Here is a 55,756-nt window from a genome sequence, read left to right as displayed (position 1 = left end):
CAGCGACTCTTTGAACGGCTCCAGCGCTTCGCTTTCATACGAATCAGGCAGGCCGCCCTTGCGCTTGGCGCGCGCGGCTTCCTCATAAGAGAGGCCGTAGCGGCGCATGATTTCGTCGGTAAGCTGCTTGCCGCCGAAGATCTGCTCGCGCGAGTAAATCGTGCGTTGATTGCGCAGCACCGACAGCGTGGTCATGGTGGCGCCAATGTCCACCACCGCCACCAGCGCGTCGCGGCTCACATTGAGCTGGTCGGCGATCATCGCGAAGGCGTTCTCCATCGCGAAGGCCTCGACGTCGATGACCTTGGCGCTGAGTCCGCCCAGATCGAGCGCGGCAACGCGCATGTCGACGTTCTCGGTACGGGATGCGGCGAGCAGCACGTTATTCATCTCGGGGTTGTCGCGCACTGGGCCGAGCACCGCGAAATCGAGACTTACTTCGTCGATCGGATAGGGAATGTACTGATTCGCCTCGACCTGAATTTGACCTTCAAGATCGTCTTCGGCCAATTCGCTCGACATCGGAATGATGCGAGTGATAACCGCCGAACCAGCCACCGCAGCCGCGGCGTGCTTGTATTTGGAACCGGACCGCGCCAATGCACGTCGGATCGCCTCGCCCACCGCCTCGACTTCGACGATGTTCTTCTCGACCACGGCATTAGGGGGCAGTGGCTCGACCGCGTAATGTTCTACGCGATAGCGTCCGCCGGCCTGACTGAGCTGCAGCAGCTTAACTGCGGTCGAACTGATGTCGACCCCAATAAGCGCTGGCTTCTTGGGTGTAAAAAGCCCCACGATTTTCCCCCTTACCCCTTGACGCCTGCACCTTGTCTGGTGAGTACGCCGTGGCATTAGATCCAAAAATTAACGTATTGGCAACGGCCTACAAGAACTTTCTCGACTCAATCACGTGACGGCATGCACACTTGGACCAATCAGATCCCTGGCACCTTTTTTGCGGCCCGCCCCTTAGCCAAAAGCCCGCCTATGTCCCCAGCGAGCTTCGGGGACACGGGCGGGCTCGGTAAGCTGCCAGCCTTCGCTGATGTTGTAGATACTGCAACATCTATACTCTGTCGTGTTTTGACTCAGGTCTCGCAAAAACCACATCATGCGAATTTTCACGCGTTTGTTGCGCTGGGCGCTGATCCTGGCTTTCACTGGTCTGCTGCTGTGTATCGCTGCCATCGGTGTCGCTTACTGGCTGATCTCGCCGCGTCTTCCCTCGGTAGCCGTCCTCAAGGACTACCACATGCAGGTGCCGCTTCGCGTACTCAGCGCAGACGGCAAGCTGATCGCCAGTTTCGGCGAAACGCGACGCATTCCGGTGGCTATCGCCGACGTACCGGAGCGGCTCAAGCACGCCGTACTCTCGGCCGAGGACTCCGATTTCTATAACCACCCGGGCGTGGACTGGCATGGCATTGCGCGCGCCGGCATCCATGTCGTCCGCTCCGGCGGCGATAAAGGCCCTGGCGGCTCGACCATTACCCAGCAGGTGGCGCGCAACTTCTTTCTTAGCCCGGAGAAGCTCTATTCGCGCAAACTCACTGAAATCTTCATCGCGCTGCGGATGGAGAATGAGCTGAGCAAGGATCAGATCCTTGAGCTTTATCTCAATAAGATGTTTCTCGGCCATCGCTCTTACGGTGTGGCCGCGGCCGCGGCTTACTACTACGGCAAAACGCTAGATCAGCTCAGCATTGCCGAAAGCGCGATGCTGGCATCGACCTTTCAGCTACCCTCGGCGGTCAATCCGCTGAACAACCCCGCGCGGGCACTCGGACGCCGCAACTGGGTGCTGGGCCAGATGCTGGAGAACCGCTACATCAGCAAGGCCGAGCACGACCAGGCGGTGACCGAACCGAACAACGCCTATCCGCACGAGCCGCAGATCGAGGTCGATGCGCCCTATTTGGCCGAAATGGTGCGCCTGCAGGCGCTGGACAGACTCGGCAACGACGCGCTCACCGAGGGCTACATTGTAAAAACCACCGTGCAGAGTGGCCGCCAACAGGCTTCCGTTGATGCGTTGCGCGCCGGCCTGATCGAGTACGACCATCGGCATGGCTGGCGTGGCCCGGAAGCTCACCAGGAGCTGGCCGACACTGCCGGCAAGGAAGATTACGAGCGCGTGCTTTCGAGCTATATCGACATTTCAGGCATGCAGCCGGGCATCGTTACTGCGATATCGGGCGATGAAGCCACGGTCTATCTGAGCAATCGCGAAAGTGTGCGGCTTGGCCTGGACGGCATGAGCTGGGCGCGCCCGTATATCAGCGATACCCGCATAGGCGCCGCGCCGAAGAATGTGGCCAGCGTGCTCAAGCGCGGCGACATTGTGCGCTTATCGCGCAATGACAAGGGCGAATGGCAGCTCACCCAGATTCCCGCCGTGCAAGGCGCCGTGGCATCGATCAACCCCGAGGACGGCTCGATTCAGGCACTCGCCGGCGGCTTCAACTTCGTGCGCAGCAAGTTCAACCGGGCCGTGATGGCGGCCCGTCAGCCCGGCTCCAGCTTCAAACCTTTCGTCTATTCGGCAGCCTTCGATCGCGGTTTTACGCCAGCCTCGATCGTCAATGACGCACCGATCGCGCTACCGGACCCCTCGCGCCCGGATGGCTTGTGGACACCGTCCAACGACGATGACAAGTTCGATGGCCCGATCCGCTTGCGCGAAGCCCTGGTGAAGTCGAAAAACCTGGTTTCGGTACGCCTGCTCGATGCGATTGGCGTGCGCTACGCCCGCGATTACATCACCCGCTTCGGCTTTACGCTTGACTCGCTGCCAGGCAACTTGTCGATGGCGCTGGGTACCGCATCGGTCTCACCGATGAGTATGGCCCGCGGCTATGCCGTCTTCGCCAACGGCGGCTATCTGGTCACGCCGTATTTCATCAGCTCGATCAGTGACCGTAGCGGCAAGCCGGTGTATGTCGCCAATCCGGCGCGCGCCTGCCGCACTTGCCAGGAGCGCCTGCTCGACAACCGCCCCCCGGGCCCGCCGCCGGCCAACGCCGCGAGTACAGCAACGGTCGCCAGTGCGGGTTCGAGCGCAACGCCTGCCACCACCGGCAGTGCGGCGATCGGTGACACCGTGCTGCCCGCCGATGCCCATGACGCCGGCGCCCATACGCCGGTGCTTGCTCCGCTGGTGATCGATGTGCGCAACGATTATCTGGTCACCTCGCTGATGCAGGACGTCATCAAGCGCGGCACCGGCGCGGCCGCAAAAGCACTGGGCCGTGATGACCTTGCGGGCAAGACAGGCTCGACCAACGATCATCGCGATGCCTGGTTCGTCGGCTTCAACGGCGATCTGGCTACGGCCGTATGGGTGGGTTTTGACGATTTCTCGTCGCTGGGCCGGGGCGAGTTCGGCGCCAAGGCTGCACTGCCGATCTGGATGGACTACATGGGCGCAGTGTTGAAGGACGCCCCCTCCGCCGCCTTGCCGATGCCGCCAGGCATCAGTACCGTGCAAATCAACCGCTCCAGCGGCCTGCCTTCGAGCGCCGGCGATCCCAACGGTATGCCCGAGATGTTCAAGGTGGAGGACGTAGATCGCTTGCGCGAACAGGCCGCACAACAACACGATGACCCGGAACAGCAACACGCTTACGATATTTTCTAACTGAAACGTACCGAAACGTAGGTTGGGGTGAGCCGAGCGAACCCCAACGTCGCGCCCCACTAAACTCTCGCCTCCCTACAACACAACCGGGTACCCAATTCGTTACCGCGTCATCCCAATACCAAAACGTTACCGCTTTACCGTGTTGGGGTTCGCTGCGCTCACCCCAACCTACCCGCCCTCACCCTTTTGCACGGGAATGGGAGACGGTATTTACACTGACGCGCAGGCTCACTCTTTGAGGGGGATCACCGTCATGGCGCGAGGCGAACACCATCGCATCCACGCACAGGACCGGGTACAGCGCAATCGCTTGCGCGTCGCTCAAGAAGCGGCACGATTGATGAGCGAACACGGTATCCGCGATTTCCACCACGCCAAACTCAAAGCCGCTGAGCGGCTCGGCATTCACGACACGCAAGCGTTGCCACGCAATGACGAAATCGAACAGGCCATACGCGAGCATCAGCGCCTGTTTCATCCTGACAGCCAACCACAATTACTGCGCGAACGACGCGAGGCCGCGGTTGAAGCCATGCGCTTTCTACGTGCCTACGAACCGCGACTGGTCGGCACCGTACTCGATGGCACCGCCGACGCGCATTCGGCCGTTTGCCTGCATGTCTTCAGCGACGACCCCGATGCGGTAAGCCTGTTCTTGCATGAGCATGGCGTACCGGTAGAGATGCAGACACGCCGTTTACGCACCAGCCGCGACGAACAAACCGAGTATCCGGTACTGCTGTTTGCCGCTGACACGCTGCCATTTGACCTTACGGTGCTGCCGCGCGATGCCTTGCGCCAGGCCCCACTGGATCGCATCGACGAAAAACCGATGCGCCGCGCCTCACTCTCCATGGTCGAGACCTTGCTGGCCGAAGACGAGATTGACGATTTCGAAAGCAAGCTGGCTACGGCCCTACGCTGACCAAACAAAAACGCCCCGGCTTTGAACCGGGGCGTTTGTTATCACAGGTACAAGCCTCAGCGTTTACTGGGGCCTTAGCGCTTGTCCGAAGACATGTAATTGCGCACATCGGAGCCGGTGTAGATCTGGCGCGGACGGCCAATGCGTGCACCTGGGGTTTCGTGTTGCTCGATCCAATGCGCGATCCAGCCGGCGGTACGGGCAATGGCGAACATCACGGTGAACATCTCGGTCGGGATACCCAGCGCCTTGTAGATGATGCCGGAGTAGAAATCGACGTTCGGGTACAGCTTGCGCTCGACGAAATAGTCGTCCTTTAGCGCCGCCTCCTCCAACTTCATCGCCACATCGAGCAACGGGTCGTTGACGCCCAGCTCGTTCAGCACCTTATGGCACATCTCGCGGATGATCTTTGCGCGCGGATCGAAGTTCTTGTAGACACGATGACCAAAGCCCATCAGACGGAAGCTGTCGTTCTTGTCTTTGGCGCGATTGACCGCGGTTTCCACCTTGTCGGCCGTGCCGATCTCTTGTAGCTGCTTAAGCACGGCCTCGTTGGCGCCACCATGTGCCGGACCCCAAAGCGCAGTGATGCCGGCAGCAATCGAGGCGTACGGATTGGCACCCGTGGAACCCACCAGACGCACTGTGGAAGTCGATGCGTTCTGCTCGTGATCGGCATGCAGGATGAACAGCAGATCCAGTGCCTTCGCCGCTACCGGGCTAAGCGCCAACGGTTCGCTCGGCACCTCGAACATCATGTGCAGGAAGCGATCGACGTATTCGAGATTGTTGCGCGGATAGCGCAGCGGCCAGCCGATCGAATAGCGATAGCAGGCCGCGGCAATGGTCGGCATCTTGGCGATCAGGCGAATCGCCGCGAGCTTGCGGTCTTCCGGGTCATCGACATTCAAATCGTCGTGGTAGAACGCCGACAGCGAAGCGACCGAGGCGGCCAGCATGGCCATCGGGTGCGCGTCGTGATGGAAGCCCTGGAAAAAGTTCTTCTGCGACTCATGCATCATCGTGTGATGCGTAATCTGGTGATCGAAGCTGTCGAACTGAGCCTTGTTCGGCAGTTCGCCATTGAGCAGCAGGTAGGCCACTTCAAGGAAGTTGGATTTCTCGGCCAGTTGCTCGATCGGGTAGCCACGGTACAGCAGCACACCTTCGTCGCCGTCGATATAAGTGATCGCACTCTTGGTGCTGGCGGTACTGCCGTAGCCTGGGTCGTAGGTGAAGTGGCCGGTGTCTTTGTACAGCGTACCTATGTCGATACACGCCGGGCCGAGCGTGCCACTGAGCAGGGGCAACTCGCTGCTGCGTTGGCTCGACTCATCCACCAGCTTGACGATTTTGGAATCAGACACAGAAACCTCCTTCACGTAGTCATCAACGGGACGACCGTGGGGACGGCGCCTATCAACGAGGGAATGTGGGCGTCGCGCTCAGCCAGGTGCTTGAGTAAACACACAGCGGCTATACGACGGCGCGCATTATCGCACATCACTCCGTCACACATTCGACCGCGGATGGTCGAAATAAGGTTGAATGACGGACACACAAAAACACGGGGCAAGTTTGCACTTACCCCGTGCTTGAACTGACTTCGCAGCATCACCGTTTAGCGGCGACGCAACGGCAGTAATTACTTCGCGGCACCCGCATAGCGGCGGCGGAACTTGTCGACGCGGCCACCAACGTCAAGCGTCTTCTGCTTGCCGGTGTAAAACGGATGAGAATGGCTTGAGATATCCACTTTGATCAGCGGGTACTCGTTGCCGTCTTCCCACTTGACGGTGTCCTTGGCGGCAATCGTCGAGCGCGTAAGAAACGCGAACTCAGACGACAGGTCCTGGAACACCACCGGCCGGTAATTCGGATGGATATCGGGCTTCATAAGCTGACTCTAAAGCGGTAGGTGACAAGAGCGGCATTATATAAACCACTCAATGACATAGTCAACCTGAGGCAGTCTTAAAACCTCTAGGCAGCCTATCTGGGCGCCCCCTGCCCGCACTTGAGAGATAGCCCTAAAGCAAGCTACCAGCCGAGTCCCAGCCTCATTTTTCCGCGCCCAAGGCTTTTCGCACCATAGCGGCAAAGCGCTGCTGATCCACATCCAGCACGACCCGCGCATTGACCGGCTTGCCTAAACGGCCGGCCCAGTCCACTACGGTAGCCCCGCGAGTCAAACGACCATCCAGTTCCACCGCGACATGGCGGTTCTCGCTACGCGTGATGATGCTCGGATCGATCGCCACCGCCATCGCCAGCGCATCGGCGGCAATTACTCCCCGGCGCTGTTTTTTCAGATTGAAAGCGCGTGCGGTCTGAAATACTTTGCCGAAAAACACCGCGCGATGATCGCCCGCGACCAGCCAATGATTGAATTCGGTCTCGTCGAAGGCATGCCGCAGCGTAGCCTCCCAATCGACCAGGTCGAACTGCGGAAACGCCTCGAACACCACGTGCGCCGATTCCGGATCGAAGCCGACGTTGAACTCCGCCGGCACTTTCTCCGTATTGCCGTGACCCGTCACCGCCCCGCCCATCACGACCAGCCGCGCGACACGCTCAGGCAGGCTCGGATCCAGCCGTAGCGCCAATGCCAGGTTGGTCAGTGGCGCCAGCGCTACCAAAGTCAGCTCACCGGGGCGCTCTCGGGTCAGGCGCAACAAGGCCAGGGCGGCCTGCTCGTCGCCGGCCTGCGCCTTCGGCTCAGGAAAGCCGACATCGCCCAGACCATCCTTGCCGTGCACAAACGCGGCATCCTCTTCGGGCATACGCACCAGCGGCGTGGGACAGCCCGCGAATATCGGCGTGGAAGCACCCACCAGGTCAATCAGGGTTCGCGCGTTGCGCACGGTATGAGCCAGCCCGACATTACCCGCTGCAACGCTTAATCCAGCGACATCGGCGTGCGCATGCGCCATCAAGATGGCCAGCGCGTCGTCTACGCCAGGATCGGTGTCGATCAGCAGTTGCGGCTTGCTCATAAAGGCTTAGGCTCGTTGGGCTCGGGCCAAGTAGCTTAGAACCTGTTCAAGGTCTTTGAGTAGCCCAGACTTGAGTAGCCAAGGTTTACGCATGGACATAGCGCGCGGCACCGCCCACCCAGCGTTCGATCAACTGCTCTGCATGCTTCGGATGCAACCTCAGCATGCGCTCGCCCACGCTCTGCACTGCCGGTAGCAAATGGGCATCGCGGGCAAGGTCGGCGATGCGAAAACTGAGCTGGCCGGTTTGGCGCGTACCCAATACTTCGCCGGGGCCACGCAGCTCCAGATCTTTCTCGGCGATGCGAAAACCATCATTGGTTTCGCGCATTACCTGCAATCGTTCGCGAGCCAACTGACCTAGCGGCGGCTGGTAGAGCAGCACGCAATTGGAGGCCACCGCGCCACGGCCGACACGACCCCGAAGCTGATGCAACTGGGCCAGGCCAAGCCGCTCGCTGTTCTCGATCACCATCAGACTGGCGTTAGGTACATCCACGCCAACTTCGATCACCGTGGTCGCCACCAGTACAGCCAGCTCACCGGCCTTGAAAGCATCCATCACCGCCTGCTTTTCTTTCGGTTTCATGCGTCCGTGGATCAAACCGACATGGAAGCCGAGCAGCGCAGCAGAAAGCTCCGCATGCGCCACTTCGGCAGCTTGCGCGCGCAACTGCTCGGACTCCTCGATCAAGGTACACACCCAATACACCTGACGACCCTCGGCACAGGCAACATGGATACGTTCGATCACTTCGTGGCGACGGCCATTGGAGATGGCAATCGTCTGCACCGGCGTGCGACCAGGCGGCAATTCGTCAATCGATGAGACGTCTAAATCGGCGTACGCGCTCATCGCCAAAGTGCGGGGAATCGGTGTCGCGGTGAGTACGAGTTGATGCGGCACCTGCTCGCCTTCGAGCCCTTTGTCACGCAAGGCGAGGCGCTGATGCACGCCAAAGCGGTGCTGCTCATCGACGATCACTAACCCGAGCCGGGCGAAGCTCACGCCCTCTTGCATCAAGGCATGGGTGCCGATCACGATCGGCGCGCCATCGGCCACCCGCTGCAAGGCTTTTTGCCGCGCCTTGCCCTGCACCTTGCCCGCCAGCCACTCGACCTCGATATCGAGCGGCGCAAGCCAATGCCGGAAGTTTCGCAGATGCTGCTCGGCAAGCAGCTCTGTGGGCGCCATCAAAGCGACTTGGCGCCCCGCCTCCAATGCCGCCAGCGCCGCCAATGCCGCGACTACGGTTTTGCCCGACCCCACATCGCCTTGCACCAAGCGCAACATCGGCTTGGGTTGAACAAGATCCACGGCAACTTCGCGAGTGACTCGCTGCTGGGCAGCCGTCAACTGAAACGGCAACCCATCTTGTAAGCGCCGCCGCAATTGACCATCACCACCCAGCACCGGCGCATGCCGGCGCCGCACGGCTGCCCGCATGCGTTTCAGGCTAAGGTGCTGCGTAAGCAACTCTTCAAAGGCTAAACGCTGCTGAGTGGGGTGACGGCCTAAGGTGAGCTGGCCCATGTGGGCATCCGGCGGCGGCCGGTGCACATACAGCAAGGCTTCGCGCAACGAGCTAAGTCCATGCTCGGCACATAGTTCAGGCGGAATCAGTTCCAACTGCGCATCCGGCGGCAGCAGCGCCAACGCCTTGTCGATCACACCCGCCAGACGTTTTTGGCCAAGGCCCTCGGTGGTCGGATATACCGGGCTGAGTCGCTCTTCGACCGTGATAGGCACCTCTGTGGTGATCCGTTGGTACTGCGGATGCACCATCTCCAGCCCTTGCGCCCCCATCCGCGCCTCGCCGTAGCAAAGCAGGCGCGTACCCGGCCGCAGTTGCTCGGCCTGAGTGCGGCGAAAATGAAAGAAACGCAGCAGTAGCGTTTGCCCTACACCATCGCCAATCGCCACCTTCAACTGCGGTCGATAACGAAAGCCACTCTCGACCGTTTCGACGACACCCTCGACCTGGGCACGCTCGCCGGGCCGCAGGTCAGCCAGCGTGGTCACGTGGGTCTTGTCCTCATAACGCAACGGCAGGTGAAACCAGAGATCCTGCACCCGCTCCAGACCCAACCGCTTAAGCGACTCAACCAGTGCCGGCCCTACACCGCTCAACGCCGATACCGGCATGGTGCCGGTATCGTTAGCAATCATGGGGCGTGCGGGGCGAGCAGACATGATGACAAGCCTACCCGAGTCCAAGTACCAACAGGCATAGTCAATCGACGCCTTGCTGGATGTCAGATCCTGCTCAATCCAGCACCATTATCGCGTCAACCTCGACCTGCGCCGCCTTTGGCAAGGCAGAGACCTCGATGGTGGAGCGCGCCGGGAATGGTGCATGAAAATACTCGGCCATCACTGCATTCACGGTCGCAAAATGGGCAAGATCGGTCACGTAAATACCCACTCGCACGACCTGCCCCAACGAACCACCGGCGGCCTGCGCCACCGCAGTGAGATTGTCGAATACTCGACGCGTCTGCACCGCAATATCACCCTCAACCAATACGCCAGTCGCCGGATCCAGCGGAATCTGGCCCGAGAAATACACCGTGCTGCCCACACGTACGGCTTGCGAATAAGGGCCAATCGCGGCCGGAGCTTGGTCGGTACTGATGATGCTGCGAGACATGAGTTTTCCTCGGGAACGGGGAACGGGGAACGGGGAACGGGGAACGGGGAACGGGGAACGGGGAACGGGGAACGGGGAACGGGGAACGGGGAAAAGCCTAAAAAGCATGAGCAAAAAAGCAAGAGAAAAAACAAAGAAAAATCAAAAAAGAACGCGGACCTGCAATATCCCCTCGAACTTCACGTTCCCCGTTCCCCGTTCCCTATTCCCCATCCGCACCTTTCTCTCAAAGCGGATACCGATACGCCCCGCTAACCGCCCCAGTGCGCCGCACGCGACGAATCACGTCGGCGAGATGCTTGCGACTCTTCACTTCCAGCGCAAACAACAGGGTGGCGGCAGCGGCATCGCGTTCGACGTATTCCACATTCGAAATGTTCGAATTAGCCGCCGCAATCGCCGCGGCGATAGTAGCCAAGACGCCTGGGCGGTTAAGCACTTCGATGCGTAGCTCGGCGTGGTAATCGCCCTGTACGTCGCGATCCCATTCGATCGCCACGCAACGCTCCGGCGACTTGCGCAGCTCCACCACATTGGGACATTCGACGCGATGCACGACCACGCCTTTGCCCGAAGAGAGATAGCCAATAATCTCGTCGCCCGGCAAGGGATGGCAGCATGCTGCAAAGCTCAACACGCCGCGTTCGGCGCCGGTGATGGTGATCTTCTCGGCCACTTGTGTCGGTAACGGCGCCTGCCCCTTCTGTTTACCGCGCGAAGCAAGAAGCTGGTTGGCAACCATATGCGGCATGCGGTTGCCCAAGCCGATCTCGGACAGCAACTCTTCCAACCGCTTGAGCTTGGCTGCCTCAAGAAAGCGATCCAGCACGGCCGGCGGAATCGCATCCAGGCTGCTGCCCAAGGCATCCAGCGCGCGATCAAGCATGCGATGGCCGAAGTCGACCGCATCCTCATGCTGCAAATGCTTCAGATACTGGCGAATCGCGGTGCGCGCCTTGCCGGTAACCACAGACTCCAGCCAGGCTGGATTAGGCACTGCCGACGGCGCGGTAATGACTTCCACCAACTGACCCGATTCCAGCCGGGTACGCAACGGCAGCAACTTCTTGTCGACGCGGGCGGCCACTGCGTGATCGCCGACATCGGTATGCACGGCATAGGCAAAATCGAGTGCGGTCGCATTGCGTGGCAGCGAAAGAATGTCGCCGCGCGGCGTGAACAGATAAACCTCGTCTGGAAACAGGTCGATCTTGACGTTTTCGATGAATTCCGCCGACGAGGCCGTGTTTGCCTGGCTATCGGCCAAGGAGGACAGCCATTCGCGGGCACGCGCCTGCGCACTGTTCGCCGGGCCGCTATCGGTCTTATAGGCCCAATGCGCAGCCACGCCGCGCTCGGCCACCGAATCCATCTCAGCGGTGCGGATCTGTACCTCGATCGGCGCGCCGAACGGCCCCAGCAGCACCGTATGCAGCGACTGATAGCCGTTGGCTTTCGGAATCGCGATGAAATCTTTGAAACGACGGTCTACCGGCTTGTACAGCGAATGCACCGCACCCAACGCCATGTAACAACTCATCGCGTTATCGACGACGACGCGAAAACCGTAGACATCCATTAATTGCGCAAAACTTTTGTGCTCGTTGCGCATCTTGGAGTAGATGCTCCACGGCGACTTGATCCGGCCGACGACGCGAACCGGCAAATGCTCGACCGTCAGGCGTGCCGACAAGGCCGTCTCGATTTTGCCCATCGCTTCGCGACGATTGCCGATGGCGGCGCGAATGCGCTCGCTGATAACACGGTAGCGGTCCGGATACAGGGCGCGAAAACCGAGGTCCTGCAGCTCGGCCTTGAATTTGTTCATGCCCAGGCGCTGTGCGATGGGGGCGTAAATCTCCAGCGTTTCGCGGGCGATGCGACGACGCGATGGCGCATCTTTGGCGCCAAGCGTGCGCATGTTATGCAAACGGTCGGACAACTTAATCAGAATCACACGCAGATCGCGTGCCATCGCCAACAGCATTTTGCGGAAACTTTCGGCATCGGCCTCTTGGCGACTGCCGAAGCGCATTTTGTCCAGCTTGGTCACACCATCGACCAACTCGGCTACCGCTTCGCCGAACTCGCCAGCCAACTCGGTACGGCTTAGCTCGGTGTCTTCGAGGGTATCGTGCAGGATCGCCGCGATAATGGTCTCTGCATCCAGCCCCAACTCGGCCAGAATGCTCGCGACGGCGACCGGATGGGTGATGTAGGGCTCGCCGCTTTTGCGCTCCTGCCCTTCATGCGCCTGGGCACCTATTTCGTAGGCGCGCAGCACACGCGCCACCTGCGCTTCGGGCAGGTAAGACACGCGTTCTTTCAAAGCCAATACATACGGCGGCAACGTTGACGTATCCACGGGGGAAAGATGCGTGGCCGTCGGCATAGAAGTTCGGCGCCGGCTCAGGCAGCCGCCTCGTGTCGCTGACTGCAACTGATGTAAACCTGATGACTACGAAGGGCGGCGGCAGTGTCGGCAAGCCAGCGCGTCACACCGGCAAGGCCGGCGCGACGCACTCGCATATGACAGCCGCCGCCATCCATCAGTCGTCTCCGCCTTTCGACAAATCGTCATCAACCTCGGCCGCAGCCCATTCCTGGGCTTCGCGCTCGGCGCGCTCCTTCTCGGCACGATCGATTTCGTCGATGGTGGCCTGGTCGATACGACGGGCCGCGATCTCACGCAGGGCGAGCACGGTCGGCTTGTCGTGATCCGGGTTGACGGCAGGTTCGGCGCCATTGGCAAGCTGGCGGGCGCGTTTAGCCGCCATCTGCACGAGGTCGAAACGGTTACCGACCACCTCTAGGCAGTCCTCGACGGTAATACGGGCCATGTGAAATCCTTAGGGAATAAAGAGACTTAAGATGCCAGCCAGTGTAGCCAGAGGGCGCTTGGCTGGCAATGTGGCACCCCGTATGATGCCCGGTTCAGCCGGCATAGGCGCCATGGCAACTGAGCTTCGAGACGAAAGGAGATCGTCAGCCGTGCATAATAAAAAACCAGGCGGTACACTTTTACCGTCACCTTCCCCGCAGCGGACCCCCTCGTCGATGCTACCGACCTCCCTCTCAGCCTTCTTGCGATCCGCTCGCTTGCGGCGCGCCGCACTTTTGGTCGCGATCGCCCTGCTGGCCGGCTGTTCCATTGCCAAGCCACGCACTGACGATCCGCTGGAGAAATACAACCGTAAGGCCTACGCCTTCAACGACAGCCTGGACAAGGCGGTGGTGCGCCCGGTGGCAGTGGGCTACCGCAAGGTGACCAACCCGCCGGTACGCCGCGCGGTAAGTGATTTCTTCACCAATATCCGCATGCCGATCACGATCGCCAACAGCCTGCTGCAGGCGAGGCCGAAACAGGCGATCCAGAGCAGCGGGCGTTTCCTGGTCAATCTGACCTTGGGCGTCGGCGGCTTTTTCGATCCGGCCAGCCAGATGGGCATTCCGCTGCAAGAAAACGACTTTGGCATAACCCTGGCGCGCTGGGGCGTGCCTGAAGGCGATTATCTGGTGCTGCCTTTCGTCGGCTCCACCACGGTACGCGACGTTTGGCGCTTGCCGGTCGACAGCTATTTCTTCGACCCGTTGAGCTACGTCTCGCGCAACCACGATTTCCACTACGGCCAGTACTACATACCGCAAGTGCTGTACCTGGTCACCTTGCGCGCTCGGGCGATCGATGCGGAAAGCTTCCTGCAATCAGCCTACGATCCTTACGCATTCCTGCGCGACGCCTATCGCCAGCAGCGCCTCTACCAGATCTACGACGGCAATCCACCGGCTGATGTGATCGAGCAGATGCAGGGGCTTAAAGACAAGAACTTCAATCCCGATGAGTTGCTGGACGAGCAGCAGAAGTGGGAGAAAAAGAACCCGCAGCAGCCTGCCAGCAAGCAATAAACGAGCGTCAATGGGACAAAAAAAGGGGCCGCGAGGCCCCTTTTTTTTGCTGAATGGTCAACCGGTACCGCTCAACTGAGCAGATTGTCGACTTCGCAGACTTTCGCCAGCACCTGCATTCCTGCCGGAACATTGCGTACCCGCACTCGCCCCTGCGCCTGGGCCAACGCCGCCAATACACAGGCCAGACCCGCACTGTCGCTGTACTTCACGCCGGTCAGATCGAGCAGGCGCCGCCCGTCCCGTGCGAGTGAGGCATTGATCGCGCTTAGCGCTGCCGCCGCACTCGTGAAGGTCAACGCGCCCGATACGCACACCGTATCCGGCGCACTATCGGAAAGCTGAAAAGCAGGTCCGCTCATGGCTTTCACTGCGAGGCCTTGCCGTCCTTCTCCAAGGTATCCAAGGCTTTGGCACCCTGGGTCTCAAGCGTGTTGATGAGCTTGTCGATACCGTCTTTCTTGATTTCCGCATCGACTTGATTGCGGTAATTAGTCACGTAGGAAATGCCTTCGATGATGACGTCGTAGGCTTTCCACTCACCGCTGCTGCTCTTGCGGAAAGCGTAATCGACCGACACCAGCTTGCCGTCGTCCATCGCTACCTGGGTACGCACTACTGAACGCTTGTCGTTGAGGTCGCCGCCGAACGGCAACACCTTCACCCGGCCACGGGTGTAATTAAGCAGCCCCTCGGCATAACGGTGGGTAATCGAGTTGTAGAACGCCTTCGCAAAATGGCTGCGCTGCTCGGGTGTCGCCTCACGGGCGTGCTGGCCCAGCACCAGGATCGAGGCATAGTCGATATCGAAATGCGGCAAGAAGACGCCGTCGATCACCCCGATCAGCTTCTCCTTGTCGTTCTTCAACTTATCGCGCTGACCTGCGATGGCGGTGTCGAGCTTGCTGGTGATCTCCTGCACCACCTGCACGGGCGTCTGCTGGACCGAGGCGGCCGGAGCGGATGCATCCTGGGCAATGACTGGGGCGGCAAGCAAGCCGCTGAATGCGATGGCGGAGGCTAGAGCCAGACGACGCAACATGGGGAACTCCTGAGTCAATCTTTGGGCGGGGGCAATCTTGAAATCAATGGAAATACTTTGCCAACGGGATCAATGCTTGCCGGCAGGCTTGGTATCGTCGGCGGCAGCCTTCTTGTCGCCAGGCGAGCCACTGACCAAGAACTTGCCGATCAGATCTTCCAGTTGCAGAGCCGACTGGGTCAGTACCAGCTCGTCACCGTTCTTCAACGGCTCCGGCGAACCGCCAGGCTGGATCGCAACATACTGAGTGCCGATCAAACCGCTAGTGAACACCGCGGCAGCCGAATCATCGGGGATCTGGCTGAATTTCTTATCGATCGCCAGAACCACGTAGGCATCCAGCTTCACCGGATCGGCCTTCACCGACTGCACGCTGCCAATGGCCACGCCGGCCATCTTCACCGGCGCACCCGCCGAAAGAGCGCCTACATTGGTAAACCGCGCCTTCACCGTATAGCTGCCGCCGAGGTTATCGGCCGAACCGCCGGCGCCAAAGAATTTACCGAGCATTTCTTCCAACTGCTGGGCCGGCTTGGTCAAGGCCAGGGTGCCGCCGGCGGCCACGACATTCTTGGAGCTGCCGTACTGGATGCCGATGTACTGATCGCCGAGCAGACCGCTGGTGAAAATGGTTGCGACCGAATCTTCGGGAATCTTGCTGTAGCGCTGGTCGATCGACAGCTTTACGTCGGCCACTTCACTGGCGGGATCGAGCACGATCGACTGCACCTGGCCCACGCGTACGCCAGCGATCTTCACCGGCGCGCGCTCTTTGAGCTGACCGATATTGGCGAAGTGCGCATCGACGGTGTAGCTGCTGCCCTGATGAATATTGGCTACCGACGTGGTCTGGGTAGCCAGATAGGCCAGCGCGGCAAAGCCGAGCACGATGAACAAGCCGGTGCCGACGGCATACGATGGTCTCTGGCTCACGGCACGTTCCTCTGTATAAAAGTTTTAGACAACGTCTTATCGAATCGGATCTTATTGAAGCGGGTCTTATTAAATCGGGACATCGCGGCGCTCACTCTGCACAGTCGCATCGGCGCAATCACATAAGAAATGCGGTAAGCACGAAATCGATGGCCAAAATGGCAATCGACGAAGCCACCACCGTACGCGTAGTGGCATAAGCCACGCCTTCGCTGGTGGGTGCCGTGGTATAGCCCTGAAACACGGCAATCAGCGAGACCACAGCGCCAAAGGCGAGGCTTTTGTACAACACGCCGTTGACTACGTCCTTCCATACATCGACCGTGGCCGTCATGTTCGACCAGAACGTGCCGTTATCGATGCCGAGCCAGTTCACGCCAACCAGGTGACCACCGAAGATACCCAGCGCGCAAAACACGCAGCACAGCAGCGGCATCGCAATGACGCCGGCCAGAAAGCGTGGCGCTACCACGTAGGCAATCGGATCGACCGCCATCATCTCCATCGCGGCGATTTGGTCGGTGGCGCGCATCAGGCCGATCTCGGCGGTAATCGAGGTGCCGGCGCGACCAGCGAACAGCAAGGCGGTCACCACCGGCCCCAATTCGCGATAGATGGCAATCGCCACCACCGTGCCGCTGGCTGCCGTGCCGCCGAAAATCGACAGCACGTAATAAAGCTGCAAGCCCAGCACCATGCCGACAAACAGACCGCAGACCATGATGATGGTCAGGCTCATCGCACCGACAAACCAAAGCTGCCGCACGGTCTCGCGGCCGTGCCGGAAACTACGCGGAACGGCCGCGAGTATGGTCAGCAGAAACAGACCACAAGCGCCGATCTGAGTCAGCGAGCGAGTGACGACGTTTTCTTGCGCCGGCTGTGCGCTCATGCCCCGCCTCCTGGAAAACCGAGCGAAGTGGCGTAATCACCCGCCGGATACTGGAACGGCACCGGACCATCGGCCTCGCCACCAAAAAACTGCCGTGTCCACGGCGAGCCATCCTCGGCGATGGTCTTGGGGTCACCCTGCGCCACCACCTTGCCGTTCGCGATCAGATAAATATGATCGGCCACCTGCTTGATCGCCTCCAGCTCATGCGCCACCAAGACGCTGGTAATGCCGAGTGTTTGATTGAGCGTACGGATCAGCTTCAACACCTGATTCAATGCGACCGGATCAAGACCCACAAAAGGCTCGTCATAGAGAATCAGCATGGGGTCGAACACGATCGCCCGCGCCAGCGCCACGCGTCGCGCCATACCGCCGGACAGCTCGGTCGGCATCAACTTGGCGGCGCCGCGCAGGCCAACCGCCTGCAGCTTGGTCAGCACCAGATTGCGGATCAGTACTTCCGGCAGCTCGGTGTGCTGGCGCAGGGGGAAGGCGACGTTCTCGAACACATCGAAATCGGTCAGCAAGGCTGAATTTTGAAACAGGTATCCGATCTGTTCGCGCAACTCGAAAAGTTTCTCGCGCGACAAAGCCTGCACATTTTTGCCGTCGACCCATACTTCACCGGCATCGCCGCGCATTTGCCCGGTGATGTGCTTGAGCAGGGTGGTCTTGCCGGTGCCGCTGGGGCCCATGATGGCGGTGATCTTGCCGCGTGGAATGTCTAGATCCATCGCATCGAAGATCACCTTACCGTTGAGCACCGTGGTCAGGCCACGGACGCGCACCAGGGCGCTGTCGTCGGGCTGTGCGCTAACGGAGTCGGTCATAGGTCGGCATTCGGCATCAAAGTCGCACAAGTTACCGGAAGCGCTCTATGGGCGCCATCATGGATCACTCGATGAGACACCGGCGTGCTTTACTTCAGCATCACGCAAGCCCATGGCTGGGCAGGAATCTATGCGCACATTAGATGCTGAACACTACGTGATGGAGGCTCGCTTGCTGCGCGAGCGTGTCCCCACTTTCGGTGAATACCCCTTCTCTCTGCCGGTACTGCAGAATTTTCAGCGCCTGGAGCTACACCCCGCAGTGACCTTTCTGGTCGGCGAAAACGGCAGCGGCAAATCAACCTTGCTGGAGGCTGTCGCCACGGCATGGGGCTTTAATCCCGAGGGCGGCGGTAAAAACTTCCGTTTCAGCACCCGCACCTCGCATTCCGTACTGCATGAATATCTGCGCTTGTCTAAGACCTTTCGCCGCCCCAAGGACGGCTTCTTTCTGCGCGCGGAGAGCTTTTTCAATGTGGCCACTGAAATCGAACGACTGGACGAAGGTCCGGGCGGACCGCCCATCATCGATTCCTATGGCGGTCAATCACTGCACGAGCAATCGCATGGCGAATCATTCTTCTCGCTGATGACCCATCGCTTTCGCGGCGACGGCTTCTACGTGCTGGACGAGCCCGAGGCGGCGCTCTCGCCGGCACGGCAATTAGCCATGCTGCGTCGACTGCATGAGTTAGTCCGGCAGCGTTCACAGTTCATCATCGCCACTCACTCACCGCTTTTGCTCAGCTACCCGGATGCCTGGATCTACCAGATCACCGACCAGGGCCTCGAACGCGTGCGCTACGAGGATACCGAGCATTACGAGCTGACCCGCGGCTTTCTCAACAACCCGCAGAGCTATTTGCGCAATTTGCTGGATTGAACTGCAGACGGTCAGCCCAGCAGCTCGGCAATCAAGTTCTCGTAACGTCTGCATTGCAGCGCGGCACGCTGACGCACCGCATGCACAATCGCCTGCAAATCGCCCAGAGCGTCCTCGAAGCGGTCGTTGACGATGATGTAGTCGAACTCATGCGCGTGGCTGATTTCTTCACGTGAATTGTGCAGACGCCGCTCGATCACCTCGGCACTGTCCGAACCGCGCCCGCGCAGGCGGCGCTCCAGCTCGGGCCGTGAAGGCGGCAGGATAAACACACTGACGCAATCAGGCTTGGATTGACGGATCTGCCGCGCGCCCTGCCAGTCGATCTCCAGCAGCACGTCACGACCCTGCGCCAGCAAGCCGGCTACCGTGGTGTGAGAGGTTCCGTAGAGATTGCCATGCACTTCGGCATGCTCAAGGAAAATGCCCTCGGCGATTTCGCGCTCGAACTCGGCACGCTCGACAAAGTAGTAATGCCGACCGTATTCCTCACCCGATCGCGGCGGCCGCGTGGTATGCGACACCGACAACGAGATCGCCGGCTCGCAGCCGAGCAGCGCGTTGACCAAGGTCGATTTGCCGGCACCGGAAGGTGCGGCAACGATGAACAGGGTGCCGTCATCAGTAAGCATGCGCGAAGCACTCATTCGATGTTCTGCACCTGTTCGCGCATCTGCTCGATCAGCACTTTCAGCTCCACTGCCGCATTGGTGCTGCGTGCATCGACCGACTTGGAACCCAGGGTATTGGCCTCGCGGTTGAATTCCTGCATCAGGAAGTCGAGCCGGCGCCCCACCGGCTCCTTCAAGCCCAATACCCGGCGGGCCTCGCTGATATGGGTGCTGAGGCGATCCAGCTCTTCGTCGACATCGGTACGAGTGATCTGCAGCACCAGCTCTTGTTCTAACCGGCCCGGATCGGCAGGCTGCTTGAGGTCGGCCAGGCGCGTTTCCAGCCGCGTGCGCAGCGCCGCGCGAATCTCCGGCATCCAGCCGCGCACCTCGGTGACGACCCGTTCGATACCGTCCAGCCGCTCTTTGAGCAGATCGGCCAGCTTGGCGCCTTCGCGCTCACGGGTAGCGGTCAACGCGTCCAGTGCGCGATCGAGTACATCGAATAGCGCGACTTGCAGTTCGTCCTGATCCACCTCGGCTTGCTGCATGACACCGGGGAAGCGCAGCAAATCGGTGAACTCGACATGCAGGCCCGGGAAGCGTGCGGCCATGTCCAGATTCAGCTCGGAGAGCCGGGACAACAGCGCATGGTTGATTTGCAACGATTCGCTGCGTGCATCGTTGGCACGCAAACGTACGGTCAAATCCAGCTTGCCGCGTGACAGCTTCGCTGCGATCCGCTCGCGCAAGGCTGATTCAAAGTTACGCAAATCGTCCGGCAGCCGTGGGCTCAGCTCCAGATAACGGTGATTGACCGTGCGCAACTCGCAGCTAAGCGTGCCGGCGGGGCCGGCCGTTTCGGCGGAGGCATAGGCAGTCATGCTGCGGATCATGGGTGGCCTGCTCTTGAATGTTGGGTGACGGCTGAACCGATAACCGCCGGCCGGGCAACGGCCAGGCCAGTAACGATCGGTGGAAAAGTCAGCAATGGTAAACTCTCCGACCCGCCTTGCCCAATCCAGGCCGCACCCATAATGAATGCTTTCAACCGCCCCAGCGGTCGCGCCAGCGACCAACTGCGTCCTGTCACGATTGAACGCCACTACACCCGCCATGCCGAAGGCTCGGTTCTGGTCAGTTTTGGCGATACTCGGGTGCTATGCACAGCCAGCATCGAAGACCGCGTACCACCGTGGCTGCGGGGCAAGGGCGAGGGCTGGGTTACCGCCGAATACGGCATGCTGCCGCGCGCCACCACCAGCCGCACCCAGCGCGAAGCCGCGCGCGGCGGCCAAGGCGGCCGCACCATGGAAATCCAGCGCCTGATCGGCCGCAGCCTGCGTGCCTGCGTGGATCGCCAGGCACTCGGTGAGCGCGTCATCACCCTCGATTGCGACGTCATCCAGGCCGATGGCGGCACCCGTACGGCGGCGATCACTGGCGCCTATGTGGCCCTGGTCGATGCGGTAAGCCTGCTGATGAAACGCGAAAACCTGAAGCGCAACCCGATATTTGGCGCCATTGCCGCGGTCTCGGTCGGCATCTACAAAGGCGTGCCGGTGCTCGACCTCGACTATGCCGAAGATTCCAACTGCGACACCGACATGAACGTGGTGATGAACGACGGCGGCGGTTTTATCGAAGTGCAAGGCACCGCCGAAGGCCATCCGTTCCGCCGCGATGAAATGAACGCCTTGCTCGGCCTGGCCGAAAAGGGCATCACCGAACTGGTTGCCGTGCAGCACGCCGCCTTGGGCATGAGCTAGTCCATGTCACGCATCGCATCACGCATCGTTCTGGCCAGCAGCAACCCCGGCAAGCTCGCCGAGTTCAACGCACTCTTTGCCGATAGCGGCCTTGAGGTCGTCACCCAGGGCAGCCTGGGTGTGGGGGACATCGAAGAAACCGGCCTTACCTTTGTCGAAAACGCGCTACTGAAGGCGCGTAACGCGGCGCGGGTCACCGGGCTGCCGGCGCTGGGCGACGACTCGGGCCTGTGCGTTGACCATCTTCGTGGCGCGCCGGGCCTGTATTCGGCACGCTACAGCGGTAGCCATGGCGACAGTGCGGCGAATAACGCCAAGCTATTGCGTGAGCTGGATGGTGTACCGAACGAGCAACGCGGGGCGTTCTTTATCTGCGTGCTGGTGCTATTGCGCCATGCGGACGATCCGGCGCCGCTGATCGCCGAAGGCCGCTGGCATGGCCGGGTGCTGCATGAGACACGCGGCGTGCACGGCTTCGGCTACGACCCGCTATTTCTCCCGGACGGCCATACCGTCGGCGCGGCCGAGCTCGACCCGTCGCTGAAAAACCGTTTGAGTCATCGCGGCCAGGCCTTGGTCTTGCTGCATGAGCGCCTTGCCGAGCTGCACGGATGAATCTGCTCGCACCACCGCTATCGCTATACGTGCATATGCCGTGGTGCGTAAAAAAATGCCCTTATTGCGACTTCAATTCGCACGGCCTGCGCAGCGAACCGCCACCGTACGCGGCCTACATCGACCACTTACTGGCCGACCTGGATGCCGACCTCGCCGATTTCGGTGCGGCACTCACCGGCCGGCCGGTGCTCAGTATTTTCTTCGGCGGCGGCACCCCCAGCCTGTTCGCGCCGGAGCTGATCGACCGTTTTCTCGATGGCGTGCGTGCGCGGGTGAGCCTGGCCGATACGACCGAGATCACCCTGGAAACCAACCCCGGCACCGTCGAGCATGGCCGTTTCGATGGCTACCTGGCCGCCGGGGTCAATCGGCTTTCGTTCGGTATCCAGAGTTTCGACGATGACAAACTCAAGCGCCTTGGCCGCATTCACTCGGCTGCCGAAGCCGAGGCAGCGGTGAAATCGGCACAAGATGCCGGCTACGCCAACATCAATCTCGACTTGATGTATGCCCTGCCCCAGCAACAGCTCGATGGCGCGCTACACGATGTCGAGCGCGCCGTGGCCTTGCGCCCTACCCATATCTCGCACTACCAGCTCACGCTGGAGCCGAACACCGCCTTCGCCGCCAACCCGCCACCGCTGCCGGACGACGACCACGCCTGGGCGATGCAAGAGGGCTGCGAGCAGCGCCTTGCCGCCGCCGGCTACGGCCAGTACGAAATATCCGCCTATGCACAACCGGATCGGCGCTGCGTACATAACCTCAACTATTGGCGTTTCGGTGACTACCTCGGCATCGGCGCCGGCGCGCACGGCAAACTGACCGACGCCACCAATGGCACGGTGCATCGCCGCTGGAAAACCCGCCATCCGCGCGCTTACCTGGATGCCGCCAACGGTCCCGGCCGGATCGGTGGCGATAACGTGGTGCCCGCCGACGAACTGCCCTTCGAGTACATGCTCAACGCCTTGCGCCTGATCGACGGCGTGCCGATGAATGACTTCGCTGAACGCACTGGCCTGCCGATCGAGCGTATTGCCGCCGGACTTGCCAGCGCCCGCCAACGCGGCTGGCTGACCGACGACGCGCAACAAATGCGCACCACCGCGCTGGGCCAGCGTTTTCTCAACGATGTGATCTCCAGCTTCCTGGATTGAGTCCCTAGCAACCACCGCGATGCCGCGCGATCATGTGCCGCTTAGCGCACCATCAGGAACCCTCATGACCGATCGCCTTGCCCCGCTCTACCCCCAGCATCTGACCACCTTGCGCGAGCGCGCCGACAAGGCACTCGCGCTTGGCGGCTACGACCACCTGGTGATTGCGGCCGGCATGCCACTGCGCAAGTTTCTCGACGATCAAGACTATGCCTTCGTCGCCAGTCCGCACTTTCGCCATTGGTTGCCACTGACGAATACGCCGGGTAGCTGGATCGTCTATACGCCGGGCGCGAAGCCTAAGTTGATCTTTCTGCAGCCGCACGACTACTGGCATGTGGTGCCTGAGGCGCCGCACGGCTATTGGGTCGAACACTTCGATATCACCATCGTGCGCAACGCCGCAGACGCCGTAGCGCATCTGCCAGGCGCCAACACAAGGCGTGCAGTGATCGCACCGGAGCAACCGGCGCTAGCAGGCGCCGAAGCCAATCATCCGCAAGCGGTGCTGGATTACCTTCACTGGCATCGCTCCTACAAAACACCCTACGAATTGGAGCTGATGCGCGAAGCCAGCCGCATCGGCGCCCGCGCGCATCATGCCGCCGAGCAAGCCTTTCGCGCCGGCAAGAGCGAGCTGAGCATCCATCAGGCTTATCTCGCCGCCGCGGGCGCGATCGACGCCGAACTGCCCTATGCAAGCATCGTCGGCCTCAACGAACACGGCGCGGTGCTTCATTACACGAACTTCGATCGCAAGCCGCCAGCGCAAAGCCGCTCGTTTCTGATCGATGCCGGCGCCAACGCCGCCGGTTACGCCAGCGACATCACGCGCACTTACGCCGCCGTCGGTCACCACGAGTTTCAGGCGCTGATCGACAGTGTGGACGTCGCCCAGCAAGACTTCGTCGCTAAAGTCCGCGTCGGCCAGAGCTACCCGGAGCTGCATATCCACGCGCACCATGTCTTGGCCGACGTACTACGCGAACACGGCCTGATTCGCATGAGTGCGGAGAGCGCGGTGGAATCCGGCGTTACCGCGACATTTTTCCCGCATGGCCTGGGCCACCCGATCGGCCTGCAGGTACACGATGTCGCCGGTTTCCAGCAAAACGAACGCGGCGGCAGTATTCCGCGCCCGGCCGGCCATCCGTATCTGCGGATGACCCGCGTGCTGGAGCCCCATATGGTGGTGACGATCGAGCCTGGCCTGTACTTCATCGACATGTTGCTGGCCGAGCTGCGCGACAAGCCACTCGCTGCCGATATCGACTGGGCCAAGGTGGATGCTTTTCGCCCTTACGGCGGCATCCGCATCGAGGATGATGTCGTGTGCACCGAGGCGGCGCCAGAAAACCTTACCCGCGATGCATTTGCATTGTTGAGTTGATCGCCATCCCGGCCGATGCCGGGGCGACAAAGATGGCCGGTTATCGCCAGCTCACATCCTTTCCCACTCTCCCATAGAGAGACGTGGGAAAGTTGTCCATGTGGCGATCCGCCACTGCGACATTGCTACACGCAGACAAGACGTTACTGCGGTGTACCATGCGTGGCAGACACAGCAGGGGTGCATTTGCCATGTCCATGTCGCTCACTCAAGCCAAACAAACCAGACCACTGCGCCGGCTGGCTGTTGAGTTAATCCTGATCGTCGTCGCCAAGGTCGCTCTATTGAGTTTGATCTGGTGGGTCGCGATCGCTCCGCACCCACGCCCCGATACCCGCCCCGAGGCGATTGAGCACTTGCTCGCGCCGGCCCCTTCTTCCTCGCCGCACGAAGGCCAACCATGATTATCGACACCGACGTCGTTACCCTGTCGCGCCTGCAATTTGCGCTTACCGCGCTCTATCACTTTCTATTCGTGCCACTGACCCTGGGCCTGGTATGGATGCTCGCGATCATGGAGAGCGTTTATGTGATGACCGGGCGCGAAGTGTGGCGGCGCATGGTGCAGTTTTGGGGCGTGCTGTTCGGCATCAACTTCGCGATGGGTGTCGCTACCGGCGTGACCATGGAGTTTCAGTTCGGCATGAACTGGGCTTACTACGCGCACTACGTCGGCGATGTATTCGGCACACCGCTGGCGATCGAAGGGCTGATGGCATTCTTCCTCGAAGGCACGCTGATCGGCCTGTTCTTTATGGGCTGGACGCGCCTGTCGCGGGTCAAGCACCTCTTGGTCACCTGGTTTCTCGCCCTCGCCACCAGCTTGTCGGCGTTATGGATATTGATCGCCAATGCCTGGATGCAGAACCCGGTCGGCTCGGCGTTCAATCCTGAAACGATGCGCATGGAGGTGACTTCGTTCTCCGAGGTGTTTTTCAATCCGGTGGCGCAGGCCAAGTTTGTGCACACGGTAAGCGCCGGCTATGTGATGGGCGCGATGTTCGTGCTGTCGATCAGTGCCTGGTATCTGCTGCAAGGGCGCAATGTGGATTTCGCCAAACGCTCGATGACGGTGGCGGCTAGTTTTGGCCTGGCCGCAGCCTTGAGCGTCGTCGTGCTAGGCGACGAATCCGGCTACGCGGTTTCCGAGAACCAGAAGATGAAGATGGCGGCGATCGAGGCCATGTGGGAAACCGAACCCGCACCGGCCTCTTTTACTGTGTTCGGCATCCCCGACGTCGCACAACGCACCACCCACTTCGCCGTGCGCGTGCCGTGGGTGATGGGCTTGATCGGCACCCGTTCGATCGACACACCTATTCCCGGCATCGCCAATCTGGTCGAGGAAACCAAGGGCAAGATCGACAACGGCATTCATGCTTACGACGCCATGCTGGTATTGCGCGAAGACAAAAACAATGCGCAAGCGCGGGCGATTCTCGCCGCGCACGACAAGGATCTCGGCTACGCCTTATTGCTCAAACGGTTTATGGACGATCCACGTAAGGCGACACCGGCGGACATCCAAAAGGCTGCCGACAGCACCATTCCGAATGTGCCGGTGTTGTTCTGGTCGTTTCGCATCATGGTCGCCTGCGGCTTCTACTTCATCGCCCTGTTCGCGTTCTCGTTCTGGCTATCGAGCAAACGCAAACTCGATAGCAAGCGCTGGTACTTGAAGATGGCGCTATGGAGCTTGCCGCTACCGTGGGTGGCCGCAGAGCTGGGCTGGATCGTGGCCGAATACGGCCGCCAGCCGTGGGCTATCGAAGGCATCTTGCCGACAGCGCTGGGCGTGTCGTCGGTGACCACCGGCCAGGTGTGGACCTCGCTAGGCGGTTTCGTGTTGTTCTATACCGCGCTGGCAATTATCGATGCGGTGCTGATGGTCAAGTTCGCGCGCAAAGGGCCGGATGGGCTTGGAATCTGGCCGCCTGCCGACATCCACACCACCACCCCAGCCAAGGTTTGAGGAGAGCGCCATGTTCGACTATGAAAACCTGCGGTTGATCTGGTGGGCTTTGCTCGGCGTGCTGTTGATCGGCTTCGCCATCATGGATGGCTTCGACTTCGGTATCGCCGCATTGCTGCGCGTGCTTGGCCGCAACGACGACGAGCGGCTGGTACTGCTGGAAACCATTGAACCGACCTGGGAGGGTAACCAGGTGTGGTTCATCCTCGGCGGCGGCGCGGTGTTCGCGGCATGGCCGATGCTTTATGCCGTGTCGTTCTCCGGTATGTACCTGGCGATCGCGCTGGTCTTGCTGGCCTTTATTCTGCGTCCGGTCGGCTTCAACTTTCGCGGCAAGGTGCACGACGCGCGCTGGCGCAATCTGTGGGATTGGGTCCTGGTCGGCTCCGGCGTAGTGGTGATGCTGATTTCCGGCGTGGCCTTCGGCAATCTGTTCCTCGGCGTGCCATTCCAGTTCGATGGCGATCTACGCATGAGTTGGCATGGTGGCTTTTTTGAGTTGCTGCACCCGTTCGCCCTCGTCGCCGGCCTGGTTTCCTTAAGCATGTTGCTAGCGCACGGCGCATGCTGGGCAGCGCTGAAAGCAGATCACGTGATTGCCGAACGCGCGGCGCGCATCGCGCGTTGGATAGCATTGGTCTATGCCGTGCTGTACGTACTGGCCGGCATCTGGCTGGCCTATGGCATACCCGGCTACGCCATCGTCGGCCCGGTGGTTACCGATGGCCCCGCCAATCCATTATTCAAAGAAGTGGCTCGCGGTGGCAGTTGGTTTGCCAGCTACCTGCAGCATCCCTGGTTCTGGGCTGCGCCCGTCGTCGCCTTGCTTGGCGCCATCGGCGTGCAACTGACGGTGGGCAAGCGCGGCCTTGGCGGCTTTCTTTGCAGCAGCCTGATGGTGGCGGGTACCATTTTGTCGGCCGGCTTCGCGCTGTTCCCGTTCTTGCTGCCATCCAGCCTCGATCCGCGCTCCAGCCTCACTATCTGGGACGCATCCTCCAGCCGTGGCACCTTGCTGTTGATGCTTGGCGTCACCGCGGTATTTATGCCCATCATCATTGCTTACACCAGTTGGGTGTACCGCGTGATGCGCGGACGCGTCACCCTGGAACACGTGCGCAATTCGCATAACGGTTATTGAGCCGCACAGCCGACGCCCCTTATAGGAGTCCCGATCTCATGTGGTATTTCAGTTGGATACTTGGCCTTGGCCTGGCCTGCGCCTTCGGCATCCTCAATGCGATGTGGTACGAAGTGCATGTATCGCGTGAAGCAGAGCGCGACCGTACGCCAAGTGAAAACGGCGATTAAGCTACTTCCCGTTGCAGGCTCTTAATCCGCGCCGGTCTTGTCGTCGTACACAACGATAAGCACTTCCGCTTGCATGCGACCGATGGAGCGCATGCGATGCGGAATCCGTGCGTCAAAGTAAGCACAATCGCCTACATCGAGCTGCACGTCCTTTCCGGCGAAATCCACCTCGACCTTGCCTTTGTGCACAAACAACAGCTCCTCGCCGGCATGCTCCTTGAACGCCGAAGTCGCAAAGTCTTTTGGCGGATACATCATGAAAGGCAACAGCATCTTGTGGCCTAACTGCGTAGCGATGCCTTCGTAAACGGGCTTATCGGATTTACCCGTCATGGCGATGGGACTGCGTTCGCCGGCACGCACGATAGTGATCGGCTGCTGCCCGACCTTTTCCGAAAAAAGCTGCTCGACATCGATCCTCAACGCATGCGCCAACTTCAGCGCCACGGCGATCGAAGGCACGCTCAGCCCACGCTCGACCTTGGACAAATAGCTCTTCGTCAGACCGGTCTGCCCGGCCAGGGCTTCAAGTGTCCAGCCATGTTTCTTGCGCAACAACTTCAGCCGGGCAGCCATCGCCGAATCCAGAACATTGAGATGCCCTATTGTCGCATAGGACACTTTGTGTCATTAATTACCCCAAGTGTTCTCAGACGCCTCCCTTGCTACGCGACGCGCAGTCGCCCAGCACCCAACGATGAGGAAACAACATGGCCGACACGCTTCAATTATCTAAATCCGAGCTAGTCACACGCGCGCAGCGAAATATGGAACAGGTACTGCCGCGCCCTACCTGGACAACCCAGCAGAAGCTGGCACTCACCTGCCGAATCCTGTTCGATGCCGGCCACGATTCCGGCCTGGCCGGCCAGATCACGACACGCGCCGAAGCCCCAGGCACCTATTACACGCAACGCCTCGGACTGGGCTTCGACGAAATCAGCGAATCGAACCTGCTACTGGTCGATGAGGATCTGAACGTGCTTGAAGGCAACGGCATGGCAAATCCGGCAAATCGTTTCCATAGCTGGATCTACCGCGCCCGTCCGGACGTCAACTGCATCATTCACACCCATCCGCTGCATATCGTGGCCCTCTCCATGCTTGAGGTGCCGCTTATCGTTTCGCATATGGACATCTGTCCGCTATTCGACGATTGCGCCTTCCTCAAAGATTGGCCCGGCATCCCGGTTGGCAACGAAGAAGGCGAAATCATCGCCAAAGCACTTGGCGACAAGCGCTCCGTCCTGCTTGCGCATCACGGCCAGCTCGTCGCCTGCTCAACCATCGAGGAGGCCTGCGTGCTCGCCTCGCTGTTCGAGCGGGCCGCCAAGTTGCAGTTGCTGGCCATGGCCGCCGGCGAGATCAAGCCGCTGCCTAAGGCGCTCGCCAGCGAAGCACACGACTGGATCTCAACGTCCAAGCGTGACCAGACCACGTTTGCCTACTTCGCACGCCGCGCACTGAAAAACCACCCTGATTGCATCGAGCAAACCATCTGAATGCAGTTGCTTAGCCTTACCAACGTTTTGAAAGGACTTATCCCCGTATGACACAAGCAGTTTTCAAGGGCATCGTCGCTTACCCGATCACCCCTTTCCGCCCCGAAGATGGCGCCGTCGACACGGTTGCCCTGACCGCCCTGATCGATCGCCTTGTGCAAAGTGGCGTACATGCGATGGCCCCGCTCGGCAGCACCGGCGAGAACGCGTACCTCAGCGACATCGAATGGCAAACCGTGGCCGAAACTTCGGTGCGCCATATTGCCAAACGGGTTCCGGTCATCGTCGGCATCTCCGAACTGACCACCCAGAATGCGGTGCGTCGCGCGCACTTCGCCCAACAGATCGGTGCCGACGCCGTCATGGTGCTGCCGACTTCCTACTGGAAGCTCACGGAGGAGGAAATCTTTCAGCATTACGCCAAGATCGCGGCGGCTATCGATCTTCCGATCATGGTCTACAACAACCCGGCGACCAGCGGTGTCGATATGTCTCCCGAGTTGATGGTTCGCATGAACCACGACATCGACAATGTCAGCATGATTAAGGAAAGCTCCGGCGATATTCAGCGCATGCACCGGATCACCCAGCTATCGGATGGGCAGATTCCATTCTTCAACGGCAGCAATCCGTTGGCGCTGGAGGCCTTCGCAGCAGGTGCCACAGGCTGGTGTACCGCCGCACCTTGCTTGATCCCCGAACTGACACTGCAACTCTATCGGGCCGCCAACGCCGGAGATATGCAGCAAGCTCGCGAGTGCTTCTACAAGCAACTCCCCTTGCTGCAATTTATCCTGAAAGGCGGCCTGCCAAAGACCATCAAGGCCGGCCTGCAATTGAGCGGCTTCGATGCGGGTATTCCGCGCAGCCCGGTGTTGCCGCTGGATGACGCCCAACGCGAGCAACTTGCACAGCTATTGAAAGCATTGCAGACCTAATCGCGAGACCTGATCGCATGAGCACGGCGGCGTGTGTTATTTCATGCGCCGCTTAAGGATGCTCTGATCTATTCAGAGCATCCTTAACGCTGCATCAGCAACGTCTCGATCGCCTCGGCATCCCTCGGCACGATGTCAGTGAGCACCTCATGGCCATCGCGCGTAACCGCCACATCGTCTTCGATGCGAATGCCGATACCGCGCCAACGCTCAGCCACCGACGCCTCGCCGGGCGGCACGTAAATGCCGGGTTCCACCGTCACCACCATGCCTTCCTCAAGCATGCGCGGCTCGCCATCGACACGATAATCGCCGACGTCATGCACATCCAAACCCAGCCAATGGCCGGTTTTCGCCGGGAAAAAGCGCTTGTAACTGCCATCGGCAATCGCCTTGTCAGCATCGCCGCTCAGTAAACCTAGCGCACACAGGCCTTCGGTAATCACGCGCACCGCCACATGATGCGCGGCATCAAAGGGGCGGCCAGGGCGCACTTGGTCAATCGCCGCCTCTTGAGCGGCAAGCACGACCTCATACAATGCGCGCTGCTCGCGGCTGTAGCGCCCGCTCACCGGAAAACTGCGACTGATGTCGGAGGCGTAGCACGCCAGTTCGGCACCGGCGTCGATCAACAACAACTCGCCTTCGCGCAGCGGTGCGCGGTTTGCCTGGTAATGCATGACGCAGGCATTCGCGCCTGCAGCGACGATCGGTGGAAACGCCGGTACCGCACCATGACTATGCATGACGCGCAGCAACTCGGCTTCGACTTCATATTCATGACGACCAGCCACTGCCACGCGCATGGCGGCGAGATGCGCCTCGGCGGCGATCGCCGCGGAAGCACGCATCAGTTTCAATTCGGCACGCGACTTGTAGAGCCGCAAGTCATGCAGCAGATGACCGAGTGCAACGAACTCTTTCGGCACCACCCCACCGCCACGCAACTGACGCAGGCGGCGCATCCAGCCGAGCAGGCGCGCGTCGAATTCTGGCTCGCGGCCGAAGTGGCAATAGACACGGCCGCGCCCTTCGATCATCCCAGGCAGAATGTCATCGATGTCGTCGATGGGAAATGCATCGTCCATGCCATACGCGCTGACCGCACGCTCGGTACCGATGGACTCGCCGTGCCAACGCTCGCGCTCAAGATCCCGCTCGCGGCAGAACAATACGGCCTCGCCGTGTTTGCGCCCCGGCAATAGCGCCAATACGCTTTCCGGCTCGGGAAAACCCGCGAGGTAGTGCAGATCAGAGTCTTGCCGGTAGGGCCATGCCGCATCGGCATTACGCATGCGCTCAGGCGCAGCGGCGACCAGCAGTACCGCATCCTCGCCTGCCATGCGCATCAACTGGCGACGGCGGCGCACGTACTCGGCAGGCTCAATATGCAGGGCCGCGTTACTCAAGGTGGCGATGCCCGATGCGCTCAATGCACGGTGTCGTTGCTTGGACCGTTACGCCAACTGACGCACTCGGCATGCAACAACATCGCGCCGACACGCACGAACTCATGCACCTCGATCAAGGCATCCTCGTCTTCGCTTTCTTCGCCGAAGTCGAACGCCGAACTGGCAATGGCGCCGAGATCGCGCAGAATCTCTTGCGCCTCGTCGGTGAGTTTGGCGTGTGCCTCGGCACCGGCCAGACCAAAGCCACCGAGAAAACCCCGGCACCAGTCGACCAGCGCCTCGGCACGCTCCGGCAGCGGGCGATCGTCAACCGGCAACAGCGGCTCAAAACCCAGCTCCGGGTCGGCCAGCTCCGCCTCGCACTGCTTCACGAGGCGATCGAGCAAGGCTTGATCCTGCGCCGATAGGGTTACCTCCTGACCGTCCAGCTCCAGCGCAGTCAGCAGCGGTTGCCGGCCAAGCCGGCCACCGCCGGCCAGATAGCCACTCAGCGAGCCATGTAAATCGCTGGCCTGCACGCCCAGCCGCAGCCGCGCGCAGGCGTCGTCCAGCTCGTCGTGGCCGACCAGTTCGATCGCGGTCATGACGTACTCCTTCAAGATTGGAGGGCAAGTTTAGCCGGTCCAGGGATGCGCCAGCAGCGCTGATTTGGCCAAACCTCCTGCTATAGTTTCCTCCTATGAGCGCGCCCGACACCGTCAAGCCCGATCCCTTAAAACCGGATCTCGTCAAACAAGAACTCACCGCCTTGAGCGAGCAGCTAGACCGCCTGCTCGAAATCGTGCGCCGGCTCAATGAGGAAAACCGCAGCCTGCGCCATAGCCAGGAGCAACTGGCCAACGAGCGCGCCGGGTTGATGGCTCGCAACGAACAGGCGCGCAGCCGGGTAGAAGCAATGATTCAGCGCCTCAAGGCGCTTGAGCATAACGGCTGAGTGTCACCCATGACTTGTGTAGAGACTGCCTGATGAGCAACAGCGAACCGGTCGCTTTGCGACTTATCGACCGTGAATTCCTGATTGCCTGCGCACCCGAAGAGCGTGAAGGCCTGCTCGAGGCGGCCGGCTATCTCGATCGCAAGATGCGCGAACTGCGCGCCAATGCCAAGGCGCCCGGCTTTGACCGGCTTGCCGTGCTGGCCGCGATCAGCGTCACCCACGAGTTTCTTGCCCTGCGCAAGCAGCACAGCGGCCACGATCAAAGCTTGAGCGATGGATTGGCCGCCTTGCGACGCAAGCTTGATGCCGCCCTAGAGGCTCAACTAAGATAGCGATGGCGTTTTCTGCGATGTTCGCCAGCGCACTCTTACATTTGCCTTGTTCCTAATTACGGCCCCGGGTCGGTTTTTCATCGGCTGTTGTGCATGTCCGCCGCGTGCGGAAAGCCTTGAGGCCATGTAACCCTCCCACCTGATCCATCTTGGATCAAGGTCGTTTGGTGTGCAGCGGCATCGCGGTTAACGCCACCTTATTTACTTACCTGGCCGCCAGCCGGCCAGGCCGCGCCGCCGGGCACCACAAGAGGAGACGCGCGAACGTGGATGCCACCGCCCAACGACGCGAGCTACGCCAACAGCTAGCCGAACGCCGCCGCGCCCTCACCCCGCAGCAACGCATCGCCGCCGCGCAAGGTTTGCGCCGTAGCCTGGAGCAGTTGCCCGAATACCTCACCGACATACGCATAGCCGGCTACTGGGCCTGCGATGGCGAATTGCCATTGAACCTGGTGATGGCGCCCCTCGCCACGCGCGGCCAACAATTTTTGCTGCCACTGATCGGGGCTGGCGACGATCGCTCACTCCGTTTCGCCCCCTGGACATCGGGCGAAGACGTACAGCCAAACCGCTATGGCATCCCAGAGCCGGTCGCACCACGCGAGTGGCTGGCGCCGTTCCAGCTCGACCTGGTGCTGGTGCCGCTGCTCGCTTTCGACCGCCGAGGCCATCGACTCGGCTACGGCGGCGGCTATTACGACCGCAGCTTCAGCTTTTTACGCGAACAAGTTCGTCCGACTGAACCGCTGTTGGTCGGCATTGGCTACGACTTTCAAGAATTGCCGGCCATCGACGCCCAGCCATGGGATGTCGCGCTTGACTACATCGCCACCGATCGCGAACTGATCGATTGCCACGCCACCACAAAGGACGGAGAAGCGCGCGTATGAATCAGAGGCTCGCATGAACCACTGGCTGATGAAATCCGAGCCCGACGCCTTCTCGGTCGACGACCTCAAGCGCAAGGGCGTAGAGCCCTGGGACGGTGTGCGCAACTACCAGGCGCGCAACTTCATGCGCGATGGCATGCGCATTGGCGACAAGGTATTTTTTTACCACTCCAACTGCGCCGAACCCGGCATCGTCGGCATCGCCGAAGTCGCCACCGATGCTTACCCCGACCCCGGCCAGTTCAATCCCAAGGGCAAGTACTTCGACGCCGCCAGCACCCGCGACAATCCGCGCTGGGTCTTGGTTGATGTGAAGTTCGTCAAGAAACTCAAACGCACCATTACGCTTAAAGAGCTGCAGGCACAGCCCTCGCTGGCCGAGATGGCGCTGGTGCGCAAAGGCAATCGCCTTTCGGTGATGCCGATAACCGCACAAGAGTGGAGCGCGATCCTCGCGCTGGAATAAACAAAGCCATCCCCCGGCTGACTCGGGGAGGTAGCGCCAAGCATCGAACCCTTAAGTTACGGAATCACCCTCATGAGCAATAACGAAAAGCGCCTGGCTGGTGAAGCCGCCATCCGTTACGTCGAAGACGGCGCCATTGTCGGCGTCGGCACCGGCTCCACGGTCGCTTACTTTATTGACGCGCTGGCTGATCTACGCGACCGCATTCAGGGCGCGGTATCCAGCTCGGAGCAATCTACCGCGCAGTTGAAAAAGCACGGCATCCCGGTGCTCGATCTCAACGCTACCGGCCCGCTCAGCCTGTACGTGGACGGCGCCGACGAGTGCGACCCATACAAACGCCTCATCAAGGGCGGCGGCGCCGCGCTGACCCGCGAAAAAATCATCGCCGAGGCCAGCGAAAAATTTGTCTGCGTCATTGATTCCAGCAAAAAGGTCGACCTGCTCGGCAAGTTTCCCTTGCCGATCGAGGTAATCCCGATGGCACGCAGCCTGGTCGGCCGCGAGATCGCCAAGCGCGGCGGCCAGCCGGTGTGGCGCGACGGCGTAGTGACCGACAACGGCAACTGGGTCATCGACGTGCATGGCTGGCAGATCGCCGATCCGGCCGCGCTGGAAAACGATTTGAATCAAATTCCCGGCATCGTCGCCGTCGGCCTGTTCGCCCGTCGCCCGGCCAATATCGTGCTGATCGGCGACCGCCTGATGGATTAACTTAAGCACGGCTTAAGAACTGTGGTGGATCCCTGACGAATGGCCGATTGAATCCGGCCAACGTGCCACCACAGTAGCGGTACACGGATGTCCCCCTCTACCCACAAAAGCCCCCGCCATGCCCACCCTGCGTTCCACCATCTTCGGGTTGGTGTTGTTGCCCATTGCCTCACTAGCCAGCGAGACAACACCTTCGGTCAGCCTGACCCAGCTCAGCCAGCTCTACAGCCAGGCAAGCCACGTCACCCCGGTCAGCTACCTCGACCAGCGCGTCACCATCCGCGCCGTGGTTGCCAAGGTCAGCCAAGATAAACATGGAAAGCTGCTGGTTCATCTGATCGATGAAGCCGGGCACGTCGAAGGGCGCGCCACGTTTGAGCCGGTTTTTGCGAGCAAGGCGAAGACCTTGCAGCAAGGGCAGCCGTTTAAGGCTGCGTGCACGATTGAGTTCAGTACCAATGAGCCGATTACGCTGGGTGATTGTCAGCTTTGAGGCGTATTGCCAGGTAGTCCAAGTCGCGTCTGAAAGTGATCGACACGATCAATCTCGAATGGGCACACGGACGTTTCTGCAGAAACACGCTTTCGCCGCTAGTCAAATAGGGCTGCGCTCTATAGCGTAAGGCCTGGGCGAGGCAAGCGCCTGCAAGGGGTTCCTGATGGACGACAAAGAGTTCATTGACCAACGAGTCAAAGACCTAGAGGAGTCCGTCCGTTCCTTTTCCTCCAAGAACAAAAAAGAGGGGGAGCGCTGGGTAGTCATCTCGTTTATTGAGAATCTGCGGATACCGCTCCAACCGCAAGAAGTCATCAGTCCCGACCAAGACCCGCCCGACGTCGTGTTTAGGGATGCGTGTTTTGAAGTCAAAGAGATCATGGATGAGGAGCGTAAACGCCACGCGGAATACAAAGCGGAACTAGAAAGAGTTCGCAAGATTACCGACCCGAAAGACTTGCTTCGCCCGTTCCGGCCAAAAACCATGACGCTTGAAGAAATCTATCTGTGCTGCGATGAGCGAGTAAAAAGTCTCGATAAGAAGTATCCGACGGCCGTCAAAGCAGCCACCGACCTTTTGTTCTACGTAAATCTGGTCGACGTCACAACATTAGTGGAACAGCCGTATCCTGATGTTTCCAGCATGGCTACAGCAGGATGGCGGTCCATATCGTTTCTCAAGGGACAGCGCAGTTGTTGTTTCTACGCCGACAGCACGGCACCGGCTTTTCTACGAAAGGTTGTCGGACGGGTATGGCATTTGCATCCGGGGCGGGAATCTTCTCTAGGAAAATAGGTTCGGATTGTCGAAAAGTTAGGGCATGAAAAGAATCCACCTTCCAAAGTTCCTCGACTACATTCCGCCCATCATCGCCTTTGCTGCCGCAGTGGTGGCCATCGTGGGGACCCCAAAATGGGACGGAACGGCGGTGGGCATTGCCAAAATCACCCCGCTGGGCTGGCTGGTGCTTGGCATCGGCCTCATGGCATTGATGGCCACGGTGCTCATCACCGCCCGCAACAGCCGGGAGCATGCCCAGCAGTGGCAGACGAGAGAGCGAATCTTGGCCACAGGAAAAGCGCAGTTGCTAAGGGCCGTTCTCCATACCATCCATCCGCTCTCCAGCTCCTTCATTTGGAGGAACCAGTGCGACGCCCCCGAGTCCCCGGCCGACTTTCTCCATCCATCCCGCCGGGAAACTTTGGCCGCATTGGAACTGACCTCGGTCTCTCCCTATAAGGACGGGAGTTTCGAGGACATCAAATGGCACCAGATGTTGGAGCGTGCAGCGACGGAGGGGGCAAGCCGCATCGTTACCACGCTGCAGATTTTCTCGACCTACTTCCCCGCCGAAATCATCGAAACGGCTACCCAGTTTCTCAACTGTGAGTTTCTCCAGATGCGGCTCCTTCGCATCAACGACCTCGTGAACGCGAATACGCATTTCAATAAAGCGCGCCCTGTCCCGTTTTTCATGGTCAAAGAGGATGAAATGCATAACCAAAGCTATGAAGAATTCTGGATGCTCACCGCTTCGGCGATGACGCTATGCGGTGCTGAGGTTTCAAAAGGGCAACCTCTGTTTGGTCGTCCTTGAATTTAGCTTTCGCCAGCTGCCGCTGATTGAGAGTCCCAGCTCTAGGTCCTGAGACTTAGCCCCCGAGCCTAAGGGGGCAGCGGCATTAAACAAAGCTGACAAAGCCCACACCAAGTCATTCATAAGGTAGCGCCGAGCCAGAACTCCATAGCTGACCAAGGCTAGTCCCGGTCGACGCACAAACAAAACCGCCACGAGGGCGGGTTTTACGTTTTTTGGCTGGGAGACTAGGTTTGCTCACCTCATCCAGGGGTTCACCCCGCCTCGCGGCGCCAGCGCGATCTATGCCGATCGTGGCTCGCTTCCCGTATTCGCATAGGCAGAGACATCCGTCGATGAATAACTCTGGCCCTTAGCGCAGCAGAAAAGCAAAGCTCGCCATTAGGGCGAACCTTCTCAACGTGAGCGACTAGAATTGTTCGCCCCATCCATGGGGCTCACCCCTCCGCGCTGCGCGCTCCGGGGCCAGCGCAAGCGCTGTCCAAATTTGTTCCAGACAAATTTGTCGAACGTGCTTCGTCTCCTGTATCCGCAGACCAAAATAAAAAGCCCGCCACAAGGGCGGGCTTTTTATTTTGGCTGGGAGACTAGGATTCGAACCTAGATAAACGGAGTCAGAGTCCGTTGTCCTACCGTTAGACGATCTCCCAAAACCTAGCGGAGCGGTGCGCTCTGACTTTGATGCACCGGACCGTCGAAGCGATCGTTCTAGTGAACGATTAGCGCTTCGAGAACTGGGTTGCGCGGCGGGCCTTGTGCAGACCGACCTTTTTACGCTCGACTTCACGGGCATCGCGGGTCACGAAGCCGGCCTTGCGGAGCGGCGACTTGAGGCTTTCGTCATATTCGATCAGCGCGCGGGCAATGCCCAAGCGGATCGCGCCGGCCTGGCCGGTGATGCCGCCGCCTGCAACGGTGACGTTGATGTCGAATTTGGTGGTGTTCTCGGTCAGTTCGAGCGGCTGGCGCACGATCATGCACGAGGTCTCACGACCGAAAAACTGTTCGAGGCTCTTGCCGTTGACAATGATCTCGCCGTTGCCCTTGCGCAGGAACACGCGAGCGGCTGAGGTCTTGCGGCGGCCGGTGCCGTAATTCTGCTGGATCGCCATACTGATTCCTTAGAGTTCCAGCGCCTGCGGCTGCTGTGCGGTATGCGGATGTTCGGCGCCGCCGTACACCTTGAGCTTGCGGTACATCGCGCGGCCCAGGGGGTTCTTCGGCAACATGCCCTTGACGGCGATCTCGATCACGCGCTCAGGGTGGGTGGCCAGCAGATCCTTGAGACTGGTGGTCTTCAGGTTGCCGACGTAACCGGTAAAACGGTGGTACATCTTGTCGTCAAGCTTGGCGCCGGTGACGGCCACCTTCTCGGCGTTGACCACGACGATATAATCGCCGGTATCGACGTGCGGAGTGAACTCCGGCTTGTGCTTGCCGCGCAGACGGCGCGCGATTTCGGTCGACAGACGACCGAGCGTCTTGTTCGTGGCGTCGATCACGAACCAGTCGCGCTTGACGCTTTCCGGCTTGGCGCTGAACGTTTTCATTTCGGAATACCTGGTCTGCCGCCGTAAGGCGGTGTGCATAATCAGTGGAGCAAAGGCGCGAGATGATAGCGGAGCTTTCATCTATCGCGCAAGCCCACGGACCGGCGGGCTGCGAGTCGGCGATGATAGCATGATCGGCATGCTGCTTGAGAAGACCCCCAACCGAATCGCCGCACTGGCCGATCAATGCGTGCAGTGCGGCTTGTGCCTGCCGGTATGCCCTACCTATGCGCTAGACCGCAATGAGGCTGAATCGCCGCGCGGGCGGATCGCCATCGCCGCGGCGCTGGCGAAGGGCGAGGTCGTTGCCACCCCCGGCCTGCGCGAGCATCTGGATCATTGCCTGGGCTGCCTGGGCTGCGAACGGGTCTGCCCGGCGAACGTGCAATACGCCGAATTGCTGGTGGAAACACGCGCCCTGCTCGGCCCTTCGCCGCAACGGCCGCGTGGATTGCTGGCCCTGCTTAAGCGACCGGCACTGCTGAAGCCATTGCTGGCTATCGCCGCTCTATTGAGAGTGCCCAAGTGGCAGCTACCGCTTGGATCGGCCTGGCGTACCGCATTGAGCCTGCTGCCGACCAGGAGCGCGCGGGCGCCAACCAGCCCTGTTTCGGCCACCCCAACGACGCCAGCGCTGGGCGTGGTCGCACTATTTCCTGGCTGCATCGCCAGCATTGCCGATGCCGAGGCGCAACAGGCGACGATCCGCCTGCTCGGCGCGGCCGGATATCGGGTCGTACAACTACCGGCGTTCTGCTGCGGCGCGCTGGATTTGCACGGCGGCGCTGCCGAAGCAGCCGAACAGGCCGCACAACGCGTTCGCCAGGCCTGGGCCGCCAGCGGCGCCCAGCATTTGCTCACCGTGACGCCGGGCTGCCTGGGTACGCTGCGGCGGGCCTTGCCAGGGGTATCTGTTGCCGCCCCCTATAGCCTGCTCGCCAGCCAGACCGAACGCCTGCACTTTCGCCCACTCGCGCGCCGCGCCGCCTTGCATCTACCGTGCACGCAAACCAATGTGGCGCGCAGTGACGCTACCTTGCTGCAATTGCTTCGGCGCATCCCCGAGCTGGATGTGGCCCCGCTGCCCTCGCCGCCGTACTGCTGCGGCGCGGCCGGCAGCCATCTCTTGGAATTTCCCGAGCGTGCCTCACGCCTTCGCGGCGACATGCTGCGACGAGCTGCCGACTTGGCACCACAGCTATTGCTGTCGTCCAATATCGGTTGTCGCCTGCACCTGGCCGCCGGCATGAATGAATCCGGGCATGCCTGGCCGCATTTGCATCCCTTGACGCTGCTGGCTCAGCAGCTCGAAAACGCCCCAGTGGAGTCGTTATGAACACACGCACCCTTACCTCGCTGGATCGCCTGCTGATTGGCATCGAGCGCGCCATGGAGGCCATTGCCGGCACCCCGGAGGCGAACCGGGACTCTCCCGGCGCCAGCATGGCCGAGGCCGATCTGGACGAAGCCGAGCGCCGCCACGCCGCCGGACTGATGCGCATCAATCACACCGGCGAGGTCTGCGCCCAGGCGCTGTATTTCGGCCAGGCCGCATTGGCCCGCGATGACGAAACCCGCCAACACCTGCTGCACGCCGCAGCCGAAGAAACCGATCACCTGGCCTGGTGCGCCGAACGCCTGCATCAACTGGATAGCCGGCCCAGCCTGCTCAACCCGCTGTGGTATGCCGGCAGCTACGCCATCGGCGTCGCCGCCGCAGCCATCAGCGACCCGGTAAGCCTGGGCTTTGTGGTCGAAACCGAGCGCCAGGTGGAGGCCCATCTAGCCGATCACCTGGACCAGCTACCGGCCCAGGACGAGCGCTCACGCGCCATCCTGAGCCAGATGCAAACCGACGAGGTAAGGCATGCACAAGCCGCGCAGCAGCGTGGCGGTATCGACCTGCCCTTTCCCATCCCGAAGCTGATGGAATTCAGCTCGATGGTGATGAAAACGGTGGCTTATCGCTGGTAGCGGCAGCAAAGCCACCCACGGGTGGGCCCCCATAAAAAAAACCCGCCGTAAGGCGGGTTTTTCGTTACATCAGGTTGCGACCGTGGAACAGCTCTTCGATTTCGCGGCGCAGCAGCGACTCGATGCGCTGGCGCTCCTTGAACGAAAGATCGTCGGCGTGGGCCTCGAACAAATAGGTATCCAGATCGAAGTCTTTGATGTGCATCTTCGTATGGAACATGTTCTCTTGGTACACATTGACGTCGAACATCTCGTACTTCTGCCGGATGTGGCGCGCCAGGTAGTCCTGCACCGAATTGATCTTATGGTCGATGAAGTGCTTTTTGCCCTTCACGTCACGGGTAAAGCCGCGCACGCGGTAGTCGCAGACCACGATATCTGACTCGAAGCTGTCGATCAGGTAGTTCAGGGCCTTCAGCGGGGAGATCACGCCGCAGGTAGCCACGTCGATATCGGCGCGGAAGGTCGCGATGCCGTTGTGCGGGTGCGTTTCCGGGTAGGTATGGACGGTGATGTGACTCTTGTCCATGTGTGCCACCATGGCGCCGGAAATGCTGTCGCGGCCGAGCTTCTCAATCACCGGCTCTTCGGAGATCAGGATCGTCACCGAAGCACCCTGCGGGTCGTAATCCTGGCGGGCGATGTTGAGGATGTTCGCGCCGATGATCTCGGCCACATCGGTAAGGATCTGGGTCAGGCGATCGGCGTCGTACTGCTCGTCGATGTATTCGATATAGCGCTGGCGCTGATCTTCAGACACTGCATAGCAAATGTCATAGATGTTAAAGCTCAAGGCTTTGGTAAGGTTGTTGAAGCCTTGCAAACGCAAGCGCGGAAGGGGTTTCACCACAACGACTCTCCATGACCGAATGCGGCCAGCAGTAGAGGGCGGGTTAGCTACAAGGGTCCCCGCTGCATAGTACGACGCGTAAGAACGAAGCCTCCGCGACCCTTGTTACCGGGCCGTGACATTGGTGTCACGCCGGAAAGACCGTCAAGTATGCGACAAAAGTCAGAAAAACTGAACCTGCGGTAGACGCGCATTTTTAGTTTGTCATAATGCCAAGGGGAACCATTCAGGCGCGATGACGCCGATCCCGCGGTACTTGAACCTACTTCTTCGGGGCAGCACGTGGCGCAACTCAAATACCAACTCCAGCAAGCATTTGAACGTTCGCAGGCACCTGCCGGCTTTGCCCCCGACCCGGCTTCGATGGAGCGTTTTCTTGCGCTCTGCCATCGCCGTCGTTATCCGGGTAAGACCGCCATCATTCGTCCGGGAGACCCGGCCAACACGCTTTATTACATTATTGAGGGCTCGCTGGCGGTCTGCACCGAGGACGAACAAGGGCGTGAGCTGATCCTGGCTTATCTCAGCCGGGGGCAGTTCATCGGCGAAATGGGGCTGTTCGTGGAGCAGTCTCAGCGCGAATCGGTCGTACGCACCCGCACCCCCTGCGAAATGGCCGAAATCAGCTATGAGCGGCTGTTCCAGCTCATGGAAGGGCCGCTACGCGAGGAATGCCCAAAGATTCTGTGCGCCATCGGCGCCCAGCTCACCCACCGTTTGTTGCGTACCTCGCGCCAAGTCAGCCGGATGGCTTTCATGGACGTCACTAACCGCATTTCGCGCACCCTGCTCGACCTGTGCCAAGAACCCGACTCGATGAGTCACCCCGACGGCACCCAGATTCGCATCTCCCGCCAGGAGGTGAGCCGCATCGTGGGTTGCTCGCGCGAGATGGTCGGTCGCGTCCTCAAGCAACTGGAAGAACAACGCATGATCGATGTTGCCGGCAAGACCATCGTGGTGCGCGGCACGCGTTGAGCTATTCGCCTGAGCCATACAGGCCCCTTCCCTGCTTGCAGGGGAGGGGCTGGCAGGCTGGCTCCCAGCCTTACTTCGACTGATAAACCATGTACACATCGGCTCGCTCGTAATGCGAACCGGCACGGGAAGCGGGCTGCAACACAAAACCGGCTTGCTCGTACATGCGCAACGCCGTCTTCAAGCGGCTATTGGACTCCAGAAACAAGGTCTCGCCCTTGCGTCGATGAAATTCGCCGATGGCCGTATCGAGCAATTGCCGGCCGGCGCCGAGCCCACGAAAGGTCTCGTCCACACCCATCTTGGATAATTCGTAGACGCCCGGCGACTCGCACAGCAAGGCGCAGGTGCCGATGATTTCGCCGCCCAGGCGAGCAAAAAAGATCGCCCCGCCCGGCTGCAATACATAGCGCTCGGGGTCGCCAAGCATGGCGCGATCGATATCTTCCAAGCGGAAATGCCGCTCCAGCCATTGCGCGTTGAGCCGGTAGAAGTGCTCCCGCAAAGCCGGCTCATACGGCACGATTTCCAGCGATGCGGAGGTCAGCGCCGCATGCTCGGCCATAATGGCGTCCACGATGGGCCGGTCCAGTAATGCCTTTTCGCAGGCTGCCATGGCCGCCAGCAAGGCTTTGCCATCGTCACCCAGTACAACGGCCACACCGCGTCGAATCGAACACCACACAGGCCCGAGCGCACCGAGTGAATCACGCGCCTTCTCGGTCAGCGTCAGCATGCTGCGACGGCCATCCTCAGCATCACGACGGCGCCGCACCATGCCTGCCCGCACCAGCTTGTCGGTCAATTGGCTGACCGCCGAGTGGGTCTGACCAATCGCCGCAGCCACCTCACTTACGGTGGTTGGCCCGTTTTCCCACAGGTAACGCAAGACTGGAAACCAACGCGATTCGATCCGCGCATCGCAGGCACGGTAAACCTCGTCGGCGGCGGTATAGAACTGATCGCTAAGCGCCTTGAGCCGGCTACCGAAGGCCAACTCGGAAAGGGAAGACAAGTACATTTTGGGCCGCCCGGATAATTACGTTAGCACTAACGTAATTATCCGGGCGGCCCAATGCAAGTGCCCACGGTGGCCTAGAACCACTCGACCCGCGTCACGCTGCGCCCAAGCGCACGCTCCAGCTTCTTGCACAAAGCCGGCGTCCCGTTGACCAACACCGCCTCGGCGGCCGGCTTGAGCATAGGCACGTCCATCAACGAATCGCTATAAGCTAGCTGCCACGCCTCAATGCCATGCGCGGCTAGCTGTAACGGCTTACGCCTGCCCACGTTGTGCAGCTTGACGCGCATGCCGAGCAAGCTCGGCCGTAGTTGCGACGCTAGTATATGCAGCTCACTCAAGCCGAGCTGCTCAAGCACACTGCTGACCAGGACCTGTTCGCAACCCGTAACCACAATGACCTTGTCGCCCGCGGCCTGATGTCGGCGCAAGGCCAGCAAGCCATCGCGGCTGAACTGGCGGGGTCGGCTGACCAGCAGTTTCGCAAAGGCTCGCGCGGCAACGGCGTAACGCGCCTCGTTGAGCCCACACAAAGCAATATGAACCAGGCTGCGTGCCGGCAATTTCCATGAGAACGGCAACCGTAACAACAGCCACGGCAACGCAAGCAAAGCCAACAGCTTGCATGACCATGAACGCGAAAAACGATCGCGGATAAACAGCGTAAACGCATCGCCGTGGATCAATACGCCATCAAAATCGAATAGCACGGTGCGCGGCGCGGCAACACCCGTATCTGCCGCAACCGGCATGGCCTGTGTATCAATAACTTCCATAACGTTATGGTGCAGCGAATAGCCGCTTCAACTCCTGCCCCGGATCAGCCGCACGCATAAATGCCTCGCCCACCAAAAAGGCGTTGATGCCGGCATCGCGCAACAGCGTCACGTCTTCGGGCGTATGGATGCCTGATTCGCTGACCAGGATGCGGTCGTACTCCATCAATTCCTGCAATTCGAGCGAGGTATCGAGCGAGGTCTTGAAGGTGCGCAAGTTGCGGTTATTCACACCGATCAACGGCACCGGCAACGCCAGCGCACGCTCCAGCTCTTCGGCATCGTGCACTTCGCAAAGCACATCGAGATCCAGCTCGGCCGCCAGCATCGACAGCTCCAGCAATGCTGCGTCACCGAGTGCGGCGACGATCAGCAGAATGCAATCGGCGCCGATCACCCGCGCCTCGTAAACCTGGTAAGGGTCGATCACGAAATCCTTGCGCAGCACCGGCAGCGAGCATGCCGCGCGCGCCTGCGTCAGAAAGTCTTCGCTGCCCTGGAAAAAATCGCGATCGGTGAGTACGGAAAGGCAGGCCGCACCGCCAGCCTCGTAGCTGCGGGCAATCGCCGCCGGGTCGAAGTCGGCGCGAATCACGCCTTTGCTCGGGCTCGCTTTCTTGACCTCGGCGATCACCGCCGGCAAACCGGCATCGATCTTCGCTTCGATGGCCGCGGCAAAACCACGCGTATCCGGCAGGTCGGCGACGCGAGCGGATAAATCGGCCAGCGACAGCTTGGCGCTGCGCTCGGCGATTTCTTCGGTCTTACGCGTCAGGATGCGAGTAAGGATGTCAGCCATGATGTCCAGTGCTCAATGTTGGAGCGCACCCTGTGCGCGTAGAGATTACGAAGCAGCGAGTCGCTGGGTGGTCGCCACGAAAGCGTCTATTTTTGCACGAGCCGCGCCGCTGGCAATGGTCGCACGCGCCAACTCGATACCCGCGCCGATGGAATCAGCTACATCAGCCGCATATAGCGCCGCGCCAGCGTTCAGACATACCACATCATGCGGCACGCCGCTTCGTCCATTTAACGCCTCCAACAACATGGCGCGGGATTCCTCGGCATTCTCTACGCGCAAATTACGGCTGGAAGCCATCGCCAGGCCAAAATCCTCAGGCTCCACCTCATATTCGCGCACCTTGCCGTTGCGCAGCTCACCGACCAGGGTGGCCGCGCCCAGCGAGATTTCGTCCATCCCATCGCGCCCCCACACCACCAAGGCATGCTGTGCGCCCAGTGCCTGCAATACCCGCACCTGAATGCCGACCAGATCGGGATGAAAGACGCCCATCAAGATATTCGTCGCACCGGCAGGATTGGTCAGCGGACCGAGAATATTGAACAGCGTGCGCACACCCATTTCTTTGCGCACCGGCGCAACAACCTTCATGGCCGGGTGATGATTAGGCGCGAACATGAAACCGATGTCCGTTTCAGCCATACATTGCGCAACCTGCGCCGGCGCGAGATCGATCCGGGCACCAAGCGCCTCCAGTACGTCGGCGCTGCCCGATTTGGACGAGACACTGCGGCCACCATGCTTGGCCACCCGCGCACCTGCCGCCGCCGCAACAAACATCGACGCGGTCGAGATATTGAACGTGGATGCGCCGTCGCCGCCGGTGCCTACGATGTCGATGAAATGATTGTGCGGCGGCGCGTCGACCTTCGCCGACAGCTCGCGCATCACCCGCGCCGCGCCGGTGATCTCGCCAATGGTTTCCTTCTTGACGCGCAGACCGGTGATGATCGCAGCCGTCATCAGCGCGCTCACTTCGCCACGCATGATTTGCCGCATCAAGACGATCATTTCGTCATGAAATATTTCGCGATGCTCGATCGTTCGCTGCAAGGCTTCTTGCGGCGTCATGGTTACGCCGTGTTCGACCTGGCTCATGCCGCTTGCTTCAAAGACAGACCGAGAAAGTTACGCAATAAATCGTGACCGTACTGAGTCAGGATCGACTCGGGATGAAACTGCACGCCTTCGATCGCCAGCGTCTTATGCCGCAACCCCATGATCTCGTCGACCGAGCCGTCGGCATTTTCCGTCCAGGCGGTCACCTCAAGGCAATCGGGCAGCGAGCTTTGCTCCACCACCAGCGAGTGATAGCGCGTCGCCTCGAACGGATCGGGCAACCCGGCGAATACGCCTTGACCGCGATGGCGTACGGGCGAGGTTTTGCCGTGCATGATCTGCTTGGCGCGAATCACTTTGCCGCCAAACGCCTGCCCGATCGCCTGATGGCCCAGGCACACGCCGAACACGGGAATGCTCCCCGCCAACTCGCGCAAGACGTTCAGCGATACACCCGCATCGTCAGGCGTGCCGGGCCCCGGTGAAATCATGATGTGCGAGGGACGCAGCGCACGGATGCCCGCCACATCGAAATCATCATTACGCACGACCCGCACCTCTTGGCCCAACTCGCCAAGGTATTGCACAAGGTTGTAGGTGAAGCTGTCGTAATTGTCGATCATCAAAAGCATGTCACGCGGATCCTGTCGATATGCAAGTACGCATGTACTCAGGCGTTGTTGCCGCCCGCGACATGACTCGCTGTTTCAAGGCTGACCGCCGAGCAGCGGCAGGCCGCCATTGTGCGCGATGCAGGCTTACCTCGCCATCTCGATTGACATAGACGGCCATAAAACACGAATTATTCACATATAAATCAGGAATTTCCTGATCGTTCACGATTCGCGCAGCCCGATCGAGCAGCCTGATCGAACAGCTTACGGAAGCCTGATGTGATCCGGCTCGAAAGCCAGCACCCCGGAAGTATAGGTTTCGACCACCAGGCTGAAAGGCTGGTTGTCCTGGGTATATAGCAAAGCGCGATGTCGCAGCACCTGTTCCGGCACCGCCAAAGCGCGACCGGTTGCCGGCGGCAAGATGCCGCTCATTTCCCACCCCTCGGGCAAGGGCGACCACAGCAATTCGGCCGATAGTGTCTGGCGGCGAAACTTCAGCGCCTGTACGACACGGCCAAACGGCACGTCCGAGTGATCGAGTTGGCGATTCATGTCGTCAGTCAATCGTGCCGGCACATACCAATTGTCCGCCTCGGACAGCACACGCTCGCCGCAGACGAGTTGTACACGCCGATAACGCACCGGCTCATCGATGCCAATAGCGAGCTGCTCGCGCGCACCATCCGGCAACGGCTTGTCGTCGCCCTTGATGCGATGCGCGACGATTTTCGCTTCGGGCGCCAGTCGGTGTGTACCGCACCAGCGCTCCAGCGTCAGTGTGGCACTGGGGTGACTAAGCAGATCAGCATTCAATGACTGCAATAAAGCCAGGGCCTTTAGACGGCTGAACGAATCATCTACCCATGGCGCCGGAGCCGGTTCACGGGCGAGCGCCGTGAGCGAGAGGAGCATAGGCAATGCCATCAAGCCGTACCGCGTGAAGGACATCTCACTCCGCCGCCGCATCGTTTTGCTCGCCCGCTGTTGCATCGCTGTCGTCTTTGATCTCGTCAAATGCAGTCGACCAGCCATCAAAACCTACGAATATCTTGTATTGATCGGTGGTCGCTTTATTCATCAATTCAGTCATATGCGGATCAAGGACCGCGCCGCTCCAGAGCAAGCCGCCATCGGTGCGGCGATAAATCCATGCCTTGGCGTCTTTTCCGAGTGTCTCATTGAAACGCGGCAATACAAACTTCTGTCCGGCTTGCCCACCGACGAGTGCGGGATCTTTGCTTAGCCCCGGAAAGGTACAACCAGGGCAGAAAGGAAACGGGCTGGCCTCACCGGTCGAGAAAGGCTCATCTCCCGCCAGAGGCTGCAATTGCATGACCCGCGAGGAAAGATCCACGCTCCAGTGACCGACAGGCACCGCCTTATTGTCCGCACCCTCGGCCTTGATATAGCTACCGTCCGGCTGGAGATACTCATAACTCACGGACTCATTGACGCCACCAAGCAGCAGCGTGGGCGTCATGCCATTAGCGTCCGTCGTCACTTCGCGCGAGCAGGCGCCCGCATGCACTTTGAGCGCAGCGAAGGACTGGTGACGAAAGCCGATATCGTTGAGTTGGACGCGCAGCTCCGACATAGGCGCGCCGGCGCCTCGCACCGGCAAATCAAGCACCGTACCTACCGGCAAGGCGAGGCCAGCAGACGGATTGATGCGGCTAAGCATATTGATGTCGACGCCCTGCGCCTTGGCTACTTTGAAAAGCGTGTCTTTCTCGACGGTCACATACGTCGCCGGCGCGCTACCGCGATCACAAGGCGAGAGTTGCACCACGCGCTCCTTTGGCGCGGCCTTGCTCAACGGAGCGATTTTTTCGGGCGATGCGTCTTCATCGCTGCTGCTGATGATCTTCAAATCGCCGCGGCGATTAAATGCAAACTGGATATCTTCAGTGAACGGGGCATCCGTCTTTTCCGCTGGATCACGTGTCGTACCGCTCACGTTGAAGTGATAGTTGCCACCCTCGTAGTCCAGCTTGACCAGCGGACGCGAGCCGTTGTTCATAACCGCCGCCAGATCCACCAACGACTTGGTCGCCCGATCAAAAACATAGTAGTGATCCTCGATCACCTTGCCATCGAGTACATCGGTAGCGGACTTGAACAATACGAACGCACGACTCGCATCGATCACCACCACCGTCGGCACGCCCTTCTCGTCAACGATAGAAAACTCGAAACGCTCGCCCTTATCGAGAATGCTGAGCTTGCTCAACCGAGCATCGTCGAGTCGCCAGATACCCGGACGCAGCTCCAGCTTCAAGCCATCGCTGGCGTATACCTCGTCTTGATGCAGCACCACGCCATCAGGCTGGGGTGGTGCGCTCTGGGCTTGCTGTGGATTTATCGGCGTCGAATCGCAACGATTGAACTGAGTCCCCACCAGATCGCGGACTTCAGCGCCGCCATTGCCCGTACCCGCGTTGAAATACAGTACGCCGTCGCTGTCGCCACGCCCGCTGGCAAGTACAAAAGCTAAGCGGTCATCGCGATGGTTGTCGGTCACTTGAATCAGATCCGGCTTGGAGCGATCGAGCTTGCCGAATTCGTGCCGCTGCCCTTTCGTCATCACCATCACGCTGTGATCGCTGATCTCGATGCGATCCGAATCGGCGCACAGGCCCGATGGTGTCCAGACCTGGCTTACGGTCACCGGCTGACCCGCTGATGCCGCAGGCAAGGAGTCGGATGCGGAATCAGTGGATTTTGAGCAAGCCGTGCCCAGGCAAGCAATCAACGACAACAGTAACGGCAGGCGACCTGCAAAGACGCCATGACCAAAGCTCGCACGCTTAGCGGGCACAGCAACCGTAGCGGTGGGTCGCGTCATGGCGAATACGTTCTGTCGTGACATAACCAGTCCATGTGATTAGCGGTAAATGCGCATGATTTATGCTGGGCCACTAAAGCCCTTTGGCTGCCTGCGCCACCGCACGAAACAATGCGCGCCCCTTGTTCATCGTTTCCTCCCACTCGGCGGCGGGGTCGGAGTCATAGACGATGCCGGCACCGGCCTGCACATGGAGACGGCCGTCCTGGATCACCGCCGTACGGATCGCGATGGCGGTATCGGCATCGCCCCACCAGCCGATCCAGCCGATGGCGCCGGCGTAAATGTTGCGCTTATACGGCTCCAGCTCCTGGATGATCTCCAGCGCGCGGATCTTCGGCGCGCCGCTGAGCGTGCCGGCGGGGAACGTCGCCTTGAGCACATCCATATATCCCAGCCCCTGGCGAAAAGTGCCCTGCACCTCAGACACGATGTGCATCACGTGCGAGTAGCGTTCGACCACAAAGGACTCGCTCACCTCCACACTACCGACCTCGCTGATGCGGCCAATATCGTTGCGGCCCAGATCGATCAGCATCACATGCTCGGCGCGCTCTTTGGGGTCGGCCAGCAGCTCGGCCTCCAGGGCCTGATCCTCCGCCTCGGTGGCGCCACGCTTGCGAGTGCCGGCTAACGGCCGCACGATGACTTTGCCGTCTTTAAGACGAGCAAGAATCTCCGGCGAAGAGCCGACGATCTGCGTCGCGCCGAGATCGAGGAAATACATGTACGGCGAAGGATTGAGCGCGCGCAGTGCGCGATACACATCCACCGGCCGCGCATTGAAACCGACGCTAAGCCGCTGCGAAGGCACCACTTGAAAAACGTCGCCGGCGCGGATGTATTCCTTGGCGCGCTCCACCATCGCCTCGAACTCAGCACGCGTGAACGAGGATTTGAAATCGCTCTCGTCCAAGGCGACCGATTGAGTCAACTGCGGATACGATGCGCCCCCCTGGCGTAACCGATAGACCAGGGCATCGAGCCGGCGCTGGGCTTGCGCATACGCCTGCGGATGCGACGGGTCGGCATGCACGATCAGATATAGCCGCCCCTTGAGGTTATCGAATACGGCGATCTCCTCGGCCAGCATCAGCAGTACATCGGGTGTACCCAGCTCGTCGGGTCGATCCCATTTCGCCAGTCGCGGCTCGATATAGCCAATGGTCTCGAAACCGAAATACCCCACCAGGCCACCGCTGAACGCCGGCAACTGCGGCAACTGCGGTACGTCGTATTGCAGACGAAGCTTTTCGATCTCGGCCAACGGATCGTCAAGGTGACGACGCTCGATCACCTCGCCGGCATCCTCCACTTCCAGCTCATGCCCACGCAGCCGATACACGCGCTTGGCCGGCAGGCCGATAATCGAATAACGCCCCCAGGTGGCGCCGCCCTCGACCGACTCGAACAAAAAGGTGTATGGGCCATCGGCCAGTTTCAGATACACCGACAGCGGCGTATCCAGATCGGAAAACACCTCGCGCACTAACGGAATGCGCGTATGCCCTTTGGCAACCAGCGCGTCGAATTCGTCTCGGGAAATCACGTGAAGAGTATCCGGTGACCAAACGGGAAGCCGCATTGTAGGGCAATGCGTGCGCGCTTCTGCTTGCGCGAGGCTTGCTTGCGCCGCTAAACCTTGTAATGCCTAGCCGGACAACCGCATCCGTGGCATACCCTGCAGGCGCAGACTGAATGCGACACCGTTGCCGTCCTCCAGATTGCGTGCAACGGCATTGCCGCCATGCCGCTCGGCCACCAGCCGCACCACATAAAGCCCTAGCCCCAGATGCGGCGCGTCGCCAGGCGTGGCCTTGTCGCGCAGGCTGACCAGCGAATCGAACAATCGTCCTTGCATGGCGGCAGGCAGCGGCGAGCCCTGGTTGGCCAACTCGATCTCGGCCCCGTCATCGAGAGCACGCAAAGTCAGCCGCATCCACCCGCCATCCGGCGTAAACGACAAGGCGTTATCGAACAGTTTGTCCAGCGCTTGCGCGAGCAATTCTGGTGCACAGTGCAAGTGCAAGGGCGTCGCCGGCACATCGCAGTCCAATCGCCGCGTGCCCGCCAATGGCCGATACGCCTCGGCACAGCCGCGCACGACCTCGACCAGATCGACATCCTCGGGTTCGGCAGCGGCAATCGACCGCTCCATGCGGCTGGCCTCGCTCATCGCACGCACCAGCGCGCTAAGCCGGGCAACGCCATCGTGCGCGCGCGCCAGATACGGCCGCGCCTCAGGCGGCAGTGCCGAGCGCTCTTGCAAAGCGTGCTCCAGGTTATCCAGCGAAGATTTCACGATCGCCAGCGGCGTATTCAATTCGTGTGACAGCTTGGAGGCCAAGGTGCGCAGGTAATCGGTATAGCCGCCGACGACCTCAAACAAGCGCTCGAAACTACGCGCGAGATCGCCTATCTCGTCCTCCGCGTCTGTCATCGGAAACTTGCCCATCATCATCGGTCCGTCTAGACGTCCATCATTGGCCTGCGCCCGCTCGGCCGCATCGCGCAGCCGCGCCAGGCGCAGACTCAAGCGCGTGGCGAAAGCCAACAAAATGGCTCCGGCCACCAGCAGCACGCCGAAGCTGGTCAGCAGCAGCCCCAGCAAGGCCCGATTTGCCAACAGCGGCACCGCACGGCTGGCTTGCTCCAGCAGCAGCACGCCCTCGACGCGACCTTGCCGTTGAATCGGTACCGTTGCCGCCAGCACCACACTGCCACGCGCCTCACCCTGCCGCCAGACATTCGCCGGCGCGCCTTCGCTGGCGGCGCGCACTTCAGGCAGGTCCAGGCGCGGCACATCCTCGGCCCACAAGTTGGCGTCGCCTAAACGTGTGGCCAGCAACGAACGATAAATCAAGGCGGCAAACCAGCCCGGCTGCTCGCCACGGGTCGCACCCAAATGCCCGCTCTGCGCCAGCAGCCACCCTTGCGGCGCCAGCACGCGCGCGCGGATGTCGTCGGGCGCGAGTAAGGCCAGCTCCTTCGACAACGCGGCGGAGTAACTCAGCAGCGGACGCGTTTCGACCGCCAAGGGATCTGGTTCGCTGGAGCCAGACAGATTGGAACCCGGCCCATCGACGGATGCGTCATGCACGCCCAGGCCGAGCTGGTCCAAACCCAGGCTGCGCGGCAGGCGCAACTCAATACGATAACCGCTGCCATCCTCCTGCCATTGCGCCGTAAGCATATCGGGCAATCCGGGCACCGACGCCCCCAGCGGCCGTGCCGTCACCAGGCCCGGCGCCGCGCTTGCCACCAGATAACTACGCTGCAACCCATCCTTGCCCAGACTGAGAATCAGATGATCGGCCACCAGCGCGTTTGCATCGGCCGCATCGGCGCGCGTGCGGTGCGTACTGCGTACATCCACATAGAGGTAAAGCCAGTCTTTGTTTTGGGCCAGCAATAACTTGCCGCGCTTGCCCAGCGGCTGACTCCACGGTGTCAATGGCGCCCAATCATCGCCGTATCCGTCGACGGTGATTGGCGTCTGCGTTTCCTGCACGTACCAACCTTCACTATGGGTGGGCAGCAGCGCGCCACCCACCACCAGGCTACGCGCCACCGCGCGCGCCGATGCCGTCAGCGCTTGCGCCTGCCCCTCGCGCAATAAGGTTTCCATCTGCCGCACGTACAACCAACCGGCGACCGGCAAGGCCAGGGTGCATAGGGCGACCAGCAGTAATTTACGACGCAGGCTCATGCTGTAACGATATCGGCGGCAGGCAGGGTTGGGCGATTATTCAATGCTTGGCCTTATCGGGGGACGCCTGCTTCGATACATATTTCATGTAGCTCGACTGCTCGACCACCTGGCTGAAAAGTGCCAACACACTTTGCCGTGTTGGGTCAGCCGCCGACATCGTCATAGACCAGCTCAAGCGAACGCCGGTTGCCTTGCCTGGATCGCAGAACACCACAACGTCATCCTTATGATCGGTGCCCTGAAACAGCAGCCCATGACACGCCATCGCCGGGTTATGTACCGCAAAGGTAGATACCTTGGCTGTCGGATCGCGCTGCAGATAACGCTTCTGATCGTCTTGCCACTCCGCGTCCAGGCTGGGCAATTTCTGCGGCCACACGTTGAGTACCATGACCCGCTCGGGTTCACCGGTCCACTCGCCGCGATACAGCACCAGATTGACGCCGATGGCCTGGGCGTACTGACAGCAATCCTGCGTCCAGCCGCTGGGTAGATCGGTCGCGATGCCCCAACCGGCCACCTTGCCATCGGGCTTCCCATAGACGATTACACTATGCTCTTTGGCACCATGGTCTTGCGCAGCCGCGCCGGCTTGAGCCAACACGGGCAAGGCAAGCAAACCACACAACCACAGTAATCGCCGCATCAAGGCTTCCATCGGTAACCGACGCCGTGCACGGTCTCGACCGCATCGAATTCCGGCGCGACGGCAATGAATTTTTTGCGAATGCGCTTGATATGCGAAGTGATGGTGGCGTCGTCGACCACCAGCTCGGCCTCGCGCATCAGTTGATCGCGATTTTTCACATGGCCGGGAAAGCGCACCAGCGTATGCACCATCCAGAATTCGGTGACGGTGAGAGGAATCTCGGCATCGTTCCAGGTGATGCGCATGCGCTCGGATTCAAGCTTGAGCGGACCGTGCTCGATCACCGTCTCACTGGAGGTCGGCGCCTTCAGCGATTCGATGCGACGAAACAGTGCGGCAATGCGCGCGGCTAGCTGATGCAGGCTGGTGTCTTTGCTGAGGTAATCGTCCGCCCCCAGGCGCAGGCCCGAAATCACATCGAAATCCGAATCACGCGCGGTAAGAAAGATGATCGGCAACGTCGACGACTTCGCCCGCAGCTCGCGGCACAAGTCAAAGCCGCCTTCGGGCTCGTCGCCCAGGCCAATATCGATAATCACCAGCTCGGGCAAACGCATCGCGAACGCGGTGGACGCCTCACGGCGCGAGCCGTAACCACGCGTTTCATAACCAAAACGGTTCAATGCCTCGACATAGTTAGCGCGGATCAACGGTTCGTCTTCGACGATGGCGATACTGCGGCCCATGGCTTATCTCTTCAATGACGTAGCGGTGCAGGTTGCTCTGCGCACTCGCTCTACGCAAGCCAACCGGCGAATTTGCCCGCGTTTTGCCAGATGCCATCGCCCAATCGCCCGCTTAGTGCCGGCTCCGCCACCCCGTTGGGGAGTGTCATAGCACCCATCCCCAAGCCGGAACCTGTCGATGAACAAGGCTGACCTCACTGAGCGCGACCCCAACGCCGAACTGCACAGCTTTGAGCCGTTGCGAGTCACCCTGGCGCTAGGCGCCCTGCTGCTCGGGCTGATCCTGGGCTTTCATTAAGCATTTATTTTGCCGTGGAAGGCATGGCGGCGGTCGGCGTGAATGGAGTCGCGCTGGCCGCCTGGGGCGAATAGCCCAACCTCTTTACCCCCTCTTTACCCCCTCTGGTGAGTTCCTGCCCCGCTTAGGCGGGGCTTTTTTTGACACGGGAACCAAATCGAATCCTGAGAGTCAGAGTCACCATGGTTTAGTGCTGTCTCCATTGCCGTGGAAACCGCAAGTACGATCGCTACCCAGGAAGGCGCCGATCGCCGGAGTACAGGCCAAGCCATGGTGTGATCTCCTCTCGCGTCTACCTAACCGACGCTTATCCCGACGCAGTTCCCTGCGTCGGGATTTTTGTTTCAGCGCTCGGCGAGTGTCCGGCGCATGGCCTCGATCACCGCGCGGTAATCGGGCGCGTTGAAGATGGCCGACCCTGCCACGAAGGTATCCGCGCCGGCGGCGGCGATCTCACCGATATTGTCGGCAGTCACACCACCATCCACCTCCAGGCGTATGGCACGACCGCTATCGTCGATGCGGCGGCGTACCTCGCGCAGCTTGTCCAGCGCGCCGGGGATGAATTTTTGCCCGCCAAAGCCGGGATTCACCGACATGATAAGCACCAGATCGAGCTTGTCGAGTACGTGGTCGAGCCAATTCAGCGGTGTCGCCGGGTTGAACACCAAGCCAGCCTGGCAACCGGACTCCTTGATAAGGCCGATGGTGCGGTCGACATGCTCGCTCGCTTCAGGGTGGAAACTGATAAGACTGGCGCCGGCCTTGGCGAAGTCGGGCACGATGCGGTCCACCGGCTTGACCATCAGGTGCACGTCGATCGGCGCGGTAATGCCGTAGTCGCGCAACGCCTTGAGCACCATCGGACCCATAGTGAGATTAGGCACGTAATGGTTGTCCATCACGTCGAAATGCACCCAATCCGCACCGGCCATCAATGCCTTGGCGGTGTCATCACCCAATCGCGCGAAATCCGCGGAGAGGATGGACGGGGCGATGACGTTTTGTTGTTTGCTCATGGCGATGGCCTAGGAACGGGGAACGGGGAACGGGGAACGGGGAACGGGGAACGGGGAACGGGGAACGGGGAACGGGGAACGGGGAACGGGGAAC

At 60.4% G+C, this 55,756-nt stretch carries 58 protein-coding genes, 1 tRNA gene and 1 other RNA gene (1 of these 60 running past the window's edge); 26 read left to right on the top strand and 34 right to left on the bottom strand.

Annotated features, from left to right (window positions below; genetic code table 11):
- On the bottom strand, positions 1–798 hold the 5' portion of the coding sequence (locus DVJ77_RS09100) for a pilus assembly protein PilM (RefSeq protein ID WP_114845154.1). Its footprint begins 261 nt before the window's first position; 798 of the gene's 1,059 nt are visible here — the first part of the coding sequence; the start codon lies at positions 796–798; its stop codon lies beyond the left edge, outside the window.
- Positions 799–1,114: 316 nt separating this feature from the next.
- Here DVJ77_RS09100 and DVJ77_RS09095 point away from each other — a divergent pair, with 316 nt between their 5' ends.
- Positions 1,115–3,640, top strand: coding sequence for a penicillin-binding protein 1A (locus tag DVJ77_RS09095; protein ID WP_114845153.1), 2,526 nt, complete (start codon positions 1,115–1,117; stop codon positions 3,638–3,640).
- Positions 3,641–3,896: 256 nt separating this feature from the next.
- On the top strand, positions 3,897–4,568 hold the full coding sequence (locus DVJ77_RS09090; RefSeq protein ID WP_114845152.1) for a hypothetical protein: 672 nt from the start codon (positions 3,897–3,899) through the stop codon (positions 4,566–4,568).
- 74 nt (positions 4,569–4,642) lie between these two features.
- Here DVJ77_RS09090 and DVJ77_RS09085 read toward each other — a convergent pair whose 3' ends face one another.
- From DVJ77_RS09085 to rpoZ, 7 genes are all read right to left on the bottom strand, one after another.
- On the bottom strand, positions 4,643–5,938 hold the full coding sequence (locus tag DVJ77_RS09085; protein ID WP_114845151.1) for a citrate synthase: 1,296 nt from the start codon (positions 5,936–5,938) through the stop codon (positions 4,643–4,645).
- Between the two features lie 278 nt (positions 5,939–6,216).
- Entirely contained in the window at positions 6,217–6,468 is a 252-nt protein-coding gene (locus DVJ77_RS09080) for a type B 50S ribosomal protein L31 (protein WP_114845150.1), read from the bottom strand.
- Positions 6,469–6,631: 163 nt separating this feature from the next.
- On the bottom strand, positions 6,632–7,567 hold the full coding sequence (locus DVJ77_RS09075) for a nucleoside hydrolase (RefSeq protein WP_114845149.1): 936 nt from the start codon (positions 7,565–7,567) through the stop codon (positions 6,632–6,634).
- Between the two features lie 85 nt (positions 7,568–7,652).
- Positions 7,653–9,761 (bottom strand): ATP-dependent DNA helicase RecG, encoded by a 2,109-nt coding sequence (recG, locus tag DVJ77_RS09070; RefSeq protein ID WP_114845148.1) that lies wholly within the window; start codon positions 9,759–9,761, stop codon positions 7,653–7,655.
- A gap of 73 nt (positions 9,762–9,834) precedes the next feature.
- Positions 9,835–10,218 carry a RidA family protein gene (locus tag DVJ77_RS09065; RefSeq protein WP_114845147.1) on the bottom strand — a complete coding sequence of 128 codons (384 nt, stop codon included), beginning with the start codon at positions 10,216–10,218 and terminating at the stop codon, positions 9,835–9,837.
- Between the two features lie 226 nt (positions 10,219–10,444).
- On the bottom strand, positions 10,445–12,631 hold the full coding sequence (locus DVJ77_RS09055) for a RelA/SpoT family protein (RefSeq protein ID WP_425480355.1): 2,187 nt from the start codon (positions 12,629–12,631) through the stop codon (positions 10,445–10,447).
- A 136-nt stretch (positions 12,632–12,767) separates the two neighbouring features.
- Complete coding sequence (gene rpoZ / locus DVJ77_RS09050) at positions 12,768–13,058, bottom strand: DNA-directed RNA polymerase subunit omega (protein WP_114845145.1); 291 nt, start codon at positions 13,056–13,058, stop codon at positions 12,768–12,770.
- A 217-nt stretch (positions 13,059–13,275) separates the two neighbouring features.
- Between rpoZ and DVJ77_RS09045 the strand changes: the two genes are divergently transcribed.
- On the top strand, positions 13,276–14,124 hold the full coding sequence (locus DVJ77_RS09045; protein WP_114845144.1) for an MlaA family lipoprotein: 849 nt from the start codon (positions 13,276–13,278) through the stop codon (positions 14,122–14,124).
- A gap of 71 nt (positions 14,125–14,195) precedes the next feature.
- Here DVJ77_RS09045 and DVJ77_RS09040 read toward each other — a convergent pair whose 3' ends face one another.
- From DVJ77_RS09040 to DVJ77_RS09020, 5 genes are all read right to left on the bottom strand, one after another.
- Positions 14,196–14,486, bottom strand: a complete 291-nt coding sequence (locus DVJ77_RS09040; protein ID WP_114845143.1) for an STAS domain-containing protein — start codon at positions 14,484–14,486, stop codon at positions 14,196–14,198.
- A gap of 5 nt (positions 14,487–14,491) precedes the next feature.
- Positions 14,492–15,166, bottom strand: a complete 675-nt coding sequence (locus DVJ77_RS09035; RefSeq protein WP_114845142.1) for an MlaC/ttg2D family ABC transporter substrate-binding protein — start codon at positions 15,164–15,166, stop codon at positions 14,492–14,494.
- A 69-nt stretch (positions 15,167–15,235) separates the two neighbouring features.
- Positions 15,236–16,099, bottom strand: a complete 864-nt coding sequence (gene mlaD / locus DVJ77_RS09030; RefSeq protein WP_114845141.1) for an outer membrane lipid asymmetry maintenance protein MlaD — start codon at positions 16,097–16,099, stop codon at positions 15,236–15,238.
- Positions 16,100–16,217: 118 nt separating this feature from the next.
- Positions 16,218–16,991 (bottom strand): lipid asymmetry maintenance ABC transporter permease subunit MlaE, encoded by a 774-nt coding sequence (gene mlaE / locus DVJ77_RS09025; RefSeq protein ID WP_114845140.1) that lies wholly within the window; start codon positions 16,989–16,991, stop codon positions 16,218–16,220.
- Positions 16,988–17,824 (bottom strand): ABC transporter ATP-binding protein, encoded by an 837-nt coding sequence (locus DVJ77_RS09020; RefSeq protein WP_114845139.1) that lies wholly within the window; start codon positions 17,822–17,824, stop codon positions 16,988–16,990. Before DVJ77_RS09020 ends, mlaE begins: the two co-directional genes overlap by 4 nt.
- Positions 17,825–17,954: 130 nt before the next feature.
- Here DVJ77_RS09020 and DVJ77_RS09015 point away from each other — a divergent pair, with 130 nt between their 5' ends.
- Entirely contained in the window at positions 17,955–18,707 is a 753-nt protein-coding gene (locus DVJ77_RS09015; RefSeq protein ID WP_225427908.1) for an AAA family ATPase, read from the top strand.
- 11 nt (positions 18,708–18,718) lie between these two features.
- Here DVJ77_RS09015 and gmk read toward each other — a convergent pair whose 3' ends face one another.
- The gene (gmk, locus tag DVJ77_RS09010) at positions 18,719–19,339 is read right to left on the bottom strand and encodes a guanylate kinase (protein ID WP_225427907.1); all 621 of its coding nucleotides are present in this window, start codon (positions 19,337–19,339) and stop codon (positions 18,719–18,721) included.
- An 11-nt stretch (positions 19,340–19,350) separates the two neighbouring features.
- The gene (locus tag DVJ77_RS09005; protein ID WP_114845136.1) at positions 19,351–20,214 is read right to left on the bottom strand and encodes a YicC/YloC family endoribonuclease; all 864 of its coding nucleotides are present in this window, start codon (positions 20,212–20,214) and stop codon (positions 19,351–19,353) included.
- A 141-nt stretch (positions 20,215–20,355) separates the two neighbouring features.
- Here DVJ77_RS09005 and rph point away from each other — a divergent pair, with 141 nt between their 5' ends.
- The 8 genes from rph (at position 20,356) to cydX (ending at position 27,538) form a co-directional block, all read left to right on the top strand.
- Positions 20,356–21,087, top strand: a complete 732-nt coding sequence (rph, locus tag DVJ77_RS09000; RefSeq protein ID WP_114845135.1) for a ribonuclease PH — start codon at positions 20,356–20,358, stop codon at positions 21,085–21,087.
- A gap of 3 nt (positions 21,088–21,090) precedes the next feature.
- Positions 21,091–21,702, top strand: coding sequence for an RdgB/HAM1 family non-canonical purine NTP pyrophosphatase (gene rdgB, locus DVJ77_RS08995; RefSeq protein WP_114845134.1), 612 nt, complete (start codon positions 21,091–21,093; stop codon positions 21,700–21,702).
- Positions 21,699–22,865: a radical SAM family heme chaperone HemW gene (hemW, locus tag DVJ77_RS08990; protein WP_114845133.1), complete on the top strand. Its 1,167-nt coding sequence runs from the start codon at positions 21,699–21,701 to the stop codon at positions 22,863–22,865. Before rdgB ends, hemW begins: the two co-directional genes overlap by 4 nt.
- Before the next feature lie 64 nt (positions 22,866–22,929).
- Entirely contained in the window at positions 22,930–24,255 is a 1,326-nt protein-coding gene (gene pepQ / locus DVJ77_RS08985; RefSeq protein WP_114845132.1) for a Xaa-Pro dipeptidase, read from the top strand.
- A 191-nt stretch (positions 24,256–24,446) separates the two neighbouring features.
- Positions 24,447–24,659, top strand: coding sequence for a cytochrome oxidase putative small subunit CydP (cydP, locus tag DVJ77_RS08980; protein ID WP_114845317.1), 213 nt, complete (start codon positions 24,447–24,449; stop codon positions 24,657–24,659).
- Positions 24,659–26,227: a cytochrome ubiquinol oxidase subunit I gene (locus DVJ77_RS08975; protein ID WP_225427923.1), complete on the top strand. Its 1,569-nt coding sequence runs from the start codon at positions 24,659–24,661 to the stop codon at positions 26,225–26,227. The genes cydP and DVJ77_RS08975 overlap by 1 nt, the downstream gene beginning before the upstream one ends.
- Before the next feature lie 10 nt (positions 26,228–26,237).
- Positions 26,238–27,368 carry a cytochrome d ubiquinol oxidase subunit II gene (gene cydB, locus DVJ77_RS08970; protein ID WP_114845130.1) on the top strand — a complete coding sequence of 377 codons (1,131 nt, stop codon included), beginning with the start codon at positions 26,238–26,240 and terminating at the stop codon, positions 27,366–27,368.
- A gap of 38 nt (positions 27,369–27,406) precedes the next feature.
- The gene (cydX, locus tag DVJ77_RS08965; protein WP_114845129.1) at positions 27,407–27,538 is read left to right on the top strand and encodes a cytochrome bd-I oxidase subunit CydX; all 132 of its coding nucleotides are present in this window, start codon (positions 27,407–27,409) and stop codon (positions 27,536–27,538) included.
- 21 nt (positions 27,539–27,559) lie between these two features.
- Here the strand turns inward: cydX and DVJ77_RS08960 are convergent, their stop codons facing one another.
- Positions 27,560–28,114, bottom strand: a complete 555-nt coding sequence (locus DVJ77_RS08960) for a helix-turn-helix domain-containing protein (protein ID WP_114845128.1) — start codon at positions 28,112–28,114, stop codon at positions 27,560–27,562.
- A gap of 134 nt (positions 28,115–28,248) precedes the next feature.
- On the opposite strand from DVJ77_RS08960, the gene DVJ77_RS08955 reads away from it, so the two are divergent.
- Positions 28,249–29,040, top strand: a complete 792-nt coding sequence (locus DVJ77_RS08955; RefSeq protein ID WP_114845127.1) for an aldolase — start codon at positions 28,249–28,251, stop codon at positions 29,038–29,040.
- A 47-nt stretch (positions 29,041–29,087) separates the two neighbouring features.
- Positions 29,088–29,978: a dihydrodipicolinate synthase family protein gene (locus tag DVJ77_RS08950; protein ID WP_114845126.1), complete on the top strand. Its 891-nt coding sequence runs from the start codon at positions 29,088–29,090 to the stop codon at positions 29,976–29,978.
- An 83-nt stretch (positions 29,979–30,061) separates the two neighbouring features.
- Here the strand turns inward: DVJ77_RS08950 and DVJ77_RS08945 are convergent, their stop codons facing one another.
- A complete protein-coding gene (locus DVJ77_RS08945; protein ID WP_263853819.1) occupies positions 30,062–31,411 on the bottom strand; it encodes an aminopeptidase P N-terminal domain-containing protein in 1,350 nt (449 codons plus the stop codon).
- The gene (locus tag DVJ77_RS08940) at positions 31,408–31,974 is read right to left on the bottom strand and encodes a UPF0149 family protein (RefSeq protein WP_114845125.1); all 567 of its coding nucleotides are present in this window, start codon (positions 31,972–31,974) and stop codon (positions 31,408–31,410) included. The genes DVJ77_RS08945 and DVJ77_RS08940 overlap by 4 nt, the downstream gene beginning before the upstream one ends.
- Before the next feature lie 95 nt (positions 31,975–32,069).
- Here DVJ77_RS08940 and DVJ77_RS08935 point away from each other — a divergent pair, with 95 nt between their 5' ends.
- From DVJ77_RS08935 to DVJ77_RS08895, 9 genes are all read left to right on the top strand, one after another.
- Positions 32,070–32,324: a TIGR02449 family protein gene (locus DVJ77_RS08935; RefSeq protein ID WP_114845124.1), complete on the top strand. Its 255-nt coding sequence runs from the start codon at positions 32,070–32,072 to the stop codon at positions 32,322–32,324.
- A gap of 32 nt (positions 32,325–32,356) precedes the next feature.
- On the top strand, positions 32,357–32,659 hold the full coding sequence (locus tag DVJ77_RS08930; RefSeq protein ID WP_114845123.1) for a cell division protein ZapA: 303 nt from the start codon (positions 32,357–32,359) through the stop codon (positions 32,657–32,659).
- A gap of 6 nt (positions 32,660–32,665) precedes the next feature.
- A non-coding RNA gene (gene ssrS, locus DVJ77_RS08925) (6S RNA) lies at positions 32,666–32,852 on the top strand.
- A 73-nt stretch (positions 32,853–32,925) separates the two neighbouring features.
- Positions 32,926–33,552: a 5-formyltetrahydrofolate cyclo-ligase gene (locus tag DVJ77_RS08920; RefSeq protein ID WP_114845122.1), complete on the top strand. Its 627-nt coding sequence runs from the start codon at positions 32,926–32,928 to the stop codon at positions 33,550–33,552.
- A 13-nt stretch (positions 33,553–33,565) separates the two neighbouring features.
- A complete protein-coding gene (locus tag DVJ77_RS08915) occupies positions 33,566–34,018 on the top strand; it encodes an EVE domain-containing protein (protein WP_114845121.1) in 453 nt (150 codons plus the stop codon).
- Between the two features lie 72 nt (positions 34,019–34,090).
- The gene (rpiA, locus tag DVJ77_RS08910) at positions 34,091–34,732 is read left to right on the top strand and encodes a ribose-5-phosphate isomerase RpiA (RefSeq protein WP_114845120.1); all 642 of its coding nucleotides are present in this window, start codon (positions 34,091–34,093) and stop codon (positions 34,730–34,732) included.
- A gap of 118 nt (positions 34,733–34,850) precedes the next feature.
- Positions 34,851–35,225, top strand: a complete 375-nt coding sequence (locus DVJ77_RS08905) for a hypothetical protein (protein WP_114845119.1) — start codon at positions 34,851–34,853, stop codon at positions 35,223–35,225.
- Between the two features lie 166 nt (positions 35,226–35,391).
- Complete coding sequence (locus DVJ77_RS08900; RefSeq protein WP_114845118.1) at positions 35,392–36,024, top strand: DUF1780 domain-containing protein; 633 nt, start codon at positions 35,392–35,394, stop codon at positions 36,022–36,024.
- 25 nt (positions 36,025–36,049) lie between these two features.
- Positions 36,050–36,826: a hypothetical protein gene (locus tag DVJ77_RS08895; protein ID WP_114845117.1), complete on the top strand. Its 777-nt coding sequence runs from the start codon at positions 36,050–36,052 to the stop codon at positions 36,824–36,826.
- Between the two features lie 576 nt (positions 36,827–37,402).
- On the opposite strand, the gene DVJ77_RS08890 is transcribed toward DVJ77_RS08895, so the two are convergent.
- The 3 genes from DVJ77_RS08890 to rplM form a co-directional block, all read right to left on the bottom strand.
- Positions 37,403–37,476: transfer RNA gene (locus DVJ77_RS08890), tRNA-Gln, on the bottom strand.
- Positions 37,477–37,545: 69 nt separating this feature from the next.
- Positions 37,546–37,938, bottom strand: a complete 393-nt coding sequence (gene rpsI, locus DVJ77_RS08885; protein ID WP_114845116.1) for a 30S ribosomal protein S9 — start codon at positions 37,936–37,938, stop codon at positions 37,546–37,548.
- A 9-nt stretch (positions 37,939–37,947) separates the two neighbouring features.
- Positions 37,948–38,376: a 50S ribosomal protein L13 gene (gene rplM, locus DVJ77_RS08880; RefSeq protein WP_114845115.1), complete on the bottom strand. Its 429-nt coding sequence runs from the start codon at positions 38,374–38,376 to the stop codon at positions 37,948–37,950.
- A gap of 130 nt (positions 38,377–38,506) precedes the next feature.
- Between rplM and DVJ77_RS08875 the strand changes: the two genes are divergently transcribed.
- Both DVJ77_RS08875 and coq7 read left to right on the top strand, forming a co-directional pair.
- Positions 38,507–39,712 carry a (Fe-S)-binding protein gene (locus DVJ77_RS08875; RefSeq protein WP_114845114.1) on the top strand — a complete coding sequence of 402 codons (1,206 nt, stop codon included), beginning with the start codon at positions 38,507–38,509 and terminating at the stop codon, positions 39,710–39,712.
- Positions 39,709–40,350 (top strand): 2-polyprenyl-3-methyl-6-methoxy-1,4-benzoquinone monooxygenase, encoded by a 642-nt coding sequence (gene coq7, locus DVJ77_RS08870; RefSeq protein WP_114845113.1) that lies wholly within the window; start codon positions 39,709–39,711, stop codon positions 40,348–40,350. The genes DVJ77_RS08875 and coq7 overlap by 4 nt, the downstream gene beginning before the upstream one ends.
- Before the next feature lie 64 nt (positions 40,351–40,414).
- Here the strand turns inward: coq7 and speD are convergent, their stop codons facing one another.
- Positions 40,415–41,200, bottom strand: a complete 786-nt coding sequence (gene speD / locus DVJ77_RS08865; RefSeq protein ID WP_114845112.1) for an adenosylmethionine decarboxylase — start codon at positions 41,198–41,200, stop codon at positions 40,415–40,417.
- A gap of 282 nt (positions 41,201–41,482) precedes the next feature.
- On the opposite strand from speD, the gene crp reads away from it, so the two are divergent.
- Positions 41,483–42,178, top strand: coding sequence for a cAMP-activated global transcriptional regulator CRP (gene crp, locus DVJ77_RS08860; RefSeq protein WP_114845111.1), 696 nt, complete (start codon positions 41,483–41,485; stop codon positions 42,176–42,178).
- A gap of 70 nt (positions 42,179–42,248) precedes the next feature.
- Here the strand turns inward: crp and DVJ77_RS08855 are convergent, their stop codons facing one another.
- The 12 genes from DVJ77_RS08855 to rpe form a co-directional block, all read right to left on the bottom strand.
- Positions 42,249–43,199 (bottom strand): bifunctional helix-turn-helix transcriptional regulator/GNAT family N-acetyltransferase, encoded by a 951-nt coding sequence (locus DVJ77_RS08855; RefSeq protein WP_114845110.1) that lies wholly within the window; start codon positions 43,197–43,199, stop codon positions 42,249–42,251.
- Between the two features lie 74 nt (positions 43,200–43,273).
- The gene (locus tag DVJ77_RS08850; RefSeq protein WP_114845109.1) at positions 43,274–43,975 is read right to left on the bottom strand and encodes a haloacid dehalogenase-like hydrolase; all 702 of its coding nucleotides are present in this window, start codon (positions 43,973–43,975) and stop codon (positions 43,274–43,276) included.
- A 4-nt stretch (positions 43,976–43,979) separates the two neighbouring features.
- Positions 43,980–44,774, bottom strand: coding sequence for an indole-3-glycerol phosphate synthase TrpC (gene trpC, locus DVJ77_RS08845; RefSeq protein WP_114845108.1), 795 nt, complete (start codon positions 44,772–44,774; stop codon positions 43,980–43,982).
- 45 nt (positions 44,775–44,819) lie between these two features.
- Complete coding sequence (gene trpD, locus DVJ77_RS08840; RefSeq protein ID WP_114845107.1) at positions 44,820–45,875, bottom strand: anthranilate phosphoribosyltransferase; 1,056 nt, start codon at positions 45,873–45,875, stop codon at positions 44,820–44,822.
- The gene (locus tag DVJ77_RS08835) at positions 45,872–46,468 is read right to left on the bottom strand and encodes an anthranilate synthase component II (protein ID WP_114845106.1); all 597 of its coding nucleotides are present in this window, start codon (positions 46,466–46,468) and stop codon (positions 45,872–45,874) included. Before DVJ77_RS08835 ends, trpD begins: the two co-directional genes overlap by 4 nt.
- Positions 46,469–46,714: 246 nt before the next feature.
- Entirely contained in the window at positions 46,715–47,365 is a 651-nt protein-coding gene (locus DVJ77_RS08830) for a hypothetical protein (RefSeq protein WP_225427906.1), read from the bottom strand.
- Between the two features lie 37 nt (positions 47,366–47,402).
- Positions 47,403–49,322 (bottom strand): LysM peptidoglycan-binding domain-containing protein, encoded by a 1,920-nt coding sequence (locus DVJ77_RS08825; protein WP_114845105.1) that lies wholly within the window; start codon positions 49,320–49,322, stop codon positions 47,403–47,405.
- 49 nt (positions 49,323–49,371) lie between these two features.
- A complete protein-coding gene (trpE, locus tag DVJ77_RS08820) occupies positions 49,372–50,847 on the bottom strand; it encodes an anthranilate synthase component I (RefSeq protein ID WP_114845104.1) in 1,476 nt (491 codons plus the stop codon).
- Positions 50,848–50,949: 102 nt separating this feature from the next.
- Positions 50,950–53,007, bottom strand: a complete 2,058-nt coding sequence (locus tag DVJ77_RS08815) for an ATP-binding protein (protein WP_114845103.1) — start codon at positions 53,005–53,007, stop codon at positions 50,950–50,952.
- A gap of 40 nt (positions 53,008–53,047) precedes the next feature.
- Positions 53,048–53,656, bottom strand: coding sequence for a hypothetical protein (locus DVJ77_RS08810; RefSeq protein ID WP_114845102.1), 609 nt, complete (start codon positions 53,654–53,656; stop codon positions 53,048–53,050).
- Positions 53,656–54,345, bottom strand: coding sequence for a proteobacterial dedicated sortase system response regulator (gene pdsR / locus DVJ77_RS08805; RefSeq protein ID WP_114845101.1), 690 nt, complete (start codon positions 54,343–54,345; stop codon positions 53,656–53,658). The genes DVJ77_RS08810 and pdsR overlap by 1 nt, the downstream gene beginning before the upstream one ends.
- A 642-nt stretch (positions 54,346–54,987) precedes the next feature.
- Positions 54,988–55,662, bottom strand: coding sequence for a ribulose-phosphate 3-epimerase (gene rpe / locus DVJ77_RS08800; RefSeq protein ID WP_114845100.1), 675 nt, complete (start codon positions 55,660–55,662; stop codon positions 54,988–54,990).
- Positions 55,663–55,756: the final 94 nt, after the last annotated feature.

Origin of the sequence: Dyella tabacisoli (assembly GCF_003350925.1) — a bacterium.
GTDB classification, from domain to species: domain Bacteria; phylum Pseudomonadota; class Gammaproteobacteria; order Xanthomonadales; family Rhodanobacteraceae; genus Dyella_C; species Dyella_C tabacisoli.
Note: the sequence above shows the minus strand (reverse complement) of the source record. Positions and strands in the feature narration are given on the sequence as shown.

What these genes read in the sequence shown, in the direction of transcription:
- DVJ77_RS08810 (WP_114845102.1), bottom strand. Translation starts at nt 53,656, where the DNA reads ATGCGGCGATTACTGTGGTTGTGTGGTTTGCTTGCCTTGCCCGTGTTG.
- DVJ77_RS08855 (WP_114845110.1), bottom strand. Translation starts at nt 43,199, where the DNA reads ATGTACTTGTCTTCCCTTTCCGAGTTGGCCTTCGGTAGCCGGCTCAAG.
- DVJ77_RS08955 (WP_114845127.1), top strand. Translation starts at nt 28,249, where the DNA reads ATGGCCGACACGCTTCAATTATCTAAATCCGAGCTAGTCACACGCGCG.
- DVJ77_RS08825 (WP_114845105.1), bottom strand. Translation starts at nt 49,322, where the DNA reads ATGTCACGACAGAACGTATTCGCCATGACGCGACCCACCGCTACGGTT.
- DVJ77_RS09045 (WP_114845144.1), top strand. Translation starts at nt 13,276, where the DNA reads ATGCTACCGACCTCCCTCTCAGCCTTCTTGCGATCCGCTCGCTTGCGG.
- rplM (WP_114845115.1), bottom strand. Translation starts at nt 38,376, where the DNA reads ATGAAAACGTTCAGCGCCAAGCCGGAAAGCGTCAAGCGCGACTGGTTC.
- rpsI (WP_114845116.1), bottom strand. Translation starts at nt 37,938, where the DNA reads ATGGCGATCCAGCAGAATTACGGCACCGGCCGCCGCAAGACCTCAGCC.
- DVJ77_RS08815 (WP_114845103.1), bottom strand. Translation starts at nt 53,007, where the DNA reads ATGAGCCTGCGTCGTAAATTACTGCTGGTCGCCCTATGCACCCTGGCC.
- DVJ77_RS09080 (WP_114845150.1), bottom strand. Translation starts at nt 6,468, where the DNA reads ATGAAGCCCGATATCCATCCGAATTACCGGCCGGTGGTGTTCCAGGAC.
- DVJ77_RS08915 (WP_114845121.1), top strand. Translation starts at nt 33,566, where the DNA reads ATGAACCACTGGCTGATGAAATCCGAGCCCGACGCCTTCTCGGTCGAC.
- rpiA (WP_114845120.1), top strand. Translation starts at nt 34,091, where the DNA reads ATGAGCAATAACGAAAAGCGCCTGGCTGGTGAAGCCGCCATCCGTTAC.
- mlaE (WP_114845140.1), bottom strand. Translation starts at nt 16,991, where the DNA reads ATGAGCGCACAGCCGGCGCAAGAAAACGTCGTCACTCGCTCGCTGACT.
- rpoZ (WP_114845145.1), bottom strand. Translation starts at nt 13,058, where the DNA reads ATGGCCCGTATTACCGTCGAGGACTGCCTAGAGGTGGTCGGTAACCGT.
- recG (WP_114845148.1), bottom strand. Translation starts at nt 9,761, where the DNA reads ATGTCTGCTCGCCCCGCACGCCCCATGATTGCTAACGATACCGGCACC.
- gmk (WP_225427907.1), bottom strand. Translation starts at nt 19,339, where the DNA reads ATGCTTACTGATGACGGCACCCTGTTCATCGTTGCCGCACCTTCCGGT.
- rph (WP_114845135.1), top strand. Translation starts at nt 20,356, where the DNA reads ATGAATGCTTTCAACCGCCCCAGCGGTCGCGCCAGCGACCAACTGCGT.
- cydP (WP_114845317.1), top strand. Translation starts at nt 24,447, where the DNA reads ATGTCCATGTCGCTCACTCAAGCCAAACAAACCAGACCACTGCGCCGG.
- DVJ77_RS08830 (WP_225427906.1), bottom strand. Translation starts at nt 47,365, where the DNA reads ATGCTCCTCTCGCTCACGGCGCTCGCCCGTGAACCGGCTCCGGCGCCA.
- DVJ77_RS08960 (WP_114845128.1), bottom strand. Translation starts at nt 28,114, where the DNA reads ATGGCTGCCCGGCTGAAGTTGTTGCGCAAGAAACATGGCTGGACACTT.
- DVJ77_RS08940 (WP_114845125.1), bottom strand. Translation starts at nt 31,974, where the DNA reads ATGACCGCGATCGAACTGGTCGGCCACGACGAGCTGGACGACGCCTGC.
- DVJ77_RS08875 (WP_114845114.1), top strand. Translation starts at nt 38,507, where the DNA reads ATGATCGGCATGCTGCTTGAGAAGACCCCCAACCGAATCGCCGCACTG.
- DVJ77_RS09015 (WP_225427908.1), top strand. Translation starts at nt 17,955, where the DNA reads ATGCGCACATTAGATGCTGAACACTACGTGATGGAGGCTCGCTTGCTG.
- trpC (WP_114845108.1), bottom strand. Translation starts at nt 44,774, where the DNA reads ATGGCTGACATCCTTACTCGCATCCTGACGCGTAAGACCGAAGAAATC.
- DVJ77_RS08950 (WP_114845126.1), top strand. Translation starts at nt 29,088, where the DNA reads ATGACACAAGCAGTTTTCAAGGGCATCGTCGCTTACCCGATCACCCCT.
- DVJ77_RS09005 (WP_114845136.1), bottom strand. Translation starts at nt 20,214, where the DNA reads ATGATCCGCAGCATGACTGCCTATGCCTCCGCCGAAACGGCCGGCCCC.
- DVJ77_RS09065 (WP_114845147.1), bottom strand. Translation starts at nt 10,218, where the DNA reads ATGTCTCGCAGCATCATCAGTACCGACCAAGCTCCGGCCGCGATTGGC.
- DVJ77_RS08930 (WP_114845123.1), top strand. Translation starts at nt 32,357, where the DNA reads ATGAGCAACAGCGAACCGGTCGCTTTGCGACTTATCGACCGTGAATTC.
- DVJ77_RS09095 (WP_114845153.1), top strand. Translation starts at nt 1,115, where the DNA reads ATGCGAATTTTCACGCGTTTGTTGCGCTGGGCGCTGATCCTGGCTTTC.
- DVJ77_RS09040 (WP_114845143.1), bottom strand. Translation starts at nt 14,486, where the DNA reads ATGAGCGGACCTGCTTTTCAGCTTTCCGATAGTGCGCCGGATACGGTG.
- cydX (WP_114845129.1), top strand. Translation starts at nt 27,407, where the DNA reads ATGTGGTATTTCAGTTGGATACTTGGCCTTGGCCTGGCCTGCGCCTTC.
- DVJ77_RS09090 (WP_114845152.1), top strand. Translation starts at nt 3,897, where the DNA reads ATGGCGCGAGGCGAACACCATCGCATCCACGCACAGGACCGGGTACAG.
- coq7 (WP_114845113.1), top strand. Translation starts at nt 39,709, where the DNA reads ATGAACACACGCACCCTTACCTCGCTGGATCGCCTGCTGATTGGCATC.
- DVJ77_RS08835 (WP_114845106.1), bottom strand. Translation starts at nt 46,468, where the DNA reads ATGCTTTTGATGATCGACAATTACGACAGCTTCACCTACAACCTTGTG.
- cydB (WP_114845130.1), top strand. Translation starts at nt 26,238, where the DNA reads ATGTTCGACTATGAAAACCTGCGGTTGATCTGGTGGGCTTTGCTCGGC.
- trpD (WP_114845107.1), bottom strand. Translation starts at nt 45,875, where the DNA reads ATGAGCCAGGTCGAACACGGCGTAACCATGACGCCGCAAGAAGCCTTG.
- DVJ77_RS08935 (WP_114845124.1), top strand. Translation starts at nt 32,070, where the DNA reads ATGAGCGCGCCCGACACCGTCAAGCCCGATCCCTTAAAACCGGATCTC.
- DVJ77_RS09020 (WP_114845139.1), bottom strand. Translation starts at nt 17,824, where the DNA reads ATGACCGACTCCGTTAGCGCACAGCCCGACGACAGCGCCCTGGTGCGC.
- pepQ (WP_114845132.1), top strand. Translation starts at nt 22,930, where the DNA reads ATGACCGATCGCCTTGCCCCGCTCTACCCCCAGCATCTGACCACCTTG.
- DVJ77_RS08895 (WP_114845117.1), top strand. Translation starts at nt 36,050, where the DNA reads ATGAAAAGAATCCACCTTCCAAAGTTCCTCGACTACATTCCGCCCATC.
- pdsR (WP_114845101.1), bottom strand. Translation starts at nt 54,345, where the DNA reads ATGGGCCGCAGTATCGCCATCGTCGAAGACGAACCGTTGATCCGCGCT.
- DVJ77_RS09035 (WP_114845142.1), bottom strand. Translation starts at nt 15,166, where the DNA reads ATGTTGCGTCGTCTGGCTCTAGCCTCCGCCATCGCATTCAGCGGCTTG.
- rdgB (WP_114845134.1), top strand. Translation starts at nt 21,091, where the DNA reads ATGTCACGCATCGCATCACGCATCGTTCTGGCCAGCAGCAACCCCGGC.
- DVJ77_RS08900 (WP_114845118.1), top strand. Translation starts at nt 35,392, where the DNA reads ATGGACGACAAAGAGTTCATTGACCAACGAGTCAAAGACCTAGAGGAG.
- hemW (WP_114845133.1), top strand. Translation starts at nt 21,699, where the DNA reads ATGAATCTGCTCGCACCACCGCTATCGCTATACGTGCATATGCCGTGG.
- DVJ77_RS08905 (WP_114845119.1), top strand. Translation starts at nt 34,851, where the DNA reads ATGCCCACCCTGCGTTCCACCATCTTCGGGTTGGTGTTGTTGCCCATT.
- rpe (WP_114845100.1), bottom strand. Translation starts at nt 55,662, where the DNA reads ATGAGCAAACAACAAAACGTCATCGCCCCGTCCATCCTCTCCGCGGAT.
- DVJ77_RS09075 (WP_114845149.1), bottom strand. Translation starts at nt 7,567, where the DNA reads ATGAGCAAGCCGCAACTGCTGATCGACACCGATCCTGGCGTAGACGAC.
- DVJ77_RS08850 (WP_114845109.1), bottom strand. Translation starts at nt 43,975, where the DNA reads ATGGAAGTTATTGATACACAGGCCATGCCGGTTGCGGCAGATACGGGT.